This window comes from Fischerella muscicola PCC 7414 (assembly GCF_000317205.1).
GTDB classification, from domain to species: domain Bacteria; phylum Cyanobacteriota; class Cyanobacteriia; order Cyanobacteriales; family Nostocaceae; genus Fischerella; species Fischerella muscicola.
This window is the reverse complement of sequence record NZ_AJLK01000057.1, coordinates 1-50,929: the sequence shown is the minus strand read 5'-3', so window position 1 is coordinate 50,929 and position 50,929 is coordinate 1. Positions and strand designations below refer to the sequence as shown.

Sequence of the window (50,929 nt, the reverse complement as noted above, 5' to 3'; positions counted from 1 at the left end):
TAAGTATTTTTACAGATAATTTATTTACTGGTAATAGCATAGTATTTCACTATTTTTTTAAGTGTAATTATTGAAATAATAACAAGTAGATAATGTTTTTTTGTAAATTGTTCAAGATAAAAAACAGTAGTCCCAACAATATTGCTTATAAATTAAAGTCTTGTCCTGCAAGCATTTGAGTACAATTTTAAGTTTATAAGTATTGGTTATTCCTCTAATATAGTATTTACTCGGATAATTATTAATAAATTATTAAAATTAATTCAGGTAGCTAATGTAGATGTGGTATTTATGGTAAAAGTACTACTTTGGGTAGATGTAAATGCTATAGGAGTAATAGAAAGTAAACAGATGAAGGTAAGTGTATACACGGTTAAAAGTTTATATCCGAGCTTGATTAATTAAGATATTTGTGGCTTTTTACTCAGTTATTATGCGGAAGAAAAATTAAAGTTTCTCCAAACTTTTAATAAAACCCAGATTTTCAAAGCAAAAGATTGTTAATTAAATAAAGACCAAGGGAACTAACCAAGGGTTATGAAGACTAGCTTGAGAACTACTAGCGTTGTCTTGTTTTTTATCGGAGTCGCTCTGATAATTCTCAAAATGGCTGATACCGCTTGGATGCTAAATGATGGGACTGTTAATCATCAGAGTAGTGATGAGACTAGCAGTAATTTGATCAGTTTGAAGGTTGATTCTCAAAGTTCAAAGCATAAAACTACAAATGTTCAATCGAGTAGCGACTATGAACCACCAAATTATGGTGGTCCCGATAGTCCTTCTTTTGGTAGTGGGACTCGATGATGAGAGCATTTGTTTGAGTTTCTTTGCACTTTCTTTGATGTCCAAATGATACACCCCTGACATTTGAGTCTCCTTGGAGAGCATTTCTACTCTTTCTTGTTGCCCTCTTTTGGCGAATTGGTATTATTTATTTTTGATATTTATACACATAATAAGTAATAGCTTGGCGTAGAAATTTAGCCAAGCATATGACATCAATAATTATCAGCTGGGAGATGTAATTATTTATTACAATATTGCTTTCTTCCTAGAAAATTCTGTTCATCAAGAACAAAATAGATTGATTTGCTACGACTTTTCAACGTAGTTTCTTGGGATTCCTGCGGGGACAATTATTGTTGATGCTATTCTTATCAACTACAAGTTTTCTTGTCTTCTTAATCTTGGGAGTTAACTATGCATTATTTTTAGCACTCATTGTTGGCATTTTAGATGCTATTCCTGGTATTGGTGCAACGCTAGCAGTACTTACGATTACTTTATTAATACTAGCATCCCAAGGCTGGGTAGTTGCAGTTAAAGTTGTGATTGCCTGCATAATTCTTCAGCAAATTCAAGATAACTTTGTAAGTCCCAAAGTCATGGGTAATGCATTAGAAATTAGTCCAGTCATACTGTTTTTAGTTCTATTTATTGGTGAGCGAGTAGCTGGTTTACTGGGTGTGTTTCTATCGATTCCTATTGCAGGGATGATTGCTGCTTGGTTAAGAGCAGAAAACTTAGAAAAACAGCAATCTCTACCAGAAGCATCACAATAATTAATACATGAAGCTACTTAAAACCTATAATGAATCCTTTTAAATTAACCTCTTACTTTCTGTCATTAATTATCTTTGTTATTTGCAGCAGTTTCCTAACAGTATTCCAACCAAAACCTGTCATTAGTGCTGAGAATATTTATTTTCCTGTCGGATCTACTAAATTACGTTTATCAGTTAAATCATTAGAAATTTTTGCCAAAGAAGGTCGAATTACCAAAGAATTTGAGTTTTTCGCCAAACGACTCAAACCAGAAAAACTAGAACGTCTTCGTAAACTATTACTGTATAAATTTAATACTACTCCTGTAGCAGTTTCTCAACTTACGTATTCCCCAATCGGAGAAGAATACATACGCCAATACGGTGGTATGATCAAAACACGCACAGGTCAAAATGGTTTTTATGCCATCCGCTCAGCCTTGGTACTAGCAGCAGCAGATCCAGAAGGATTAACTGGGTTAAGTTTTATACGTCACTTTCCCACAGATATTCAAATCAGTGTCAAAGATTTTTTAGAACTGTTGGATGAATTGAGTTATCTTGCAGGCTAAAAACAGTCATAAAAAGTTAGCGATCGCAATTCATACATGGTTGCAAGCATTACTGTACTAACTTACTTAACTGGCTTATCTGCTATTGCAACAATCACTTAAATGTGAAAAAGTAGCACATGTTGGTATTGGTAGTGAACTAATCTGCGTTCGCGAAGCTTCGATGCTCAAGAAATTGGAATAAACGTTAACACTTAAGGCTTAAAATACTAAAAAGTGATCAAAAATGGTTTCAAGACTAGTAATCTAATCAAGTCGCTCACAGAACAATTGTATTGATTTGCATCCCCCCAATTTCGTCATGGGGATTAACTAAATAACTGTTGTTAATCCAATTGTGTGCTGAGGTGTATCAATGGCTGGTTTTATTATTTCTGTTGTGGTAATTGCACTTAGTTTGTTGATTATCTCCAAGCTACCTACTGGCGTTGAGATAGATAGTCCTTGGATTGCTTTGATTGCAGGAGCAATTATCGGTGCTTTCAATGGTTTTTGGAGTCTTTTCCCTGGTTGGTTTAGAACAACTAGCGTCGTTATCAGTCTGGGTTTAATTCCTTTGATTGGTAGCATTATTGTATTTGGTTTAGCAGCTTGGCTAGTAGAAGGATTTCGACTGCGATGGGGAATTGCTAGCGCCATTATTGGAGCGATCGCTCTTAGCATTATTAACTCCATTTTGTTCTTTATTCTGCGTCAGGTTGGTGTGGTGGCAGCCTTTTAAGTTAAAAGTCAAAAGTTAAAAGTTAAAAGAAATATCTAAAAGTACATTTTTCTTTTACTTTTATCTTTTTAGTCAAAAGCGCCCCAGGGGCAGGCAATCGCCACCCATTATGAATGAAAAAAAAACAAGTCAAATCCTCTCCCCTTCTGCCATCTGCCTCCTGCCATCTGCCTCCTGCCATCTGCCTCCTGCCATCTGCCTCCTGCCATCTGCCTCCTGCCATCTGCCTCCTGCCATCTGCCTCCTGCCATCTGCCTCCTGCCATCTGCCTTATTATTAACCACCGCTAACAGGGGGAATTAACACTACCTCATCGCCGTCTTGCAAAATAGTATCTGGTTCGACAAATATCAAGTTAACTCCAAACCGGGTTACATCCCGCCATTTGCTTAGTTCGGGATGTTCGGCAATGAGGCGATCACGCACTGCAACAACTGGTGTATTCTCCGGAAATTCCAGCACCAGTTCTGGTACTCCATAAGCCTCTTGGTAAGCAGCAAATAACTTGACAGTAATTTTAATTGTAGATTGATGCATAAAAGCCTAGCCAAAACAGTCTTTTAAACTGGTCTTAACATTATCCCTATTTTATTGGGAGTACTGAAGGGGCGGCGAATTTTGACGGTATGCTACGCGATCGCCACCCTTGCTGATTAACGTCAATTCGATGGATATAATACTAACGGAAAATATAGAGTGACGAAAAATTTCATAACTCCAGCCTCCGTAGAATTCACGTTAATTAACTCTTGCTAGATAGTTAAAATTGCACACTCCTTTTTTGATTAGTACTAAGTTCATCAAAGATATTCTCCTTCTAATTCCCATTGCCGACTTATTTCGTCCCTGATCCAAGTTATGAATGGTAAATAAGCCTGTTTAGGCACATAATAACTTCCTTCATGATTTACCTTGATCCACTCTAAGCTGGGATGCCGTAACTCATCGAGCAACATGCGGAATCCATAAGCAAAGCTGTGGTTGTGATGTTGTAAAAGTTGTTCAAAGTGAATAATGCGTTTGGCAGGTTCAATTGACATGTATAAGTCACTTAAAAACGTCGAACCTTCACCTTGCAAATTCATGATCACAGTTGTATTTGTGCTGGGAATCCGTAAGGATACTAACCGCCTATAAACTTCATCATTATCAACTGCAAAATGTATGTGACGACGATGAACTTCAGCAGCAGATATGATTTTGATGAGGAGAGTAATCAGCAAAGATGCGATCGCTTGATATTCAACTCCGGTGATTTTATTATCTGGAGGTATGAGATTGATACTGACTCCTTGACTTGGTACTTCAGCAGTAGGTTGTGATTGGAATTGGACAACTTGGTTGGGGGGTATCTTGTTCCAAGCAGTCAAAGAGAACATATCGTAGCAAGCATAAAATCCAGCATAAAAAGCGATCGTCATCGCGCTCATAAAGTTTAAGGCTGGAATTGTTTTTTCGCCAATTTTGTCAATCAGTTGACGATTCGTCGAGACAGAATTCATAATGTAGATTTCCTCTAAAAATCCTCACTTAAGTGAGTATTTGTTATTCTAAGCTATAAGATGAGGCTTTTATGTGTCCATAAGAAATTTTAAGCACTACTGTTAAAATTACTGAGGCTTTTATATGATGTAGAAGTATGACTATGATTCCTCCAGATGTTTTAAAAGACCTAGTGGCTGAGGAAAATTTATCTCAAGCCGAACAGGAGGTATTGTCCTTAGCATTGGATGGAAAATCTCCAACAGAGATACAAAGCCTCTTGGGGATAGAGTCGCAAAATGCAGTTCAGAAAAGGCTAGGTAAGATTTATGCCAAATTTAGACTGACTGGTGCAGGGCCAGGCAAACTAGCCAAGCTACAAAAAATCCTTACCGACAGATATCAACTCAAGCTGGGTAAGAAAAAAGTCCTGATCTTTTGGTCTGGCAAGACTGGGAAGTACGTGGCCCAAAGACTAATTGATATTTTCAGGCATCCCCAGATAGATGCATCAATCTTAGATGTAGATATTAACTCTAGTTCACTATGGCTAGCTGAGATTACACAATCTTTAGAGGGCATAAATTACGGAATTATCTGTTTAACACCAGGATTCTCACAGAATTCATGGGTGAATTTTGCCGTTGGTTTCCTCTCTGGCAAGATTAATAACTTCAAGCTTCTACGTTTTAGCAGAGAAAAGCTAACTGAACCACTACTGCACTTTCCCATCATAAATGGCACAACTCAGGATAGCTTAGCTGAACTGTTTCATGAAATGACTGGTACAGACATCCAAGAGGCTAAAGATTGGATACAATTCAAACTTGCCAATGCGAATTGGTGGCAAGAAATAATTCAACAAAAACAAGAACAACCAGTCCCAGATGAGTCTTCAGACTTCCAACTCATTTTAAACGCAGGTCTGCAAATACTTAAAGACAACAAATGTTTTCAAACCAACAAACTTTTTCAAAAACTCATAATCAATGTTCTGACTGATGTAGGTCATCAGCTTGAAGAAGTAGGCTCAAATGGCAGGGTTTACTCAATTCCCTTAGAACTTTATCCACGTTATCTTGTGAGATTACAAAAAGATAGAGATATTCAACCCCGTGTCCAAGCTATATCTATTGTTGGTTATGTTGAACATTTTTGGGCTAATGATCGGGGTGATGAGGTTGGCAAGACAGCCAACCCAGAAAGTGAAAGAATATTCATTTTTTCAGATATACAAGAATACAAGAAATCTACAAAATTTCTTCTGGAACATGCCTCTAAATACAAAGTTTATGTGATGATGCGAGATGCCTATGAACCTCTAGCACAAGAATTTTGTTCTAATGAAAAGCTTACTAAATGGCAAGATGATGATTATAGTTTACCCACTAAGCAATACGCAATTCTTGAAGCTGCGGATCAGAGTCAACTCCTGGTTTGGTATAACGAAGATAACTTAAGCGATAAAAGACACAAAAGATTCGCTAATTTTTCTGCGATTACAGAACAAGTCAGTTTATATAAAGAAGCATTTGATAGAATTAAATCTTCTCAATATGTTGTTCCTTTTACATTAGAAAATACAGCAAATCTAGAACAAGTTACAGAGTTTTTCCGGGAAGTAGAATATAAACTTTCTCAAACTAATAGTATTACACCTGAAGAATTACTTGAAGATTTACAAAAAGTCAGAAATGAATTGATTAGTTTAACTGAAGAAAATAAAGTTATAGACAAAGCCCTGAGTTTTGTACGTAAGAGATTGCATTCTCAAACAGCTTCTATTTTTATATTTAGTAAAGATGGAAAACTACATCGTAAAGGTATACAAGGCGTAGATGTCAAAGGTAAACCTATAGATAATCAATGGTTTGCTCAGGAAAGCTATGCTGTAGGCGAGAGCTTTACAGGAAAAACAGCACTTCCACAAGAAGATGGTTTTGGTAAACCCCAGTGTAGTAATAAGTTAAATGAAGAGGCTTTAGATAGCAGAAGTCAGGCCGAATATTCCAAAAAATTAGGGAAAATTAACTGTGGTCTGGCAGTTCCTTTAAATGGTCAAAATAAAACTTATGGAGTCCTAGAGGTTATCAATAAAATTAATTCCAATACAGGAATACCTCTAAATTATTGTGGTTTTACTCAAAATGAAATTTATTGGCTCTCAGCTATAGCTTCAGCAGTTGCGACTGCTCTTTCTAATATTCGCAGGAATAGACAAAACCAGTTAGAGTCAGATATTAGTAGTTTTTTAGTTAACTATCAACAAAACGAAGAAAAAGCTTATGATGAAGTCGTCACTAGGCTGATATCTGAACACACTGCTTTTGAGGTATGTATATTACGGATAAAAAATCAGGCAGAGGTTTTAGAAATCAAAGCTAAAAAGTATGTTTCCCGCGTTGTGAATTGGGAACAGAGAAAAAATGAGGGGATTAAGTTAAGAGAAGGGATAGTAGGAAAAGTATTAGAGTCGGGAGAACCTATCATTATTAAGAATATAAGTAAAGAAATAGATCAATTTAAAAATCAACAGTGGGTTGTGGCTAACCAATTTAAATCTTTTGGTTGTTTCCCACTGATTTATCAAACAGAGGTTGTCGGCACACTTTCTTTATATGCGGCCTATGAATATGATTTTCATCGAAGTTGTCAAGAATTTTTGAATAGAATATGTTCTTTAATAGCTGCTTTTATAGGTAGGAAAAAAGAAGAACGAGAAGTGCGCGAATTCTTCAGTCAAAGTTGTAATTATGCTCCAAATCAACCCAACGATTTGATTAAAGAACTTGATTCTATATATACACCCAGCCCTAAAACAGAAAAAAATTCTGGTAATGAGGTTGCCTCTGTACCAATACTTGACTGATAAGCTAGTACTCCACCACAGTTGCGATCAAGGGTAGAAACGATGTCATTTGTCCCTAGCATCCAACGTGGTAAATCGCCAATCAATAGAGGAAAATAACAAGGTCTTAACAAGAATTTTACCTATATTAGTGACAATTATCACTAGTCAATATAGGAACTAAACAGGATAAACCATCATGGAAAACACTGAGCAAATCAGGACTTTATCAGTTGATATTGGTGGTAGTGGTGTAAAAGTCATTGTTTTAGATATTACAGGCAATCCTTTAACTCAAAGATCGCGTTTAGAAACACCCCAACCTGCCAAACCATTATCTGTTATTAGTGCGATCGCAACTTTAGCTTCTACTCAAGGTGAATTTGATCGGGTTTCGGTGGGTTTTCCTGGTGTGGTACGCAATGGTGTCACCCAAACTGCTGTAAATTTAGACCCAGATTGGATTGGGTTTGATTTGGCAGGTGTGTTATCAGAACGCTTGGGTAAACCTGTGCGAGTTGTTAACGACGCCGATATGCAAGGTTTGGGAGCAATCCAAGGTAAAGGTGTAGAGATGGTGATTACTTTGGGGACTGGGTTTGGTTCAGCTTTATTTGTAGATGGAAAATTAGTGCCAAATTTGGAAATGGGACATCATCCCTTCCGCAAAGGCGAAACCTACGAACAACAGCTAGGAAGAGCAGCATTAGAAAAAGTCGGCAATGACAAATGGAACAGGCGTTTACTCAAGGCGATCGCAACTCTGCAACATCTATTTAATTATGATTATCTGTATATCGGTGGCGGTGAAGCAACAAGGGTAAAAATTCAGTTGCCAACAAATGTAAAAATTATTCCCAACATTACTGGTTTATTAGGTGGAATTGCTTTGTGGCGCGATTAATTTCTGATGACTCTGTTGTTGGTGTGTAGTCAACAAACGTTGTATTACAGGAAAAACAGAGAAAGTGGATCTTTTAGATTAAGAAAAGGTTAATTTTAGGTTATGATTAACATCGGATTTTACTTACATAATTAACAGAGCTATTGCATAACTCAGATAATGTTCAAGTAGGAGCCAGAGTATTAATTCTCGAACCAGCCTACGTGGCTGGCAAAACCGGAGTTGTTTTTTGTCCTGAACAACTTTCTGATGATAAACCAAGTGAGCGCTGGCTGATCAAAGTAGATGATGAAAATATTTTGGTGTCGTTGACTCGCAATGAATTTCGGGTAATTGATTAACCGAGAATAACGCGATCGCGTCCCTTTCTTTTGGCTTGGTAGAGTGCTTTTTCTGCTGTATTAACTAAAATCTCAGGTTCGCTTTCCTCTTCGGGAATAATGCTAGCTACACCTAAGCTCACAGTTAAAACATTAGCTGGTAAGCCACCAATACCAGGATATTCGCAGGTAATTGCTAAAGCTTTGACTTGTTCGCGAATCTTTTCCGCAATGTATACAGCTGTAACTGCATCCACATCCAGCAGAATTGCAAACTCTTCTCCCCCATAACGAGCCATCAATAATGAGTTATTTTCGTGTCTCATATTCAGATTGCGAGAATTCTCCGCACCTAAAGCTGTACTGACATAGGAGAGATGATTATTTACCAAAAAATGCTTAATACTCTCACGAATAGTGTGAGCAATTTGCTGCAAACAAATATCTCCGGCGTTATTTCCGTAGGTTTTATTGTAAATTTTGAAATAATCTATATCACATAAAATCATTGATAAGGGAGTAAGTTCACGCCTCGAGCGTTGCCATTCAAGTTGCAAATAAGTATAAAAATAACGGCGATTAGCTAACTGGGTTAATTCATCTAAACTAGAAAGAATGCGTAATTGTTGGTTTTCTTTTTCCAATTCTGCCACACGCCAACTACTTTCACTATTACTTCTATTAAGTTTTTCTCGAAAATATAGGCGAAGTAATTCAGATGCTACACTAACGCGATCGCCCTCTAATTTCACAAGCCCAATACTATTTAATTGATATGCCAGCATTGGTTCTATTTTTACAGGCTCTGTAGCTGTAACGACTTCACAAAATGCATTTGCCAGTTGTGTCTCCTGTTGCAGCATGAGCATGTACTGATTCAAATAGTCTCTATAAATTCCTGTGTCTGTGGGTGCTTGTTGTAATATCTGTCCTAAATCGTTTTCTAAGCCCCCCTTACCGACAAGATGATACAATGCCAACCGGACTAAGTAAGGATGTCCGCCTACCATCGCCATTAATTTGTCAGCATCAGAGTTATCTGTCCAGTCTAGTCCGTGACACTGGGCTAAATTCTGCACTTGCTCTTTTGTAAACGGTGGCAACCGCAATGGTAAACCAATATTAAACGGAGATTGAGTTACCTTCAAAGGTAAACAAACTTCTGTAGAGTAAACCATTACCATGCGAAGTTTTTGCCAAATCTCCACTCGTTTTGCCTGTTCATACCAGGAACACAATAATGGTAAAAATTCTGCGGCAATTTCTGGATACTCAAACACCCAATCTACTTCATTCAATACCAAAACCAGGGGAGTTTTGATTGACTGTAGCAAGTATGTCTGAACATACAAAGAACAGCTAATTTTACTGCCCATATCCTCATCCCAAAACTCATTGAGTTTCGGTTCTAGCTGTAACTCTCTACTGAGATTGGCACAAAACCAGCGCAAAAATTTATCAAGATTGACAAATACTGCTTTATCTGCTTGTTGAAAGTCCAGACTTACAGTCTCATAGCCAAGATTGGTTGCATGAGCCAAAATCCTTAAAACTAGTGAGCTTTTACCCATTTTTTTAGGGGCTTTGATGCAGATCACACTTCCTGGCTCAGCAATTTCTGTGTAGGCTAATTCCTCAATTGGGGGGCGAGGAATGTAAAATCTAGAATCGAGAGATACTGGCCCTGCGGGAAATTCTAAGGATATTGCTGTAGCAGCACGATTATATTCTCTAATAAACTGGTGCTGCATTCTACTGAGTTGACGAGGCTCCAGAGTTTGGCGAAAGTTTGATTTGTTAATCGGTTCTTTCCAAAAATCACTCATTAATTGCCATAAATGAGAGGCAACTTTCCTAACTCGCTCTTCTCCGTAGTGTGCTTCTAACGCTATGTTAGTGTAAGTTTTTCCTTCCCAAGAAGAACGTAATACTAATTCTTGGAGCGGAGTCAATGCATTGGGTAAGGTTGCTTTTAGTAGAAGTATTACTTCATCTATAGTCATCAGTCATCGGCTCTTATTGTATATAATTTTGCCTCAAATTATTTCTTTATATTTATCGGGGTGCTAAAACATTTTACAATTTACTAGAAATAATAGGATATTTTTATCATCGTACCAGCAGCTATGCAAATTGAAAAATCTCTTACCAGCAAAGATGGTAATAATGTTTGGAAAATCACTCATGAAAATAAGACCTACAGCCTGATTAAGAAAATTTTTATACTTCTGCTTTTTTTACTCTGCTTTTTCCCAGCTACCTAGTCATAAACTATATATACAAACATGCATAAAAATTAAACTGACAAAAATAGGGATAAATAAGTTAGAGGAAAGGTTAAAAGTCTCTTAAGTCTTGAACCATTACCCACTTCTCACCTTAATTACTTTCTCAAAAGTCTATTTTTCTTGCTTTTTTGTTCCTTGTTGAATACTCACTGAATATTTATGACTTTGAGTGTTACTCCTAAGCATCGAAAGTTACCAATCCAAGCGATGGGAGCTAAGTTTTTCCACTGGGTTAACATCATTAGCCTATTTATCATGCTCACTAGCGGACTGCAAATTTACAATGCTAACCCTGTTTTCGGTGGACGTTCAGGTTTGCATATTCCACCGATATTTACCTTGGGTGGTTGGTTAGCAGGAGGAAGACATTGGCATTTTGCAGCGATGTGGTTATTTTCACTTAACCTTTTGTGGTATGGCTTTTATATTTTCATCACCCGTCGCTGGCGACACCGATTTGTAGGCGCTAATGACATCAAAGCATTACAAAAAACTCAAAATCCCAAACGCCTTATTTATGCTTGGCATCGTATAGTTTATACAAGTATAATTCCCATTCTGCTTTTGGCATTATTTACAGGTATAGGCATGTACAAACCTGCTCAATTTCCTTGGATTGTTGATATGTTTGGTAGTTGGCAAGGATTGAGAATTATGCACTTTTCTTCAGTACCAATTGTGATTATTTTTGTGATTGTTCACTGGTGGTTGGGAAAAAAAGCAGGTGGTTCGGAGTTGACAGATTCAATGTTTTGGTGACGCAGTGGAGAGATGGGGAGGTGACGCAGTGGGGAACTCACCGCCCCCCACTTCCCTAAGGAAGTGGGGATTAGGGGCAATGAATGGGGAGTGTGAGGAGTGTGAGGAGTGTGGGGAGTCAGAAGTCGCAAGTCGCAAGTCGCAAGTTGTAACCACTAACCAATGTACAGACGTGCCATGGCACGTCTGGTACAACAACCAACAACCAACAACCAACAACCAACAACCAACAAATTAAAATTATGCCTTTAATTCATAAATTATCACGCCGTCAGTTGTTACAAATTTCTGGACTATCTGGTATTAGTTTTCTTCTTAGTGGCTGTGGTGTACCAATATTAGAAGATGTTGTTGGTGAAGTTTCTGAACCGTTAAACCAGAGACTAGAAACCTTATTATTTAAATCACATCAGCCTGTACCAGAATTCTCTAAGAGTGAAATTCAACCAGAAGCTTTGATCATCAATAGCTTTAGAGGTACTCCCGTTATTGATCCAATTAAGTATAGTTTGATTGTTGATGGTGAGGTAAATAATCCCCTTAGCCTCAGCATAGCCGATATTCAGACTTTGCCTATGACTGAGATGATTATTCGTCATGTATGCGTAGAGGGTTGGGCGGCGATCGTGCAATGGGGTGGTGTACGTCTGCAAGAAATTGTAGCTATTGCCCAACCCCAAAAGAATGTTAAATATGTCTACTTTCAATCAGCAGATGGCTATTATTCCAGTTGGGATATTGCTTCCGTATTGCATCCCCAAACATTATTAGCATATCAAAAAAATGGTGAACCTCTACCAAAAGAGAATGGTGCGCCCTTGCGTTTGGCTTCACCAATTAAACTTGGTTACAAGCAAAGTAAATGGATAACTAGAATTACTTTAGTTAGTAGTTTATTTCCCTTAAAAGGCTATTGGGAAGACCAGGGTTACGAATGGTTTGCTGGACTTTAAAAACTTAAAATTAATAGACCTAAATCCCCAATTTACGAGTATAAAATCTAGCGGATTATAATGTGAAAAAACTCTGCTACCTGGTGCGCTAACTCCGCGCCCCTCTGCGTTTAAAATACTTATTTTACTTTTCTAGTTTTAGATTATCTAACTCAAGTGGTAGAATGCTAAAGCAAATTTTCAAACTTTTGATACTCAACAGCCAAACAAAAATAAAACAGAGTTGCTAATAAGAGTTATTACCGCTCGAAAAATCTACCTGTGTCCATCCCCTCTATCTCCCCGCAACGGGGGAAAGAGCATAATATTTGTACCAGACACAATGTTCCTGGCATCTCTACTCAATTCACACCAAGCGTAACTTTGTTCATTTTAAATGATGCTTTCTCTAAATAAACTACTACAATGGTTAATTTTGACCCTACTCTTTCCATTAGTTTTTCTCAATGGTTGGTTAGCTTTTAAATTGTTTCAATATTTTCAACCCATAGTTACTATTTTAGTTTTGGCTACTTTGTTAGCATTTATTTTGGACTACCCTGTTGCACTTCTTGAGAAACGAGGAATACAACGTAAATATGCAGTGTTATTAGTTTTGATTTCAACGTTAGTAATTGTGGTCAGCTTGGGTATTACTTTGTTACCCATTGCTCTACAACAATTAAATGAAATGACTAAATCAGTTCCACAATGGATTGATACTACTGAACAAAAACTTCAATTTCTCAACGATTGGGCAGCCAGTCACAAATTAAATATTAATTTCAGTGAAATATTTACTCAGTCAATTAATAGTTTGCCTAATGAATTAGAAGAAGTAAGCGATAAGCTATTTAGTATTATTGTAGATACTATTGATAGCGTTTCCGAAGCTTTAATCACTGTTGTACTAACAGTATATATGTTAATAGATGGTGAAAGGATTTGGAAAGGAATATTTAAAAAGATACCTTTTGGATTATCTCAGCAGATACAGCAATCTCTTCAAAAGAATTTTCAGAACTTTCTGATTGGTCAGGTGATTTTAGCTTTAATGCTGGGAGTAACAGAAACTATCTTATTTTTAATCCTGAAACTGCGATTTGGTTTAGTATTTGGTTTGGGTGTGGGAATTTTGAGCTTAGTTCCTTTTGGTGATATTGTTAGTTATTTTATTATTGCTTTTATACTCGCAACCCACGACATTTGGTTAGCTGTCAAAGTTTTAGTTCTATCCCTGATTTTAGATCAGTTAGTTGACCAAGCGATCGCACCCCGTATTTTAGGTAGTTTTACTGGTTTAAGACCTATCTGGGTGATCATCTCTTTACTGATAGGGACTTATGTTGGTGGATTATTAGGGTTAGTGCTTGCTGTTCCTTTAGCTGGTTTTATCAAAGATGCGATCGATGGTTTTGCTGAGTTCCCTAAAAGTATTTCTGTTGAGGATGAGAAGTTACCAGAGGTGTTAATAAATGAGTCAACTTTGCAGTAATTGGTAATGGGTAATTGGTAATTGGGGTATTACTATGCCCCATATCCAATGCCCAACTGCGTTAGATAATATCGTAAGCAATTAGCCTAGCTTGAAAATAAGGCAGATGGCTGATGGCTGATGGCAGATGGCAGATGGCAGATGGCAGATGGCTGATGGCAGATGGCAGATGGCTGATGGCTGATGGCAGATGGCTGATGGCTGATGGCTGAAGGGGTAAAAATTTTCATGGCGAGGTTGTGTACCAAGTTCATGAACGGCTGACTTGATATTATTCGTAGTGATACCGACAAGTAAGAAAATCAATCTGAGTATTTCCCACTCGATAGACAAGCCGATGTTCTAAATCGATTCGTCGTGACCAAATGTCTGCATCCAAATACTTCAATGGTTCTGGTTTTCCAATACCCTCAAAAGGATCTTGCATGACAGCCGTTACCAAATCCAATATTTTGGACGCTTTCTGAAAATCTTGCTTGAACCACCAAGCTAAATCTTCTTTGAATTTAGAACTAAAACCAGGACTACGATTAACTACAACTGGGTTAATTTCCTCAGCTTCAGCTTTCTTTTTCTTCTTCTTGTTCAATCCCCAACTCCTGCTGAAGTTCTGCGATAGTTTGAGGTTGAATCTTTCCTGTTTTCGACTCCTCTATTGCATCCAGTAAACGATGAGCATTAGCAGGAGAACGCAAAAGATAAACAGTCTCAACTAAACTTACCAAGTCTGACTCAGCAATCAAGGCGACATTTTCACCACCACGACGGTTGATAATATACACCTGATGATTTTCTACTACTAGGTCTAACAACTTAAAAAAGTCATTTCTGGCATCGGTTGGGGATGTGATTTTGTAGGACAACATCAGTTTATGTACATGTTTATGTACATATATCATAAAACAATCTTAATTATCTTGCAAAATATAAGCCTTCGGCTAGAGGCGATCGCATCACTTCACTTAAGGATGAGGCGTAATTGCAAGAATAGTCATAACTCCTTGTTCGCGCCCGTAATACCAAAACACTCGGAAAGCCCCAGGTGTTTTATTCTCTACATAAGCTTCAAAAATTTCTTCACCATTAGGGCCTGACAGTGATTCATATTTATGAGTATTTAAACTAGGATGTCTTAGGTTTGTTTCCATCAAACCCAGCGTTTTCAAAACTTTTTGGTACTTCTTAGAGTCTGTTTCTTGCAACTTAGCTAAAGCTTCTTTTGCCTCATTCGTAAATACTAAGCGGAAATTCACCTAGCACCTATTCTTCAATCTCTAAATCTGCATACTGAGCAAATGAACCCAAATCATGAAGTTCGCCAGAGGTTGCTTGTTTGATACCAAGTTCTAGGGAATTACGAGCAACAGAGTTTTGCCATATCCAAAGTTCTCTTTCTGGAATGTTAACAACTGGATCTAGCAGAATTTGCCCTACATCATTCATTAAAACTCGGTAACTCTTTGTTTTGGCAACAGCGCCCAGAGTTAATCTTCCTCGATCATCGGTACTGGCAGTCTCTTTAATTAAATGGAAATTTTGATTTTCAATCATAGTACAAATGTATACCTCAGCAAATTATAGTCTTTTGTGGGTGAGTGGGCAATACCCACATACAAAAGAATAATATAAAAAACCCCCGATATCATGACCAGGGGTTTTAAAAATCACCATTTCACCCAATGTTGCCAGAGGCTTAGCTACGTCGCTCCTTTAGGCTACATAGGAGTGACCGTCTTTTTCAACAATGTTAGCGCAACAACGTGAATGTATAAATATTAGCCCACATTCGCTAACATTAACTCTCTGGTTTCTGATTTTTTGACTCTCACTTGACCGTCATCGTCAACATCAACAACGGCTGTATCGCCTTCAGCAATTTGACCAGACAACAATGCTTCTGCGAGAGAATCTTCTAAGAGGCGCATAATGGCGCGACGTAAAGGTCTAGCACCGTAGCTGGGGTTGTAGCCTTCTTGAAGTACACGCTCTTTAAAGCGATCGCTCACCTCGAGTGTGATACCTTTTTCAGTTAAGCGACTAGCAACTTCTTTGAGCATAATCTCAGCGATTTGCTTGACTTCCTCTTTCTTGAGTTGGGTGAAGACGATAATTTCATCAAGACGGTTGAGGAATTCTGGACGGAAGTAGTTCTTCATTTCCTCGTTTACCAAGTTACGAATGCGGTTGTAACTTGCTTCGGCTTCGTCTTCGCTGAACTGGAAGCCTAAACCGCCACCACCTTTTTCGATGACTCGTGAACCGATGTTAGAAGTCAAGATAATCAGAGTATTCTTGAAGTCGACTTTCCGACCTTTGGCATCGGTGAGATGACCGTCATCCAAGATTTGCAGCAGCATGTTGAAGACATCGGGGTGTGCTTTCTCGATTTCGTCGAATAGCAACACTGTGTATGGTCTGCGCCGGACTGCTTCGGTCAATTGTCCGCCTTCGTCGTAGCCTACGTAACCAGGAGGCGAACCAATCAGCTTGGAAACGGTGTGGCGTTCCATAAACTCTGACATATCCAGCCGAATCATCGCTTCTTCGGAACCGAAGAAGTAAGCTGCCAAGGACTTGGCTAATTCAGTCTTACCAACCCCGGTAGGGCCAGAGAAGACAAAGCTAGCGATCGGTCGATTAGGATTCTTCAAGCCGACACGCGCACGGCGAATCGCACGAGATACAGCCGTGACTGCTTGCTCTTGACCGATGAGGCGCTGATGCAAGGTATCTTCTAAGTGCAGCAACATCTCAGACTCAGATTCAGTCAACTTGTTGACTGGTACACCAGTCCACGCAGCGACGATTTGAGCAATATCTTCTTCGTTCACAACGAGGGTATTGACAAATTTGTCGCTTTGTGTTGTGTCTGCTAGTTGAGCTTCCAGTTCCAACTCGCGATCGCGCAATTCACCAGCTTTGTCAAAGTCTTGCGCTCTGACGGCTTCATCTTTAGTTTTAGTTACAGTAGCCAATTCCCGCTTAATTTCGCGATTGGCAGCAACCATCGAACTCCGTAGACGCACACGGCTACCAGCTTCATCAATCAAGTCGATTGCTTTATCTGGCAAGAAGCGATCGCTAATATAGCGGTCAGATAAATTAGCGGCTGCAACCAATGCTTGGTCAGTAATTTGCACTCGGTGGTGTTGCTCGTAAACTGAGCGCAAACCTTGGAGAATCACAATTGTATCTTCTACCGAGGGTTCACCAACCATAATCGGTTGGAAACGACGCTCTAGTGCAGCATCACGTTCGATATGCTGACGATACTCATCAAGGGTAGTTGCACCAATGCACTGGAGTTCACCCTTTGCTAATGCCGGCTTAAGGATATTGGCAGCATCCATACCACCTTCTACACCACCAGCACCAACAAGGGTGTGAATCTCATCGATTACCAGGATGATATTACGCTCTGAGCGGATTTCATCCATGATTTTCTTAAGGCGTTCTTCAAAATCGCCACGAAAACGAGTACCAGCTACCAATAACCCCATATCAAGACTGATGACTTGCTTGTCTTGCAAAATATCGGGGACGTCTTGGTTGTGAATGCGTTGTGCTAAACCTTCAGCGATCGCAGTTTTACCAACTCCGGGTTCACCAATCAATACAGGGTTGTTTTTCGTACGACGACCAAGAATTTGGATAGCACGTTCAATTTCTTTCTCACGACCAACTACAGGGTCGAGTTTACCTTCTTGTGCTAGTTTGGTGAGATTTCTACCAAACTCTTCTAAAGTCAACGTTTGGGTTCTTCTAGCACTGCTACTACCACTTCCACCTACAGTCGTCGGTGTAACTTCACCCAACAGGCGAATAACTGTAGTGCGGATATTTTTGAGGTCAACCCCCAAATTTTGTAGGACTTTAGCTGCGACTCCTTCCCCAGCCTCAGTCAATCCTAAGAGTAAGTGTTCAGTACCAATATAGTTGTGTCCTAAACTACGAGCTTCTTTGAACGCTTGCTCGAATAAGGTTTTTACCTTCGGGGTAAAAGGAATTTCTGGTGGTAGGTAGCCAGAACCCCGACCAATAATTCTTTCGACTTCGCGACGTGCATCTTTGAGAGTAACGCCCAATTCGGTCAGCACTTTGGCAGCAACCCCATTTCCTTCTCCCAGCAAACCCAGGAGAATTTGTTCAGTTCCAACGAAGTTGTGACCAAGTCTTCTGGCCTCCTCCTGAGCGAGCATAACTACTTTAATAGCTTCGGAAGTGAAATGTTCAAACATAACGGGTTTTGCTCCCTTGCTGCTTGGGCTTTGGGTAAAATCACTTTCACCCTCACCTGAACTTTTGTCTACTTTTCTTAAAGACAATGTATCTTTATTTAAAGTTTAACGGCAGTGGGGAGAGCCGTAAGATTTTAGGTAGGGTAGCCGTCTTTTGGGGGTGGGGCAGTGGGGAGGTGGGGGGCTAGGGGTCCCCACTTTGTGGGGTCGGGGGGCAATGGAGAGATGGGGGGTGTGAGGGGTGTGTAGACGCGCTTTGCGCGGCTTAAGGTAAGGGTGGGGTGTGAGGAGTGGGGAATAACCACTAACTACTAACCACTAACAATCAACAACCAACAACCAACCCTTCGGGTTCGTCAGTCGCTCATGGGGGAGGACCCCCCTTGGGGCGCGCTGACTCACCACCAACAACCAACAATCAACAACCAACCACCAACAACTATTTATGAACAAAGATCAACAACATCCTTTATATAATCGCGATCGCTCGATTGTGGATAGTTTACTCGCTGGTGAGGCGACAGAGTATAACTTGGCTGAATTAGCTAGGCTGCGAATTCGTTATCACGGCTTTCCTGGTGCTAGAGACATTCAAAGCGACTTAGATAAAGTACTACAAAAGTGGGGTTTAACAGAAGCAGAGTTATTTGAGAAAACTCGTGCTATTCATGCCGTTGGTGGCATTTACAAAAGTCGCTCTAAGAAAGATGAACAAGATTGGAATTAATTTGGATTTAATTCTATATCCTCGTAAATTTCTGATATCAGTATTGTTAAATCTACAGATGAAAATTCAATCGAATCTAGAGGAGATTTAAAAACCTCTAAAAACCAATTATTTTGATTATCTTTACGATAAATATCAACTTGAATATGGGATTGAGATACTAATATATACTCTTGTAAACTGTCTATTTGCTGATAATTAAATAGTTTCTCATTGCGGTCTATGCGTTCCGTTATGGACGAAATAACTTCCACTATCAAACAAGGATGAGTTTTAAAAGGTTTACCTATGTCTTGGTAATTAGAAGTTACAAATATTTCTGGGTAATAAAAAATATCTAATGGTTCCAGTTTTACTTTCATATTTGATGAAAAAGTCCGAAAATTTGTACCATATAAATGTGTACGTAATCTAGTAAATATATTTTCGGTAATCATTTTTTCTACTTGGGTTTCTCCTAAGATTGGGTAGACTTGTCCTGCAATATATTCATGACGAGTAAAGCTCTCGAGTTCAAGTTTAAAATATTCATCAACGCTAAGATTTAAAAATTGAGCTTGAGTATACATTGTTGTGACATCCTTAACAGTTATAAAACAATTACCCTTCGGGTTCGCTACTTTGCCATCTGGCACCAAGCCAAGACGGCAAGTAGTCTCACCAATTACCAATTACCAATTACCCATTACTCATTACCTATCTCCACCGCTATAGCTTTAAATCCTCTATATTCCAACCCAGAATTTTTGTAATTTTGGTAACTAAGGTAAGAGGATCAAATGGTTTAGCGATCGCTCCCACTGCACCTAATTCTAAAAACTTATGTGGCTCGGTCAAGCTCGATTTTATAGTTAAAAACCGCTTTTGAACGCGAATTTCTAAAGCTGCACTGAGTCGTCTAAGTTTTTCCTCTGCTCGTTTGCGATCGCTAATGTCTTGCCCAATGCCAATTTTACTTCCATCAGATAGCCGCACATCTGCCCAGGAAGTATCTATCACTCGTCCATCAGCAATTCGAGTTTTAAAGTCCTGCCATTTTCCCGTAGCTGCTTGGATTTGCTCCAACACTGTCTGAAGATCCTCCAAGTTTGGGTAACACTCAGCTAGTATGTTGCTCCCTTTTTCTTTGAATTCCGCTTCTGACCAACCAAGAACCCTTTCCAGTTCTCGGTTAACCAATTGAATTTGGTTGTTGCGATCAAATAAAGCCACCATTACGGGAATGCGATCGAATATGGTTTGCAGAATTTCTTTCTGTTGTCTGAGTTCTGCTTCTGTGCGCTTGCGATCATCAATGTCGGTGATCGAGCTAACCATTCGCGTTGGGTTTCCTGCTTCATCCCAAACTGCTTGTCCCCGGGATAGAATCCATTTGTAGCTGCCATCCTTGCACTGCATTCGGTATTCGGCAACGTAGTGCTGGGTTTGGTGATGCAAATGAGCTTGGAAAGCACTCATCATTGCCTCGAGATCATCGGGGTGTATACGCTTAACCCATTCACCAAAATCATTCAATTCATGATCAAGATACCCCAACATCTCCCTACACCTGGGAGAAAGGAAGTGTTGATTGGTTTTCAGGTCATGATCCCAAATGCCATCATTAATTACCTTTGAGAGCTAACTGCCAGCGTTCTTCGCTGTTTCTCAGGGCCTCTTCTGCTTGCTTCAGGTCAGTAATATCCACTTCAACTTCATCCCAGATTATGCGATCATCTTCCAGGCGACGGGGTGCTGAACGCAAATGCGACCACCGGATTTCACCCGAAGTAGTGCGTCTACGAATCTGAACGTCAAAAATTGACAGGTTACAAATTGATTCATTGAGGGCTTTCACTTACCAAGTCAAACAGAATACTAGTGTTCTGTTTGACGTCTTCTGGCTTGACTCCAAATAGGCGTTCGCAGCCTGCACTGACATAGTAGAAACGGAAGCTGCCATCAAGTTCCCGTGCTATTTGATAAATGATACCATTAGGTAGGTTGTCGCCTATAGAACGCTACAGCAGACTTTACCCCCAGGCGCAATTATCCCACAACGAAGGAATGAAAATTTGACTCCTCCTACACCCCCACACCCTTACAACCCTATACCCATTTTTCAAGACATACTTCAATTAAACAGACTTTGGAAATTTCGGTTCTAAAAATCACTTGAAACCTTTGCAGGAAAATTTGCCTGTCTGTGACGCATTTGCGCCAACTGCAATCGATTCAGCACGCGGGAGACTAGTTCTGTTTTGTCAATTGGCTTACTTACATAATCATCTGCACCCATAGCAAACATCCCAGATACAGTTTCTATGTCTGTGTGAGAGCGATCGCCTGCTCAAACAATTCCATCTGTTCCCTGAGATTGTTTTTAAATTCTTCTCTCATCTTTGCAACCACAGCTAGAACCTCTGTTTCTGCTTCTGTGTGGGATTGAGAAGGTGGGGTGATGGGGAACGGATTAAATTTTTGTATTTTTAATTTTGAATTTTCAATTGTTGATTTCCTTATGTCTTCGTTTCCCACCCTCTCCCTTTCATCTTTCAGACGATAGCCCAATCCATAAACTGTCTCAATCAAATCTTTGGTCATCCCAGCAGCTTTTAACTTTCTTCGTAAACCCTTAATTTGGGTTGTAACAGCTTCTTCTCCTGGAAATTCGCCCACAGGCCAGACAAGGTCTAATATGGCAGTGCGAGTTAAAATCCGCTGAGGATTTCTTAGCAGAAGTTCCAATAAACCATACTCTTTCGGGGTGAGGTGCAGGCGTTTCTCGTTGTAGGTAACTTCCCTATTTTTCAGATCCAACTTTAAGTTTTCCCAGGTAAGTTGCTCAGCTAATATAGCCCTCCCCCGTCGTAGTAAAGCCCGAACTCTGGCAATTAACTCTAAAAAATTAAAGGGTTTGATCACATAATCATCTGCGCCAGCATCTAAACCCATGACTCGATTTATGCTGTCGTCTAGAGCAGTTAGCATGAGAATTGGCACTTCATAGCCTTCGCTGCGGAGTTGGCGACAAATGCTAATACCATCCAATCCAGGAAGAAGCACATCCAATAAAATCAGGTTATAATTATACGCTTTTGCTAACTTCAGCCCAGTTTCACCATCGTTTGTGACATCTACGACATAATGATGCTCAACAAGTAATTTAGAAAGTGTTGAAGCAGTAGATCGATTATCTTCTATTAGTAAAATTTTCATGTGATATATCTATGATTTATAAAAATTTTTATATACAATTTTTGGAAAACAAAAGACTATTTTGCAGCTGAAACATCAAAACTTCTTATAATTAATATCAATTCAAAAAATGTTTAAAGCTGAGATATTACACTCTTGCACTAGAAGTCGCACACCAGGAGCTACAACCTGGGACTTTGGGATCAGGGCTGTTTCATTCCACATAATCACTTATAAAATGTCTCAGAACTTATCTTTGATTGGTTTTCTTCTTGGCTCGATGACATGTGCAGAAACACCGTAATATTGAGCTGCTTGAGACATATTTAGTTTCAATAAACTTTCATCACCCAAGTGCATCTTTGTTTGTGGTTTGACTGGAACTACTCCCAAAACGCGAATAATAGAAGTTGCGATCGCTTTTGCAAGTAAGGGAGGAACTGAGTTTCCTACTTGTCGAAAGCCGTGCCATTTGGTGACATGGAACCGAAACCAGTCTGGATAGGAGTGTAACCGCGCCGCTTCCCGAACAGTAATACAGCGTGGACTCTCAGGATGAATTGGCCGAGGAGAAGTAAAAGCTCCCCGATTACTGGCTGTTCCAGCTCTAAGAGTATTGCAAATACCATGTTTATCAAGTTTATGAAAGCGGCTAATTGGTTCAGTTTCACCTGGTTCAGTTTGTTGAAATCTTAGTATAGATTCTGTGCTGTGTTTAGTACGAATGCTGGAAGTTAAAATTCTGGAATCAAATAAGCGTTCATAGGAATAGTCATCTGCACTCCTATCTAAACCACGCAGCTTTTTGCTATAGTTGCTAGGTTTGTCATACTCCGCTATCACCCAATCTCTACTCAACAATTCTGGATAAAAATTCACTTCCGGTAAATCGCCAATAGCTTCCCAAACTGTAGGCGTGTTTGGTAAATCAGGATTGAGTACAATGCCCACTGATTTTTTAGATTTTGCTGGTTGTGTTTGCGGTTGAGGATATTCTGGTAAATCCAATCCCTGACGGCATCCCAAAAGAAATAATCTGGCTCGATGTTGGGGTACTCCGTAATTGGCAGCATTGAGAACCTGATAGTTGGTTTCGACTTCATAACCTGATTCTCTAAACTTTTCAATAATTTCTAAGAGAAATTGGCGATGTTTACCAACGGTGAGTCCAGGTACATTTTCAAACACAAAATATTTTGGTTGTAGTTCTAAAACTAACCGTAAGTAATGAAACACAAGTGCATTGCGCGGATCTTCAAAAGCACGTTTGCCAATCATTGAAAAACCTTGGCAAGGAGAACCACCAAACACAACATCTATTTCTTGACTACCAATAGCTGAAATTTTTCTAATTTCTTCGCCTGTAGCGTATTCGACACTTTGACACAATGTAGACCAAAACGGAAAATTATATTTGTGTGTAGCGCAATGAATCGGATCTAACTCAACAGCAGCAAGCACATCAAACCCAGCTTGTTCAAAGCCAAGGGACATCCCACCAGCACCTGCGAATAAATCTACACCTATAGGTCTTTGTTTGCTATCCATCCAATTTACAAGAAGGCAGAAGGCAGAGGGCAGAAGGCAGAGGGCAGAAGGCAGAAGGCAGAGGGCAGAAGGCAGAGGGCAGAAGGCAGAAGGCAGGGGGCAGAAGGGGTTCCCCACAAATTCGCTCTCCGAATCGCGAATTTGTGGGGGCCCCGCACAAGGCCGAAGGAAAAAATTAGTCTTGATGATTTGCTTGATTACTCTTGGTATGGTCTAGTTTACCCACAACTTGTTTGAAAATGATCCTAGTGGTTGATTGTTGGTTGTTGGTTGTTGGTTGTTGTACCAGACGTGCCATGGCATGTCTCTACATTGGTTGGTAGTTAGTGGTTAGTAGTTAATTTATTATTAACTCCCCATCTCCCCATTGCCCCCCAACCCCACAAAGTGGGGACCCCCACCTCCCCACCTCCCCACCTCCCCACCTTCCACCTGAAGCCTATTTTTCCTGTGTCTCAGCAGAAAACGGCGTATACTTTCCTCCCAGTGCTTCCACAATAGTCCGTGTATTTGCCACCATCATTTTGATATAAGAATCACCCTCACTTCCAGTAGCACCTATGGAATCAGAATAGAGTTGACGTGGTGCTAACTTCACTCCTGCTTCTTGTGCTACTGTCTGAATTAAATTTGGGTTGATTGTCGTTTCCGCAAAAATCGCTGGAACACCAATTTTTTTGATTGACTCTACTAGTTGCTTGACAGTTTGGGCACTAGGCTGTTCTTCGGTGCTAATACCTATCAGCGTACCTGCGATCGCAATTTGGTAAGCACGTCCGTAATATTGAAATGCATCATGGGTGGTTATTAATTTGCGTTGATTTGGGGGGATCGTTTGAATTTGCTGACTAATCCAGCTATCTAATTGTTGTAATTCTGTAGTTAGTTGCTGTGCATTCTGGGTAAATTCCGCTTTGTCTTCGGGTGATAACTCGATTAAAGCATCGCGAATTGCATTCACCATTGCGATCGCATTTTTCACATCACCCCAAACATGCGGATCTGGTACTACTTCACCCTTACCTTTGTCTAGCTGTAATGGTTTGACTACTTCCCCCACCGCTAACTTCCGCGCCTTTGTTCCAGCAGCATTCATTAACTTAATTAGTCCAGGTTCTAAGTTATAGCCGTTATACAAAATCAAGTCTGCTTCTTCTAAAAATCTACTATCTTGTGGTCTAGGTTCGTAGACATGGGGATCTGTACCCGGTTGGAGAATTCCTGTTAATTGAATTTCATCTCCTCCAACCTCCTCAGCCAAATCAGCAATAATTGTGCTGGTTGCCACAACTTGCGGCTTGTCATCCGCCCTTGAGTTTGAATTTAATGGCGTACAGCCGAATAAAACAAGCGGTAAAAGTATCGCTAGACAAGCATTTTGGCAGATTTGCTGCCAGAGGGAAGAAGTGGATAATGAAGACAAGCAAGATACTTCTCTTCCTTGTCTCCCTTCTACTTCCAGTCCTCTGCCTGCGGTATTAGCTTTACTTATATTCAACATTATTCCTACTTATAGATGTTTTCATTTTCTTTTCATTTTTATAGTAAGCTGAAGCAAGAACTATAAAAACACAATTATGGAAATGCTATTTTTACACCCAACCCCAGCCCAAGAGAAACCAGTAGAAATGCTTAGTGCAGAGAGCAAAACTCTTGAAAATAATCCTAGTAATGCTATTACCATTGCTCATTTAAGCGTGTATTATCGAGCAGTGGAAGCCCTGAGGGATATAAATTGCCTCATCAAACCAGGAAAACTTACAGGTATTTTTGGCCCCAACGGTGCTGGTAAAAGTACGCTAATGAAAGCCATGTTGGGATTAGTTCCCAGTAGCGGCAAAATACTGTATAAAGGTAAACCCTTAATGCAGCAACTAGATAAAGTTGCCTACGTACCCCAACGCAGTCAAATTGATTGGACTTATCCCGCTACTGTTTGGGATGTAGTGATGATGGGAAGAGTGAAAAAAACAGGTTGGTTACGCGGATTTAGTACAGTGAGTCGCCAAGTAGCAAAAACTGCACTAGAACGAGTAGGCATGAGTGAATACCGTAATCGCCCCATCGGACAGCTTTCTGGTGGACAGCAACAACGAGTGTTCTTAGCACGTGCTTTAACACAGCAAGCAGAAATTTTTTGCTTTGACGAACCTTTTGTAGGTATCGATCAGAAAACTCAGTCAGTAATTTTTGAAGTCTTCAGTGAACTCACCACCGCTGGCAAAATAGTTCTTGTTGTTAATCATGATTTGGGTGAGTCAATCTCTCATTTTGATGAATTGATTTTATTAAATCGTGACTTAATCGCTACAGGTTCTCGACAACAGGTGTTAACACAAGAAAACTTGTCTCGTGCCTACGATGGTAATGTAATCTTTTGGAAAGAAGCTGCATAATTTAGTCATTGGTCATTGGTCATTGGTCATTGGTATGACAAATGACAAATGACAAATGACAAAGAACAAAGGACAACTATGTTAGAAGCGTTGATTGAGCCTTTACAATATGGCTTTATGCAGCGATCGCTGATTATCGCCATTTTGGTTGGGATGTTATGTGCGGTTGTGGGTAGCTACTTGATGGTGCAACGCCTGGCTTTGCTGGGTGATGCAATCAGTCACTCGGTTTTACCTGGATTAGCGATCGCATTTTTGTTGGGTGCTAACATCTTTATCGGGGCTTTCATTGCTGGTGTTTTGAGTACAACATGCATCGCCTGGATCAGGATGCGATCGCCTATCAAAGAAGATGCAGCAATGGGAATAGTATTCTCAGCATTTTTTGCCCTTGGTGTGACTTTAATTACTGTTATTCAAAAAGAAAATAAAATTGACCTCAACCATTTTCTTTTTGGTAATATTCTGGGCGTGACTATACAGGATGTACGGGATACAGCTATTATTGCAGCCATAGTATTTATAGTTGTTTTTTTGCTCTACAAAGAACTGCTATTTTACACCTTTGATCCTTTAGGCGCCCAAGCAGCAGGTTTACCAGTGAATCGCCTCAATTTTGGACTCATGCTGTTGATTGCTTTAACAATAGTCGCTAGTATGAAAGCCGTTGGTGTCATCTTAGTATTATCACTATTAATTACACCAGGAGCTACTGCCTATTTATTAGTGCAACGCCTACACGAAGTCATGATATTAGGGGCAGTAATTGGGGTAATTTCTAGTATCAGTGGCATGTATTTAAGTTACTTTTATAATTTGCCTTCTGGGCCTGCGATCGTTTTAGTGGTATCAGGATTATTCGTCTTAGCTTTATTATTTAGTCCTCAACATGGTGTTTTTAATCATAGACAGAATTTAAAAAATCAAGAGTGAGAATTAATATACACCGATACACACCGATGATTTATCTGTGTTCGTTATTTAGAAATTTTTTGTTGTGGCTAGTATTTATTTCGATGAATTCATATAAAAATGCGAAATTTGAATTCATGAATACGCTAAGCTGACAACAGCAACATTAATCTCAAAAAACAATGGCAAACATTCCCTCAATTCTCGCCCTAGACTTTGATGGTGTAATTTGCGATGGGTTAATTGAATATTTTGAGGTAGCATGGCGTACTTATTGCCAAGTGTGGTTCCCTACTCACGAAACGCCACCAGATGGTTTGGCTTCTCAATTTTACCGACTCAGACCCGTAATTGAAACAGGTTGGGAAATGCCTATTTTAGTTAAAGCCTTGTTAGAGGGAATTGCAGAAGCAGAAATTCTCCAAGATTGGCACAGTATTAACCAGAAAATTTTGCTAGCAGATCATCTGAATGCCAAAGAAATTAGCATCAAATTAGACAAATTACGCGATGAATGGATTGCTACAGATTTAGAGGGTTGGTTGAGTTTGCATCGATTTTATTCAGGTGTAATTGACAAACTTAAAGCTACTAGTGCCAGTACAACAAAACTATATATTATCTCCACAAAAGAAGGACGTTTTGTCCAGCAGTTATTGCACCAAGAAGGGATAGAACTAGGATCAAAAGAGATTTTTGGTAAAGAAGTGAAGCGTCCTAAATACGAAATTTTACGAGAATTAATTCAATTATACAAAGTACCAGAAGAAACAGTTTGGTTTGTGGAAGACAGATTAAAAACATTGCAACTAGTAGACCAACAAGTAGACCTCAAAGATGTAAAACTTTTCCTCGCAGATTGGGGTTATAACACTCCCTTAGAAAAAACTACAACCCAAAATGATCCACGTATTCAGCTATTATCACTTTCCAAATTTGGGCAAGATTTTTCCCAATGGTTAGTAGAATAAATTTTGTGCAAGGATTTTGCTAGCGATTCAATTTGATTGGCGGATTACTCAGCTACTAACTTGCCCTAATTTCTTAATTTGTGCAAAAGGTTTTATTGTAAAACGGACAACCTTGCGAGTAAAAAGAAAAGAAAAGACAAGTCTTTCAGACTGACGAAAACCACAAATATTTTGTAGAAAGATATAAATTGCTTTTCTACTTTTCTTCTTAAAGTCTGGGTAGGTGATTAAAACTTCTTCGACTAACTTAAAGTATAGTTTAAAGTAGTTATGCTTCAAAGCCACTCTAGACATATTAAAATAGCATTGAGCTATAGCATAACGATATTTATCGTCAAGTTTGTTCAACTTCAATAGCTTATTTTCTGCTTTTTTTAAAACCATAAAGTGATGTTGAATCCAGCGGCTTGTTGAGGAACTGGAAACTGTGACATTACCGTAGCGTCTGTAAACTGAATAGCAACCTGGTTGATATAAGACTTTAGCACCATTGATAACAACTGATAAGAAAAAATCTCTATCTTGTGCGACTGCTAATTCTTCATCCCAACCACCACTTTTTTCTACAGCCGTTCTTCTATAGAGTAAAGAAGCAACAGCAGTCCACCAATCTAATAGTAAAGATTCAAGAATATCTGCTTGTAGTCCCGCAATCTCAATTTTATCTAAATAACTTGTTCCGTCGGGTAAATGACGCTTGTATCTCCAATCGCCATAAACAACATCTGCGCCTGTTTTTTCTAAAAAGCGCACTTGCCTTTCGATTTTTTCAGGTAAGATGTAGTCATCTGCATCCAAGTACTGAATATACTCTCCCTTGGATAAAGCAAAGCCTAAATTTCTGGCGTGATTTCCTCCTTTATGAGAGCAACTTTTCCAGATGATTTTGTTACCATAACTTTTGAGAATTTCTAAAGAATTATCAGTTGAACCATCATCAATGACAATAATTTCGATATTAGGATAAGTTTGTTGCAAGCAGCTATCTATTGCCTGTGCCAACCATCTAGCGGCATTAAAGCAAGGTATAATTACCGAAACAAGCTTTGACATTGTATTATCCTCTAAATTTGGAAAAAGAAATAGGTAATGTTATTACGATGGAAATGGCAGTTATTTCTTTTTTCACATCTGTCTTAAAAATTGAGCATAAAACAATATGGCTTCCGGTGGAACAACAATCTTAACTTCTAACTCTACAAATCTTTGACTTAGACTACATCCCACATTTTTACACCTTTCACTCATTTTCAAGACATTGTCTACGAGCAAGGCTATCTTCATTTGAAGATTTTAGAGTTTACTAGCTATTTACTAGCTGTTTCAGTTTTGCCATTAGAATGAAGTCTAGTTTTTTTATTTTATTTATCAGCCTAATGATTTTTGTAATAAATGAACATTATTCCAGTTATTTTTTATTATTTTTTAGACAGATAATTTTAACGAGATTCTGCGGAAGTCCCTACCCGAGCGCGTAGCGGGGTAGGGATGGATAGCAGGTAAATTGAGAGGTTCACCCCTTGCGGGTGTCCGAACAATTTACAAATATTCTGATTGGAGATTTTATCGTAAAATATGTATTGTGAGAGAATACAACTACAAGGAGGTGATGTTGAGTGTTGCACAAGGCTATTCAGGTTCGTTTGTATCCAAGTAAAGAGCAACAAGCATTATTAGCACAAACATTTGGGTGTGCTAGATGGTGGTGGAACTTTGCGCTAAATCAGTCAATTGAGGCTTACAAGGAAACTGGAAAAGGTCTTGGTCGTTCAGCACTCAACGCACTTCTACCAAAGCTCAAAAAAGCAGAAGATACAAAATGGTTGGCTGATTGTTATAGCCAAGTTTTACAAGCTACTACACTCAACTTAATTACTGCGTATAAGAACTTTTTTGAGAAACGTGCTGGATTTCCTCGCTTCAAATCTAAGCATGGCAAACAGTCAATTCAGTATCCCCAAAACGTCAAAATTGTAAATGGCAATGTCAAACTTCCCGGCAACATTGGGATAGTCAAAGCCAAAATCCACAGACCAATTGAGGGAAAAATCAAGACTGTGACTGTGAGTAAAACTCCATCAGGAAAGTATTTTGCATCTATCCTGACTGAAATGGACGGGGATGCCCCCACGACTACGGAAGGAAAGATTTACGGCGTTGATTTGGGTTTGAACCATTTTGCAGTTGTAACTGACGGTGAAAAAGTTTCTAAATACGACAACCCTAAACATATTGCCAAGCATGAAAGAAACCTGAAGCGGAAGCAGAAAAAATTAGCACGTAAGCAAAAAGGAAGTAATTCAAGAAATAAATATCGTAAAGTTGTTGCCAAAGTGTACGAGCGAGTTAGTAACTCACGGCAAGATTTTCTGCATAAACTTAGTCACAAGTTGGTCAGCTAAGCCTTGCTGTCATAGTAGAGAATCTTAATGTCAAGGGCATGGTTCGTAATCACAATTTGCGCGAATCTTTATCTGATTGTGGATGGGGAATGTTCACTAACTTTTTAGCTTATAAGCTAGAACGTAAGGGTGGAAAGTTAGTAGAAGTTGATAGATGATTCCCCAGTTCCAAGCTCTGTTCTAATTGTTTCTATCAAATAGGTGAGATACCACTAGATGTTAGGGAGTGGACTTGTCCTCACTGCGGCACTGATCATGATAGGGATAGAAACGCAGCAATAAATATTAGAGCAGAGGGAATCAGATGGCTAAAGGCGGAAGGTTCAGCCGTTTCTGCTGTAGGAGGGGAGGTAAGACCAAAACTAGGGCGAAAGTCACTCGTTGCGGCACTCGCCTATGAGTACAGAAGCCCAAACCAAGCGCGTAAGCGGGTTTGGGTAGTTCACCCTGATAATACCCTTTCAATATATGTCTGATAAATTTAGCGGCAAGGAGGACAAGGGGGAGAATTTGTATCAAGAATTTTGTGAAATGGTATAACAAGAAAAAAAGAGCCTTTGGCTCTTTTTTTCTTGATTCATGCAAGAAGTCTAATAGTTAATAGTTATTTATCGATATATTGGTTTGTAATTTCAAACAACTACCAACAAACAACAAATCATTAACAAGCCAAAAATTCCTGTTGTAACCGCTTTTGAAAGGCTTCCATACCAAAATTAGCGATCGCCATTTCTCGCAACCACTCACCATTACAACGTTGATCTTCGCCTTTGAGGATTTCAATACAAGCCGCAGCCACAGCATCAGGATCGCGGTGTGGGACTCGCCATCCGAGTTTACCATCCTGCAATGGTTCGGCTGAACCATCAGCATCACCAGATAGCACGGGTACACCACAGGCCATTGCTTCTAAATAGACAATACCAAACCCTTCTTGAGAAGGCATAATGTAGGCATCAGCTAGGCGGTAGTGTTCCACGAGTTCTTCTGTGGGTACAAAACCAGCAAACACAACGCGATCGCTCACTCCCAAATCTTGTGCTAACTTGGCCAGACGGGGTTGATCATCACCACGACCTATTACTAAATATTTCACTTGTGGGAAAACTTGAGCAATATGTGGTAAGGCTTGAATTGTAATATCTACACCTTTGTAAATATCACCAGACCACAACCGCGCTACAGTCATTAATACTTTCGCTCCTTGTAAACTATAGCGTTCTATTAGATTAGCTGGTTTGTCTCCAGGCGTGAGGCGATCGCCATCCACAGCACAGGGTAAAATTTTGACGCGATCAGGATTAAGATGATTGGCACTACAGGCAACTTCACGAGTGTAGCGGCTGATTGTCCAAACTTGTGCTGCTTTTTGCAGGCTAGATTGCATCGACTTTGGTAATGGTTGCCAAACTTCTTTACCATAAGTGATTACAGTATAAGGAATTCCCAGAAATTGACACAGCATTCCTACCAAAGGCGCTAGCTTGATATGACCACAAAAAACATGCTGGGGTCGGCGGCGGATAAGGTGAGTGAGTAATGCGATCGTTATTTTTGCTCGTCCTAATTGGGGAGACGAAGATTTAAAATAATGAAACTGGCAACGTTCAGATGCAAAAGGATTTGTGCAACCAGAGGCATCACGTAATATAAATATATCTGCATGTATTGGTTTTGTTAATGCCAAATAGGCTTGAAAAATATCCTTGACATAAGATTGAATCCCACCTTCACAGGAAAAAATTTCCAAAAATACGAAGACGTGATTAATAGGGTAATGTATTGATTGACTTAAATCTAAATTTTCTTGAATTTGAGAAGTTAGCATTTTTGTTAATGTTGTTATTACTAATAAATAACAGGATTAATTTATATTATGTCCGCCCATATCGGTAATGGGTAATTGGGGTATTACCTATATAGTTGCGATAGTCAAAGACCGCTCACAAAAATTTTCTTCATAACTACTTTTTGATAAGTTTATATACAAATGATTTACATAAGTGATATTACTTAACTTCTAACAATTCTTAAAAGTGTAAAGACGTGCCATGGCACGTCTTTACAACATATGGATCGTAGCCAGTACTTAAGTACTGACTACAAACTAAGAACATTTGTAGTTATTTTTTGGAGAAATGGTATTAGACCCAAATTCAGAAAATAGCAAAAATAAAAGCCCCCTCCAAAGGAATTGGGGGCTAAAGGCAGAGGATAATCTGCCCTATGGCTCTTTGATATTAGCTATGCCAATTTCGCAAAGGCTCACCCGCAAGATGGGAATTTAAATTAAGCAGCATTGTGATAGCAATCACAGTTCTCAGTAGTTCTAAATGACGTTTTCATTAGGCTGGGAAGATGGTTTTCTTTTGAAGAACTTCCAGATGCTTTGAACAGCAAATATTAGAAAACCAATGACGATAGTTCCTGCTACCACTGGTAAAGCGATCGCTAATACAGATAGTGCAATTGCAATCACCAACTCAATGGTTGACACAACTGGATTAGTTAATCCGCCTGAGACGCCTGTAGAGGTGATCCGTAAGATATTCATTAATACCTTGGTTAACCCTGCACTGCCACCACCTGCGATTAAAGCTAACGTCCATTGCACCAAGGGATTCATTTCCGGGGCAACCGATGCTGCTACAATTGTCCCAGCAATAAATGCAGCAGGCGTGGCAACAGTATCTAGCAGATGATCTAGCCAAGGAATGTAGTATCCAATAATTTCCAGCAAACAAGCAGCTGTGAATACAATAAAGGCTTGAGGTGTTTCCAACCAATCAAAGTCTGGTGGCAAATCAAAATGTCCAAATACCGAAGCCGCACTCAATACTAATAGTGGTACAAATACTCTAAAGCCAGCTGCCGCGCTCAAACTAATCCCCAATAGAAATTCAATCAGTGTATCTAGATTGAATAAAGAATTTATGTCAATAGTAGGATTCAAATTATCCTCCTGCTGCTCAAGCTAAATTTAATTACTTTTGCGTTCCTAGTGATGATGTTTACTCAACGGCGACTCAGAGTTAACAGTAACAAATAGCGCTCAAACCTTCATCAGTCTTTAGGTTTTGACTCGCACATGAATTTAGGAATAATCTCGCCATACAGTAACGGGTTTTTAGAAGTTCTACCAGAGGGTGAAGGCAGCGATTATTGGCAGATTGCAGCTATACATATCAATGGCGAAGCTTTCTGTCCTAGTCCTCGGCTTTATCGTTCACAACAGGTGGCTAATTCACGAGCTGCACAAATCTATGATTGGATAGCTAGCCACGAGCCAGAAATTAGTGGAGGGGATTGCTACTGCTCTAAGTTGAATTTAATGCTATGGCATCAACCGAAAGAATCTTAACTTAACAGTTAAATTAATACACCAATGCGGTGAAGTTTATTATTCCTTGCTACCAATGCACCGCCTTTGAGTACTTTTCCAGATTTACTTTTGAGCAGACAGCAACTTTGTGATGAAATAGAAGTCTGTCGTACTTCTAAAGAGCAAGCGGGGAAGATTAATGTCACCGTTAATGTCTCTACTAATGCATCGCCTGTAGACTCAATCAAAGTAGCGAGATGCTCATATATCTGGGAATCTGACATGACGTTAGTTTTATAATTGATCACAATTGATGCAGCATCACGATTAACGCGGACATTTGTTACGTAGGCATCAGTTGCGAACAATTTCTCAAGCCATTGTGCATATTTCAAATCTTGGGCAATCCGAGGCACGTTAAACCTGACTCGTCCTGGAATTGCATGAACTATACTGTAGACAATTTTTTGAGATCCTACTGAATTTGTCTTCCCCTTGCTAAGATTTTCCTGCTTTGTGCTTTCTCTTGGCTCAGTTACCTTCAAAGTTGGATCAACTGTAATTAGGTAGAATAATATTGCTGCCCAGCCTTTGATGCCTAGCATTCTTGTCACTAATAGACTTGCAAGGATGGCAATGAAATTAATTCCCTGCTCTTTCCAATAGCTAACTGATTTCCACCCAGCTAACTCTGATATAGTTGTTTTTTTTGACTGAGAGTGATCTTCGCTTTGCTTACACTCAGAGATTAAATTAGGAGGCGTTTTCAACTTAGCGTCTGTATCTTCCCCAATACTGACAGTGCTTGCCATTTACGAGAAAGCTAAATAAAGGTTAATTATAAGTTAACTATAGTTTGGGTTAAGTATTGCAAGATCACCCTTGAGAGTGAAAACTAGTACACCCCAGCGTACCATCTGAAACCTTCCACAGCTAATTTGGATGTGACCATTATTAGCATATGCGATCGCAAGATTTAGATGTGGAATTGTGTTTACCTCACCAATCAATATACTACTATTTCAATAAAATACGTTAAATCGATAGATAATTAGTGTTTAGCTATTATCAAGAATCTTTTCATGGGTGGGGATAGAAATCAAGTGCTGTTTGTTGAGCAAAATACGTCAGACTATTAAATCAGTGAACAGTGAACCATGATAACTGATAGCTGATAACTGTAATTGAAGGAGATTACAAAATCAATGTTGATGCGTAAATGGTATAAATGGAGTTTATTGCTATTGGCAACTCTTCCCTTAATTTTGTCAATGAGTGCTTGTAGTAGTAGATCAGCAGGAAGTAATAGCCGCTTAGATACAATCAAAAATCGTGGCAAACTGATTTGTGGAGTCAGTGGACAATTGCCAGGATTTAGCTATGTCAAAGCCAATGGTGAATATGCAGGATTAGATGTAGATATTTGTCGAGCGATCGCAGCTGCTATCTTTGATGATCCGAAAAAAGTCGAATTTCGTAATTTAAACGCCAAAGAACGCTTTACCGCCGTGCAAACAGGCGAAGTAGATATCCTCAGCCGTAACACCAGCTGGACTATCAGCCGTGATACCTCTGTCGGTTTAGAATTTGCACCAGTGGTGTTTTATGACGGTCAAGGCATTATGGTACGTAAAAATAGCAACATTAAAAAGCTAGAGGATCTTAAAGACAAATCCATCTGTACCCAAACCGGAACCACGAATGAACAGAACCTCAGCGACCAAATGCGGCAAAAAGGAATTACGTACAAACCATTAGTATTTGAGGATGTAAATACTACCTACGCAACTTATGAGCAAGGTCGCTGTGAAGCTATCACCTCCGACCGTTCCCAGCTAGTTTCTCGGCGTAGCACCTTCGCAAAACCTGATGATCATGTAGTTTTGGATTTAGTACTTTCCAAAGAGCCTTTAACACCCGCCGTCGCCAATGGCGATTCTAAATGGTTCGATGTCGTTAAATGGACTGTGTATGGTTTGATTAATGCAGAAGAATTAGGTGTAAATTCACAAAATGTTAATCAATTAACCAATAGTAGCAATCCAGAAGTCAAACGACTTTTAGGAACAGAAGGAGATTTAGGAAAAGGAGCAGGTCTTTCCAATGATTTTGTTGCCAGAATTATTAAACATGTGGGAAATTATGGTGAAATTTACGAGCGTAATTTAGGTAAAAATTCAGAGTTAAAACTAGATAGAGGACTAAATAAACTTTGGAATCAAGGTGGAATTCTTTACGCTCCGCCATTTCGGTAATTTATGAACAGGGAACAGGGAAAGGGGAGTAGGGAGAATAATATACTAACCAATCCCCGTTGCCCCTAATCCCCACCAGGGGACTGGTGAGTTCCCCAATCCCCAATCCAACATCCAAAATCCAAAATCCAAAATCAAATGACTCCTATTTGGTACAACCGTAAATTTTGGGGTATTGTCATCCAACTGGGTGCTGTTTTTATCGCAGTTGCGATCGCACTACAGTTATGGATAAACCTGACAGATAATTTACTGCGACTAGGTATTCAATTGGGATTTGATTTTCTCAATTCCCAAGCATCCTTTGATATTAGTGAAACTCCTGTTGCTTATCAGGCTTCTGACCCCTATCGTCGTGCTTTATTAGTAGGTCTGCTCAACTCTCTCCGGGTGATAGTTTTCGGGATTATCTTCGCTACAATTGTGGGTATTACTGTAGGAATAGCACGGCTATCCGATAATTGGTTAGTAAGGCAACTAGCTTTAATTTATGTGGAAATTCTACGTAACACACCCTTACTACTACAGTTATTTTTCTGGTATTTTGCGATATTTTTAAGTTTACCAAAAACAGAAAACACAATTTCCTTTTTAGGATTAATTAAAATTACTAATCGGGGAATTATTTTGCCTTTTGGTATGCAATTTTCTCCCGAATTATCAACATTAGCTCTTGGGTTAACTTTGTATACTGGAGCTTTTATTGCCGAAATTATTAGAGCTGGGATTTTATCAGTTCCAAAAGGACAATGGGAAGCTGCAAAAGCATTGGGTTTTAAATCAGGATTAGTATTGCGTTTAGTGATTTTTCCCCAGGCTTTACGGCTAATTATTCCACCATTAACAAGTCAATATCTGAATTTAGCCAAAAACTCAAGTTTAGCTATAGCGATTGGTTATCCTGATATTTACTTTGTGGCTTCTACTACTTTTAATCAAACTGGTAGGGCTGTAGAGGTGATGCTGCTAATTATGATTACCTATTTAACCATAAGTTTAGTTATTTCATTCATGATGAATTTGTTGAACCAGACTGTGCAGCTGGAGGAAAGATAAGCAGATGCCAAATCAAAATATTCGTAAATGGATGAAAAAGAATCTTTTTAATAACTGGTACAACAGTCTTTTGACTGTAGTTTGTATTTGGCTGCTAATTTCGACAATTACAAATATTTTTAACTGGATATTTAACCAAGCCCAATGGTCAGTAATTCAAGCTAATTTATCTTTATTTTTAGTCGGACGTTATCCTGGGGAACTTTACTGGCGACTATGGTTAGTGCTGGCTATTATTGTGAGTCTTTCTGTGGTATCATGGGCAATTTTTACACAGCGTCTTTCCAGTCGTTTTAATACTTTTTTACCCCTAGCATGGGCGCTATCTTTTCCAGTCGTTTTGTGGTTAATTGGGGGTGATTTAGGATTACAACCTGTAGATACTAATTTATGGAATGGCTTACTACTGACTCTCGTCACTGCTGTCATCAGTATAGTGCTTTCCTTTCCTTTGGGTGTTCTCTTAGCATTGGGGCGTCAGAGTAAATTATTTGTTATCAAAAATTTTTCTATTCTTTATATCGAAATTGTGCGCGGATTACCACTGATTGGCATTTTATTTTTAGCTCAGGTAATGCTACCGTTATTTTTACCAATAGAATTTCGCTTAGATAGAGTGATCAGAGGTATTGCGGGTTTAACTCTTTTTAGTGCTGCCTATTTAGCAGAAAATGTGCGTGGAGGACTACAATCAATTCCTCATGGTCAATATGAAGCAGCAAAAGCCTTGGCATTAAATACTCCCTTGATGATGTTACTTATTATTTTGCCGCAAGCTTTACGAGCAGTGATTCCGGCTTTAGTCGGACAATTTATCGGTTTGTTTAAAGATACTTCCTTATTATCAATTGTGGGATTATTAGAATTAACCGGTATTTCCCGTTCAATTTTGGCGCAACCACAGTTTCTGAACCGTTATGCTGAAGTTTATTTATTTGTTGGCTTGCTTTATTGGGTATTTTGTTATGCAATGTCCTTAGCTTCTAGACGATTAGAAAAGCAGTTGGGAATTGGGAAAAGGTGAAAAGAAGGCAGCTATGCTGGAGGCAGAAGTCAGAAGGCAAAAACGCTTTACAAAGAAAGTTTAAATTTTCAGCATCTTACTATTTAATTGTGTCCACCTACTTATAGAAAAAATGAATATAAAAGAGCCGATTATTGTAGCCCAAGATGTACATAAGTGGTACAGCAAATTTCACGTTTTGCAGGGTGTCAGCCTGACAGTAAACCGGGGGGAAGTAGTGGTGATTATGGGCCCTTCCGGTTCCGGCAAATCGACTTTTATTCGCACTTTTAATGCCTTAGAAGAATATCAAAAAGGACGCATAGAAATAGATGGAATTGCTTTAACAGATGATTTACGTAACATCGAAGCAATTCGGCGGGAAGTAGGGATGGTGTTTCAGCAGTTCAACTTATTTCCGCATTTGACAGTGCTACAGAATATTACTTTAGCGCCAATTTGGGTACGTAAGCGATCGCGCATCAAAGCTGAAGAAGCAGCGATGCAGTTATTAGAACGAGTGGGAATCTTGGAACAAGCACACAAATACCCAGGACAACTTTCGGGAGGACAGCAGCAACGGGTAGCGATCGCCCGTGCTTTGGCAATGCAACCCAAAGTTATGCTGTTCGATGAACCAACCTCTGCCCTCGATCCAGAGATGGTACGTGAAGTATTGGATGTCATCAAGACTCTTGCTGCGGATGGAATGACGATGGTAGTTGTCACTCACGAAGTTGGGTTTGCCAGAGAGGTAGCTGACCGAGTTATTCTCATGGATGGAGGTGTAATTGTAGAAGTAGCCACACCCTCAGAGTTTTTTAAAAATCCCCAGCAGGAACGTACCCGCAAGTTTTTATCCCAGATTCTTTAACAGAGAATGGGGATTAATCCCAATTCAATTAATGATTGCAACACATCCTTGGATAAAGACGCGATGAATCGCGTCTCTACAAGATGGCCTATCTGTCGCATTCTTTTGGTGAATTGGTATTACACCCCCACACCCATTTTCAAGACAGCAGCTACTACTTCCTCTGGTGGAATATCGAGACATTCCAAATTGTAGGGACAGGTAAAGGCGTAGCATGGACTACACTGAGTTGGACGACGAAGCAAACGAGAATAACCATTGCGCGGTTGCCATTGTGACTCAAGTTCAGTCCCGGCAAACATTACTACAGTAGGTGTGCGGGTAGCATCAGCTATATGCATTGTTGAAGTGTTATTAGTTAGTACTAGTTTGGCGTTGGCGATTAGTGCTGCGAGTTGGGGGAGAGTTGTTTTGCCGATGAGATCAATGGCATAGTTGCCTAAAATTAATAATAAAGATGCGCTCTTGTGGCGGTCTTTTTCTACACCTGTCACAACTACAGGCATTTGTATAGCTTCTGCTAGCTGACGAGTAGTGATCGCAAATCTCTAGGAATCATAATTGCGTGATTGACAGCTTGTCCAAGGGTTAAGTAAGAAATACGGGGGAAATTGGCAATTGTCATCTTGATTACTTCCCAATAATAAACTTAAGGCTTCTTTTTGGGCAGTTTCGGGAATTTGAATACAAAGACTGCGATCGCTTACTTCAAAACCACCAGCCTCTATCAATCGTAAATTTCTCTCAACTTGATGAATTTCATCTGGTGCGGCTGGAACTTCCAGTGTCAATACACCATTACCTAATTCCTTAGACTCTCCCCATCGTGAAGGTATGCCAGCTAAATAACATACAAAAGCTGCTGGATGAGGACTCTGACTAAAACTGGTAAAAATAATTGCCGCATCAAACTCACCAGCTTGTAAAATCTTTACTAATTCCCATTCTCGTTCTGGGTTGAAATCTAACTTCCCCAAATCTTGCCATAGTACTCGCCACGGTAAAACTTCATCCACCCAAGGCAACAATGCCGCCGCCTGCGCCCCACCTGGACTTGCCATCAACGTCAAACGACAGTTAGGCAAATTTTCCTTAATCGCCCGTAACGCTGGACTAGTCATAATTACATCGCCAATATTATCAAGGCGCATTACTAGGATATTGTGCATTTTTAGTAGTTAGTTTTAGTAGTTAGTGGTGAGTCCAGCCCCCCAAAAAGGCGGTTCCCGTCACGTAGACACGTAGACGCGAAGCGGCTTCCGCAGGTAGTGGCTTAAGGTAAGGGTAGGGGGACTGGCGAACCCGTAGACACGTAGTGGCTTAAGGTAAGGGTAGGGTTGGTTGTTGATTGTTGGTTGTTGTACCAGACGTGCCATGGCACGTCTGTACAGTAGTTAGTGGTTAGTTGTTTACCACCCCTCACACCCCATCTCCCCACTAGGGCCAAGAACTTTCACCCATTGGCAATACCATCATTTCGGGGATCACTGTTCCTTCTGGTGTGGATAGTAAAAATCTAATAGTGGCAGCGACGTTTTTCGGGTCTTGTAACTTGCTAACATCAATGTCTGGAAATCTATCTAGCAAAAATGGTGTTTGCATTCCACCGGCAACTAGGGCTGTAACTTTGATATTATAGGGACGTGCTTCTACATGCAGAGCGTGACTAAAGCCCAAAAGTCCCCATTTGCTGGCATGGTAAGCAGCAGCATTTGGCCAAGCACGCTTGGCAGCTGTAGAAGCTATGTTAATAATGTGACCACTACCCTGTTCTTTCATCACAGGTAAGACGAACTTGGATAAGATAAAAGGTGCGCGGAGGTTCACTGGAATAATTCTGTCCCAATCTGGGATTGCAAGTTCTTCAATGGAAAGGGTTACATCTGTTCCGGCATTATTGATGAGGGCATCCAAACGCCCATACTGAGAAGTAATCTTGTAGATAGCAGTTTCTGCTTGCGCCTCATCGGTAACATCTATTACTAATGGCATGGCTTGTAAACCATTAGTTTGAATTTCGCCAGCCACTTTTTGCGCTAATTCTTCTCGAATATCTGCAACCACAACGCTAGCACCAGCTGAGGCTAATGTGTGACAAACGGCTTCACCTAATCCGCGTCCACCTCCAGTCACAAATACTACTTTGTTTTTAAGTTCTTCCATAGTTGTTTTTCCTTTGTTGTAATTAGTTACGTATCACACCTGTCAAAAAATAATCATGAGTGGGAAACTAATATATTTCTTCTGCCTCCTGCCTTCTGCCCTCTGCCTCCTGCCTTCTGCCCTCTGCCTCCTGCCTTCTGCCCTCTGCCTCCTGCCTTCTGCCTGCTTCTAATTCCTCTTCAACCAATTCACAAAAAATATGCAGTATGAGGTGTTGTACTTCTTGGATGCGTTGGGTATCTGTTGCCGGGACAACTACTGCTAAATCTGCTAGCGATCGCAATTCCCCACCATCACCACCTAGTAAGGCGATAGAGTGAATGTTGGCTTGACGTGCTGTTTTGAAAGCTTCAATCAAATTGCGCGATCGCCCACTGGTACTAATGCCCAGTAATAAATCTCCTGGTTGGGCAAAAGTTTCTACTTGGCGAGAAAAGACGTAATCGTATCCGACATCATTTGCCCACGCACTCAAAAAAGATGAGTCTGCTGTCAGTGCAATTACGGGTAGTCCCGCTCTGTAAGAGCAGCGAAATTTACCAACAAATTCTGCGGCAAAGTGTTGAGCATCCGCAGCACTACCGCCATTGCCGCAAACAAGTACCTTGCCACCCAAAGCAAAACAGGTGCTAATTGCTTTTACCGCCTCAATAATTGTGGGTGTCAAAGTTTGGCGGGATTTCTCCATTGCTGCGATCGCAGCCACAAAGTTTTTGTCAATGAGGGTGGGGAGAGAGGGGGGTGGGGAGATTGTTGAAAGGTGATACCTGTGAGGGGTAGAAGCGTGGTTTAGGGATAATCTCTGGGGTTGAAGGTATTGAGGTACTTTTTGCCAGAGTACATCCTCTCGTCTGTTCTCAACCCACTGCTTGTATTGTATTGTATCCAGAACTTTTTCATAGAGAGTAGCAACAGCAACGGCTACATGTTTCCAAGTAAACATTTGATGGGCGCGTTGTATTGCTTGCTGTCCCAAGTCATGGAGTACTTGAGGATTTTTGTAGAGGTAGGCAATTCGTTCGGCAATGGCATCAGGGTCATTTGCTGGTACAAGATAGCCAGTTTCACCGTCTTTGACTGTAAACTTAATGCCACCAACATTTGAACCAATCACAGGTGTTCCACAAGCCATTGCCTCTATGGGCGTAATTCCAAATGGTTCATATAATGGCGTTGTAATAAATACATCAGCAGCACTGTAATAATACTTAAGCAACTCTCGACGACGGCGTCCGGTAAAAGAAAGTTATGTGTGACTCCACACCTTCTTCGCAAGCGATCGCTTGCAAACGACTGATTTCAGGTGTGAGGCGGGGATCTGGTTCTTCTGATTCACCGCCAACAATCAATAGTTTTGTGTGGATATGATACTGCCTGAGCAAATATCCAAAAGCGCGAATTACCGTATCAACGCCTTTACGCGGTACTAAGCGCCCCAACTGGAGGATTAAGTGTTGATCAGGCTGCAAACCCAGCATCTGACGGGCTGTTGTTTTTTCCACTTGCCAAAATTCGGCCGTGTCAAAGCCACAGGGAACAATTGTAATTTTCTCTGGCTTAGCATTGTAAAGATACAACAAGTCCTGCTGATCTTGGGGACATTCAGCAATGATATGGTCAGCTTCTGCGACAATTTGGTCTTCTATGGTAAAGCGTTCATCGGGGAATTCATCAGCATCACCTTGCCAAAAGCGACGCACACGGCCAAGCGCATGAAAAGTGACAACAAAAGGTATATTTAAGCTTCGCTTAATTTGGGCCGCTACCATTGCTGACATCCAGAAATTAGCGTGAATTAAGTCGTATTTTGGCACAGAAAAAGTGTCTATCCCTTCAGCCTTCCCAAGAGGGTTTTGACAAAACTTTAAAACATAGGCTGTAAATTCCTCCATGTATGGCAGCATGTCTTCTTTCCGCACATATTTAGGAGGGCCTGCGGGGACATTGATAATGCGAACGTCATCTATCCATTGAATGATTTCTGGCAATTCCTGACTATCGCGTCTAGTAAAAATATCAACTTTATAGCCAAAACCAGCCAAATGTTTAGCTAGCTGTCCTACATACACATTTTGACCCCCGCTATCTACACCACCAAAAGTGCCAAGCGGTGAAGCGTGTTCGCTAATTAAAGCAATGAATTTTGTCATTGGTCATTTGTCATTGGTCATTAGTTATTTATCATTGGTGAACGAAATTCATACCAATAACTGATTTAAATGTTTTGTCCCACTCATCCATAAAGCGTTGGATGTGAAAGCGTTTTTGTGCTGTTTGTATTGCACCTTTACTGAGATTTTGGGCGTGGGTTTGGTTGTTTAAAAGTTGGCGCATTCTGAAAATCAACTTTTCTAAATCTGTATCTACATAGCCAGAAACTCCGTTTTCCACTACCGTCACCATTTCTGTAGTTGCCAGTCCGATGATTGGTAAACCCAGCATCATGGCTTCGCATACAGCTAGTCCTAAGCTGGTGTAGCGGATCGGATTGAAGAAAAAGCGGTAACGTGAGGCAAATGCTGGTAGTTGGTGGTGCGGTATTTCGCCAATTCCACCCAGTTCTTCTGAACCCATACCTACCAAATATAGAGGAATGTGTTGGCGGACATGGGCAAATATGTCCGCACCTAGACGACGACCACGCGATCGCAAACCATTTACTACTACCAGTCCCTTTTCTAACTCACCCGTGTAGCGAACATTTTCTGGCACGATCACACCATGTTCAATAACCCGAGTTGGAGTGCGATCGCTATTCCACATCAACTGGTTAAAATGGGTAACATGAACCAGTAAAATATTCGGGTCATCTACAAAGTGGCGAGTGTCCGTTGGATGTTCTCGCGGGGGATCATGTTCTAAGTAAATTCGGGGAAGTCGTCGCTGTGAATCTGAGAGAATCTCATACTGGTCTTCTAAATAATTGCGTTTTGACTGAAACAAAATACAGTCAAATTTGAGATTTTTAACTTCAGACGCTGGAACATCATAAACGTTATCTGACCAGGGAAAACTACCTAAACGACCACCATAACCCTCAGGTCGTCCTGATTTCACAGGCAAATAAAAATGATGCTGGCTCTGGGTTAAATAGTAAAGATAGCTGCCGTGGATGTGCCAGGTCAAGATACGTAATGGTTGCATAATGAAGTGTTAACAATAAAGCATCCTTTGAATTTTTAATTCTCAATTTTTGGCGTTGCATAAAATAAAGGTTACTTAAATGCAGATTCCAGTAAAAAGAGATGATAGCCTATAGGGTCATACAGGTCTGACGTAGAGATATCAAAAATACTGTCCGTATCTCCCTGTGTCCTGATCGGCTTTACACAATGGGAGAGAACACTACCACCAAACTCTTGTGACTGACCAATACGAATTGGGATTCCTGCCAAATAGCAAATGTAAGCAAGTGTATATGGTGATTCTCCGGGATTTGTAAAAATTACGCAGACATCAAAAGCATATTGGCGCAGTTTTGATATGAAAGCCAATTCACACTCATTATTTTTAAACTTACTTTCACCACCTTCATAAACCAATACATCATCTATCCAACGCTTATGGGAACCTAATTGTTTAGCGCTTGGGGAAACCATTAAAGTAATGACAGCATCTGAGAATAAGTAGCGCAGTTTTTGCAATGCAGGGATAGTCAGTATTAAATCTTGCTGACTACCTACTTGAATTGCCAAAACTTGCCGGGCATTTTCCCAAGTCTCAGGTAACATTGGAAGTTTCCTTCAACAGTAGGTCTTCTACCTGAGTCATTACCATTGCTGGCGTTACCGGAAAATAAAAACCACCAAATTTTGTATCAAAGGATTTGCTTGTAGAACTTACAAATGATTCTTCGACATCTGGGAAGTGTATGAAACTAGGACTGAGAGAACGGTGAATCTCACGGTTTAAAGGTGCCCATCGATGCAGTGATGCATTTGTAAAAATGACAACGCTCTTGACTCGTAAAGCCGCAGCTAAATGGGATACACCAGTATCGTTGCAAACTAGTAGACTAGCTTTACTTAAAAGGGCTGCCATTGTCCCTAGACTAGTCTTTCCAGCCAAATCAATCGGCTGGAAACGCATCATTGCCGTTAATGCCTGGGTTAAATTTGCTTCTGATGCTGTACCAGTAAGCACAACTTGGAATCCACGAGCTGCGATCGCATCAGCAACAGCGGCAAAGCTTTTTAAAGACCAGCGTTTCTCTGGCAGACTAGCACCAGGATGAATGCAGACATATTTATCAGGTAGGTGTGGCAAAGCTGCAAAATCTTCATCCCGCAACGGAAATTCTAGTTCATCCCACTGGAGTGGTATCCCTAAAAATTCCATTAAGCGCAGGTGACGCCATATTTCTGGTTCGTTGTCTGGGTAAGGTAAAAAGTAGTCTGGATCGGGGCAATAATGTTCGGGAAGATAAAAACCAGCGTGAATACGAGCGCCAAGTAAGGTAGTAAAGGAATTGCTAACAATGCCGTTACCATGCATTTGCAACACCAAATCAAAATGTTGCTCTTGAGCTTTTAGCAAAAACTCTGGTAATTTGTGGACTGAAGGTGGTACTTCCGGAATTCCTGGGTAGCCAGGAAATTCCAAGAACTCATTGAGATAATGGCTGAAACGTTCTACAAAAGAATGCGCCCAAGGTAGACCAATTAAGGTAATTTGGGCTTGGGGAAAAGCTGCTCTGAGCGCCCTAAAGGCTGGTACAGTACAAAGTAAATCACCTAATCCAGGGAGGGCGCGCACAATAGCGATCCGAGAAATAGACAGTTGCTTTAGAGATTGAAGTTGGTGTGACATGCATCTTTATCTTCAAGGGCAACTCTCTTAAAATTACTTACTTCTAAGCCTTAGTTCATTGGGCATTTGACTAAAATATTTTTTCTTTTCACTCATAGCAATTGTGCAAATGCACAACTCATCCAATTTTAGATTTTGGATTTTGGATTTTGCGAAAAGTTTGTAGACGCACAAAGTGCAGTGTAATGTATTTTTCTTAGTGTCTTAGTGGTTAAAAAATTGACTTTGGAACCACCAAGGCACAAAAACACAAAGATGCACTGATAATCTATTAGATTTGAAAGCATAACTGTGCGATCGCCTGGTTGATTAGCATCTCCTTGCAATGCCTCAATCAGATGTTGCTTCTGGATTAGCAGCAGCCTTTTCCTTTAACCACGCGAGTCCAGCTAATATTCCGCTACGCGTCGTTTGCTCATTCTGCAATAGGCGAATATGTTCTGCGTCATCCAAATAGGCACACAAATTTGGGTCGATTAACACTGCCTTCAGTGCTTGCACATCTTTGACTGTAACAGGCAATGAATATTCTGGTTCGGCAGTTCTACCAACTCCAATTAGTAACGCATGGCCGTGATCAAAGTGATTTGACATAATTGCACAGGCTGGAGAACAAGGGTATGGTATTTTCTCTAATATTGCATGTTCAACCTGGTAACGAGAATCACATCAAGTTCTATTTTCCTACTTCTTCTTGCTGCTGTTGTTTTCCGTACTCACGTAATTTCTGCAATAGTTTTTCTTGGGATGGCGAGGTAGTAAATTCAATAGCTGTTGGTTGAATTTCTTGAGTTTCACTTTTCAAAGTTGTAGATGGAATATTAAACTTCAACTGTGATTGATTGTTTGTTATTAATGTTGTGGCGTTGGGATTTTTCACTGCTGTTTTGACTGCATTGAGTGTAGATGCAACTTCAATTTGTTGCTCTATTTGTTGAGTGGAAGACAGCAATTTACCTAGACCATTTACCAACTGCCTAACATTTTCTCGAAAATTTGGATCTCCAGTCAATTCGTCTAAATCTGATGTGATTTTCTGGGCGTTTTCAAATGTTACCCTGGCAGAATCTAGGGTTTGTTGTAACACCAGCAAGTTATTGGGATTGTTGAGTGCTTGGCTGGCATCCCGCAAATTAGCTGAAGCTTGTGCAGCATTGGCGGAGAGGGTTTCTAGGTTTTGGATTAATTCTCCTTGGGTTAAGCGATTGAGAGTAGGTGATAAACTACTAACTGTAGTTCTGAGTTCAGTGGTGGTTGCTGTAATATTATTTAAAGTGCCAACCAAAGAAGAGCGATTACTGGTTAGCAAGGTATCCAAATTTTTAATCAGTTGGCTTGCTTGATTTGCTGTCAGGCTGAGATCCTTTGCTGTGGCACTAAAAGCATTCGCTGTATTACTAAATTGATTACTTGTTTTCGCAGTAGATGCACTGATTTGATCTGCTGCATTTGCGACTGAAATTGTGGCAGTTGACAAACCACTTAATTGCTTTTGCGTAGTTTTAGTCAAATTGGAAAGATCACGGCTGAGAATAACGACTTGAGCTGCTGCTTTAGAGGCGTTTGCTAATGTATTGTTGAGATTATCGTAGATTTGAGGCTGAGTATAAAGATTAGCAAAAACAGTACTGCTACGAATTAACTCATCCAAACTGATACCAATTTGACCTTTTAAGCGTGAACCATTACAAACGATGAGACTTGGATCGCAATGTCTGTCTAATGGTTTAGCAACATCTACACTATTCGGTAATGGTGATTTAGGTGTAATGTCAATAATACTTTCGCTAATCAGACCCGATTGATTCGCTTCTACCTTGACATCACGGGGAATAATTAGGTTAGGATTGGCAATTTCGATTTCTACTTCTACATTATTTGGCCCTGGTCGGATTGCAGCAATATTGCCGACTTTGACGCCGCGAAAGCGAACTATTGCTCCTTTTTGCATCCCGCCAGCATTGGCGAATTCCACAAAAGCTTTATATGAACTTGCAGCAGCCGTAAATCTTGTTAACCAGAGGATAATCATTCCAAACACACCCACTCCCAAGAGGAGTAGTAAACCCACAGAACCTTCTCGAAATGTGCGCGATCGCATTTTTTTATCCTCCGTCTTAGATTTTTAGATTTTAGATTAGGTTGTGGTTTGTTGGTGGCTGGTTGTTGATTGTTGATTGTTGGTTGTTGTTGGTTAATGATTTACCACTCCCCACACTCCCCACACCTCCCCATCTCCCCACTGCCCCTAATCCCCACTCCCTGTCGGTCGTGGGGTCCGGTGAGTTCCCCATCTCCCCATCTCCCTCATCCTGCGACTTGAATTGGCCCAGATATACTACCACTCATAAATTGCCTAATTAAAGGATTATCTGTATGGTCTAGTTCACCAACTGTACCTTGCCACTGTACTTTACCCTGATACAGAAATACTAGCCTATCAGCTGTGCGACGGATGGTACTCTCTTGGTGAGTCACAATTGCGTAGGTGCTACAGACTCCTTGTGTAAATCGCAATTGTCGAATTAAATCTTCGATCACTGTTGAGGCGATGGGGTCGAGTCCAGCAGTAGGTTCATCGTATAGTAAAACCTCTGGCCCTTCTTTGGTATTTTCGGGATTAGACATAATTGCACGCGCAAAACTTACCCGTTTTCGCATCCCTCCAGATAGTTCCGCAGGATAGCGATCAGCTATTCCTGGCAAACCCACCATCTCTAATTTTTCCTCAACTAACTCGCGAACTCGCGATCGCGACAGGTTTGAGTGCTGATAGAGAAAGAACCCGACATTTTCATCAACTGTCAGTGAATCAAATAATGCCGCCTGCTGAAACACCATACCAATGCCAACCGGATCAGCGCCATCCTCTATCAATCCTTCTCGGCGCACACCTTGCACAATAATTTCTCCAGTATCAGGAGCAATTAAACCTGCAATCACACGTAAAATTGTTGATTTACCAGTACCACTAGGCCCTATTATCCCTAATGCTTCTCCCCGATAAATCCTCAAATCTATGTTATCTAAAACCTTATTGTCACCAAAGGACTTGGAAACACCTTTTAATTCAATTAATGGTTCGTCATTGGTCATTGGTCAATGGTCATTGGTTGTTGATGGTTGGTTGTTGGTTGTTGGTTGTTGATGGTTGGTTGTTGATTGTTGATGGTTGGTTGTTGGTTGTTGGTTGTTGGTTGTTGGTTGATGGTTGGTTGTTGATTGTTGATGGTTGGTTGTTGGTTGTTGGTCATTAGTTATTAGTATTAAACAAATGACACATGACAAAGGACAAATGACAAAAGACAAATATGATGTCATCGTCATCGGTAGCGGTATTGGTGGGTTGTGTGCTGCGGCTTTATTGGCGCGTTATGGCAAACGTGTAATTGTCTGCGAAAGTCACACAATTGCTGGTGGTGCAGCTCATAATTTCAGACGTCGGGGATTTGAATTTGATTCTGGGCCTTCATTTTATTGTGGTTTGACTGATATTCAGAGTTTAAATCCCCTCAAACAAGTTCTGGACGTAATCGGTGAATCTGTTGCAGCTGTTCGCTATGATCCATTAGGACATTACCATTTTCCTGAAGGAACTTTGGCAGTTTACAGTGATGGCGATCGCTATCGTGAAGAAGTAGCTAAAATTACTCCTGTTGGTGCCAGGGAATTAGAACAGTTTGAACGGCGTCTGTTACCTTTATATGATGCCATGAAAGGTATTCCCACCCTGGCACTGAGAGCAGATTGGCAATTACTCACTGTGCTGCTGGGGCGTTATTTACCCTCTTTATTAAAGATGTTACCTAATTTACCCCTTGTCCAGGCTTCTCTAGGTAATGTCATGGATGCTACTGTCAAAGACCCTTGGGTAAGACGGTTGATTGACCTAGAATGCTTTTTATTATCGGGTTTAAAAGCACACGGGACAATTGCTCCCGAAGTAGCTTTTATGTTAGGTGAACGCTCTCGTGCTGGCGTTGAGTACCCTGTGGGTGGCAGTGGAGGAATTGTTAACGCCTTAGTGCGGGGATTAGAACGCTGGGGTGGTAAGTTGCTGCTGGGGTGTCATGTCGAGCAAATTTTGGTGGAATCAGGGAAAGTTGTAGGTGTACGGTTGCGATCGCGAATTGGGGTAAAAGGACAAGGGGGACAAGGGAGCAGTCTTGATTTATCGGAGTCTTCTATTCTGAAAGCGCCTATAGTAATTTCTAATGCCAGTATTTGGGATACCTATACTCAGCTACTGCATCCTGATGATTTACCTGCATCTTTTCGCCAAGCAGCTTTGGCTACACCAACTGTAGATAGTTTTATGCATTTACACTTAGGTATCCGTGCTGATGGTTTAGAAAATTTAACAGGACATCACGTAGTAGTTCACAACGCAGATCAAGATATCACCACACCAGGGAATACTTGTATGGTATCAATTCCCAGCGTCTGGGATACAAAACTAGCGCCCCAAGGACATCATGTAGTCCACGCTTACACCCTAGAACCCTACCTGGGATGGGAACGCAATGATGGGTATGAACAGAAGAAACGGCAGAAAGCAGAAACTTTATACCGTGCCTTAGAGAAAATAATCCCGGATATCAGACAGCATGTGGTGTTAGAACTGATTGGTACACCCCTAACTCATGCTTATTATTTACGAAGATACCAGGGAACCTACGGCCCTGCGATCGCAGCAGGTAAGGGCATGTTTCCAGGAACCCACACACCCATCCAGGGTTTGTATCGCGTTGGTGATAGCACTATGCCAGGAATTGGTGTTCCTGCGGTAGCGGCGTCTGGGATTTTGTGCGCGAATACGTTGGTGGGAGTAAAGCAAATGCAGGAATTGTTGGGCCTACGCACTTACTAAATGAACGTTCATCACAAAAATTGTTTCATCCATAGAAATCATTGAAACATTTGTGACAAACATTAGAATGTTACTTTTCCCAGTAATTCTAGTGAACCTCCCAATGCTACTGTTGCAGGGTCACTGGCAGTAACTAAAATGAGAGTGGAAAGCCCCATGCTGAACACACTCCAGCCAGGACAAAACAATCCTTCAGAAATTACTGATCAAGCAACTTGGAATCGCATCGCCCGACTTTATACAAGTGATGCCAAACTAGATCAAAACAGTATTGCTTTAATTCGGGCGAAAAAGTTTCGGTCTGCTAGTACTCAAAAAGATGATTTGGCGAGAGTAGT

General features: G+C 40.3%; 54 protein-coding genes and 3 pseudogenes. 23 read left to right on the top strand and 34 right to left on the bottom strand.

Features of this window, described 5'->3' with window-relative positions:
- The first annotated feature begins 537 nt into the window (after positions 1-537).
- The 4 genes and pseudogenes from UYI_RS0108050 (at position 538) to UYI_RS0108035 (ending at position 2,840) form a co-directional block, all read left to right on the top strand.
- A complete protein-coding gene (locus UYI_RS0108050) occupies positions 538-807 on the top strand; it encodes a hypothetical protein (protein WP_016866165.1) in 270 nt (89 codons plus the stop codon).
- 305 nt (positions 808-1,112) lie between these two features.
- A pseudogene (locus tag UYI_RS32210) lies at positions 1,113-1,565 on the top strand (AI-2E family transporter); the annotation flags it as partial.
- A 29-nt stretch (positions 1,566-1,594) separates the two neighbouring features.
- The gene (locus tag UYI_RS0108040) at positions 1,595-2,119 is read left to right on the top strand and encodes an alpha/beta hydrolase (protein ID WP_016866163.1); all 525 of its coding nucleotides are present in this window, start codon (positions 1,595-1,597) and stop codon (positions 2,117-2,119) included.
- A gap of 355 nt (positions 2,120-2,474) precedes the next feature.
- Positions 2,475-2,840, top strand: a complete 366-nt coding sequence (locus UYI_RS0108035; RefSeq protein WP_016866162.1) for a phage holin family protein — start codon at positions 2,475-2,477, stop codon at positions 2,838-2,840.
- A 107-nt stretch (positions 2,841-2,947) separates the two neighbouring features.
- Here the strand turns inward: UYI_RS0108035 and UYI_RS36640 are convergent, their stop codons facing one another.
- The 3 genes from UYI_RS36640 to UYI_RS0108020 form a co-directional block, all read right to left on the bottom strand.
- Positions 2,948-3,124 (bottom strand): hypothetical protein, encoded by a 177-nt coding sequence (locus UYI_RS36640; RefSeq protein WP_157226314.1) that lies wholly within the window; start codon positions 3,122-3,124, stop codon positions 2,948-2,950.
- Complete coding sequence (locus tag UYI_RS0108025; RefSeq protein WP_016866160.1) at positions 3,117-3,377, bottom strand: MoaD/ThiS family protein; 261 nt, start codon at positions 3,375-3,377, stop codon at positions 3,117-3,119. Before UYI_RS0108025 ends, UYI_RS36640 begins: the two co-directional genes overlap by 8 nt.
- Positions 3,378-3,640: 263 nt before the next feature.
- On the bottom strand, positions 3,641-4,342 hold the full coding sequence (locus tag UYI_RS0108020) for a hypothetical protein (RefSeq protein ID WP_016866159.1): 702 nt from the start codon (positions 4,340-4,342) through the stop codon (positions 3,641-3,643).
- Positions 4,343-4,485: 143 nt separating this feature from the next.
- Between UYI_RS0108020 and UYI_RS0108015 the strand changes: the two genes are divergently transcribed.
- From UYI_RS0108015 to UYI_RS0108005, 3 genes are all read left to right on the top strand, one after another.
- On the top strand, positions 4,486-7,191 hold the full coding sequence (locus tag UYI_RS0108015; RefSeq protein WP_016866158.1) for a GAF domain-containing protein: 2,706 nt from the start codon (positions 4,486-4,488) through the stop codon (positions 7,189-7,191).
- Positions 7,192-7,369: 178 nt separating this feature from the next.
- Entirely contained in the window at positions 7,370-8,074 is a 705-nt protein-coding gene (locus UYI_RS0108010) for an ROK family protein (protein WP_016866157.1), read from the top strand.
- A 143-nt stretch (positions 8,075-8,217) separates the two neighbouring features.
- Positions 8,218-8,415, top strand: coding sequence for a hypothetical protein (locus UYI_RS0108005; protein WP_016866156.1), 198 nt, complete (start codon positions 8,218-8,220; stop codon positions 8,413-8,415).
- Here the strand turns inward: UYI_RS0108005 and UYI_RS0108000 are convergent.
- Entirely contained in the window at positions 8,412-10,397 is a 1,986-nt protein-coding gene (locus tag UYI_RS0108000; RefSeq protein ID WP_016866155.1) for an AAA-like domain-containing protein, read from the bottom strand. The two genes, UYI_RS0108005 and UYI_RS0108000, sit on opposite strands and share 4 nt — an antisense overlap.
- Before the next feature lie 444 nt (positions 10,398-10,841).
- On the opposite strand from UYI_RS0108000, the gene UYI_RS0107995 reads away from it, so the two are divergent.
- The 4 genes from UYI_RS0107995 (at position 10,842) to UYI_RS0107985 (ending at position 13,868) form a co-directional block, all read left to right on the top strand.
- Entirely contained in the window at positions 10,842-11,441 is a 600-nt protein-coding gene (locus UYI_RS0107995) for a cytochrome b/b6 domain-containing protein (protein ID WP_016866154.1), read from the top strand.
- Between the two features lie 28 nt (positions 11,442-11,469).
- The gene (locus UYI_RS38790; protein WP_146007559.1) at positions 11,470-11,679 is read left to right on the top strand and encodes a hypothetical protein; all 210 of its coding nucleotides are present in this window, start codon (positions 11,470-11,472) and stop codon (positions 11,677-11,679) included.
- A 4-nt stretch (positions 11,680-11,683) separates the two neighbouring features.
- Positions 11,684-12,394 (top strand): molybdopterin-dependent oxidoreductase, encoded by a 711-nt coding sequence (locus tag UYI_RS0107990; protein WP_016866153.1) that lies wholly within the window; start codon positions 11,684-11,686, stop codon positions 12,392-12,394.
- A gap of 379 nt (positions 12,395-12,773) precedes the next feature.
- The gene (locus UYI_RS0107985; protein ID WP_035138301.1) at positions 12,774-13,868 is read left to right on the top strand and encodes an AI-2E family transporter; all 1,095 of its coding nucleotides are present in this window, start codon (positions 12,774-12,776) and stop codon (positions 13,866-13,868) included.
- A 271-nt stretch (positions 13,869-14,139) separates the two neighbouring features.
- Here the strand turns inward: UYI_RS0107985 and UYI_RS0107970 are convergent, their stop codons facing one another.
- The 5 genes from UYI_RS0107970 to UYI_RS0107950 all read right to left on the bottom strand — a co-directional run bounded on the left by UYI_RS0107970 (position 14,140) and on the right by UYI_RS0107950 (position 18,106).
- Positions 14,140-14,457: a Txe/YoeB family addiction module toxin gene (locus UYI_RS0107970; protein ID WP_016866150.1), complete on the bottom strand. Its 318-nt coding sequence runs from the start codon at positions 14,455-14,457 to the stop codon at positions 14,140-14,142.
- On the bottom strand, positions 14,429-14,734 hold the full coding sequence (locus tag UYI_RS0107965) for a type II toxin-antitoxin system Phd/YefM family antitoxin (RefSeq protein WP_016866149.1): 306 nt from the start codon (positions 14,732-14,734) through the stop codon (positions 14,429-14,431). The genes UYI_RS0107970 and UYI_RS0107965 overlap by 29 nt, the downstream gene beginning before the upstream one ends.
- A gap of 96 nt (positions 14,735-14,830) precedes the next feature.
- On the bottom strand, positions 14,831-15,121 hold the full coding sequence (locus UYI_RS0107960) for a hypothetical protein (RefSeq protein WP_016866148.1): 291 nt from the start codon (positions 15,119-15,121) through the stop codon (positions 14,831-14,833).
- A gap of 7 nt (positions 15,122-15,128) precedes the next feature.
- Entirely contained in the window at positions 15,129-15,419 is a 291-nt protein-coding gene (locus UYI_RS0107955) for a hypothetical protein (RefSeq protein WP_016866147.1), read from the bottom strand.
- Between the two features lie 224 nt (positions 15,420-15,643).
- Positions 15,644-18,106, bottom strand: coding sequence for an ATP-dependent Clp protease ATP-binding subunit (locus UYI_RS0107950; protein WP_016866146.1), 2,463 nt, complete (start codon positions 18,104-18,106; stop codon positions 15,644-15,646).
- Positions 18,107-18,551: 445 nt separating this feature from the next.
- Between UYI_RS0107950 and UYI_RS0107945 the strand changes: the two genes are divergently transcribed.
- Positions 18,552-18,833, top strand: a complete 282-nt coding sequence (locus tag UYI_RS0107945) for a DUF3288 family protein (RefSeq protein WP_016866145.1) — start codon at positions 18,552-18,554, stop codon at positions 18,831-18,833.
- Here the strand turns inward: UYI_RS0107945 and UYI_RS0107940 are convergent.
- The 7 genes from UYI_RS0107940 to UYI_RS0107905 all read right to left on the bottom strand — a co-directional run bounded on the left by UYI_RS0107940 (position 18,830) and on the right by UYI_RS0107905 (position 25,059).
- Positions 18,830-19,504, bottom strand: coding sequence for a Uma2 family endonuclease (locus UYI_RS0107940; protein WP_016866144.1), 675 nt, complete (start codon positions 19,502-19,504; stop codon positions 18,830-18,832). The two genes, UYI_RS0107945 and UYI_RS0107940, sit on opposite strands and share 4 nt — an antisense overlap.
- Positions 19,505-19,541: 37 nt before the next feature.
- A complete protein-coding gene (locus tag UYI_RS0107935; protein WP_235147920.1) occupies positions 19,542-20,414 on the bottom strand; it encodes a PAS domain S-box protein in 873 nt (290 codons plus the stop codon).
- 22 nt (positions 20,415-20,436) lie between these two features.
- The gene (locus UYI_RS0107930) at positions 20,437-20,670 is read right to left on the bottom strand and encodes a hypothetical protein (protein WP_016866142.1); all 234 of its coding nucleotides are present in this window, start codon (positions 20,668-20,670) and stop codon (positions 20,437-20,439) included.
- A gap of 464 nt (positions 20,671-21,134) precedes the next feature.
- Positions 21,135-22,031 carry a response regulator transcription factor gene (locus UYI_RS0107920; protein ID WP_016866140.1) on the bottom strand — a complete coding sequence of 299 codons (897 nt, stop codon included), beginning with the start codon at positions 22,029-22,031 and terminating at the stop codon, positions 21,135-21,137.
- A gap of 222 nt (positions 22,032-22,253) precedes the next feature.
- Positions 22,254-23,558 carry a DNA cytosine methyltransferase gene (locus UYI_RS0107915; protein WP_016866139.1) on the bottom strand — a complete coding sequence of 435 codons (1,305 nt, stop codon included), beginning with the start codon at positions 23,556-23,558 and terminating at the stop codon, positions 22,254-22,256.
- 175 nt (positions 23,559-23,733) lie between these two features.
- Positions 23,734-23,856: a hypothetical protein gene (locus UYI_RS39580; RefSeq protein ID WP_016866138.1), complete on the bottom strand. Its 123-nt coding sequence runs from the start codon at positions 23,854-23,856 to the stop codon at positions 23,734-23,736.
- A gap of 141 nt (positions 23,857-23,997) precedes the next feature.
- Positions 23,998-25,059 carry a metal ABC transporter substrate-binding protein gene (locus tag UYI_RS0107905; protein WP_016866137.1) on the bottom strand — a complete coding sequence of 354 codons (1,062 nt, stop codon included), beginning with the start codon at positions 25,057-25,059 and terminating at the stop codon, positions 23,998-24,000.
- Positions 25,060-25,135: 76 nt separating this feature from the next.
- Between UYI_RS0107905 and UYI_RS0107900 the strand changes: the two genes are divergently transcribed.
- From UYI_RS0107900 to UYI_RS0107890, 3 genes are all read left to right on the top strand, one after another.
- Positions 25,136-25,954, top strand: coding sequence for a metal ABC transporter ATP-binding protein (locus UYI_RS0107900; RefSeq protein ID WP_016866136.1), 819 nt, complete (start codon positions 25,136-25,138; stop codon positions 25,952-25,954).
- A gap of 78 nt (positions 25,955-26,032) precedes the next feature.
- Positions 26,033-26,887 carry a metal ABC transporter permease gene (locus UYI_RS0107895; protein ID WP_016866135.1) on the top strand — a complete coding sequence of 285 codons (855 nt, stop codon included), beginning with the start codon at positions 26,033-26,035 and terminating at the stop codon, positions 26,885-26,887.
- Between the two features lie 161 nt (positions 26,888-27,048).
- Positions 27,049-27,837: an HAD family hydrolase gene (locus UYI_RS0107890; RefSeq protein WP_016866134.1), complete on the top strand. Its 789-nt coding sequence runs from the start codon at positions 27,049-27,051 to the stop codon at positions 27,835-27,837.
- Between the two features lie 48 nt (positions 27,838-27,885).
- Here the strand turns inward: UYI_RS0107890 and UYI_RS0107885 are convergent, their stop codons facing one another.
- A complete protein-coding gene (locus tag UYI_RS0107885; protein ID WP_016866133.1) occupies positions 27,886-28,890 on the bottom strand; it encodes a glycosyltransferase family 2 protein in 1,005 nt (334 codons plus the stop codon).
- A gap of 563 nt (positions 28,891-29,453) precedes the next feature.
- On the opposite strand from UYI_RS0107885, the pseudogene UYI_RS32205 reads away from it, so the two are divergent.
- Positions 29,454-30,680: pseudogene (locus tag UYI_RS32205) on the top strand (RNA-guided endonuclease InsQ/TnpB family protein).
- Positions 30,681-30,900: 220 nt separating this feature from the next.
- On the opposite strand, the gene UYI_RS0107870 reads toward UYI_RS32205, so the two are convergent.
- A complete protein-coding gene (locus UYI_RS0107870; RefSeq protein WP_016866131.1) occupies positions 30,901-32,067 on the bottom strand; it encodes a glycosyltransferase in 1,167 nt (388 codons plus the stop codon).
- A gap of 501 nt (positions 32,068-32,568) precedes the next feature.
- Positions 32,569-33,192, bottom strand: coding sequence for a DUF4126 domain-containing protein (locus tag UYI_RS0107865; protein ID WP_016866130.1), 624 nt, complete (start codon positions 33,190-33,192; stop codon positions 32,569-32,571).
- A 135-nt stretch (positions 33,193-33,327) separates the two neighbouring features.
- Between UYI_RS0107865 and UYI_RS0107860 the strand changes: the two genes are divergently transcribed.
- Positions 33,328-33,600, top strand: a complete 273-nt coding sequence (locus UYI_RS0107860; protein ID WP_016866129.1) for a hypothetical protein — start codon at positions 33,328-33,330, stop codon at positions 33,598-33,600.
- Positions 33,601-33,608: 8 nt separating this feature from the next.
- Here UYI_RS0107860 and UYI_RS34105 read toward each other — a convergent pair whose 3' ends face one another.
- The gene (locus tag UYI_RS34105; protein WP_016866128.1) at positions 33,609-34,373 is read right to left on the bottom strand and encodes an HMA2 domain-containing protein; all 765 of its coding nucleotides are present in this window, start codon (positions 34,371-34,373) and stop codon (positions 33,609-33,611) included.
- A 393-nt stretch (positions 34,374-34,766) separates the two neighbouring features.
- Between UYI_RS34105 and UYI_RS0107850 the strand changes: the two genes are divergently transcribed.
- The 4 genes from UYI_RS0107850 to UYI_RS0107835 all read left to right on the top strand — a co-directional run bounded on the left by UYI_RS0107850 (position 34,767) and on the right by UYI_RS0107835 (position 38,749).
- A complete protein-coding gene (locus UYI_RS0107850; protein WP_016866127.1) occupies positions 34,767-35,816 on the top strand; it encodes an amino acid ABC transporter substrate-binding protein in 1,050 nt (349 codons plus the stop codon).
- 138 nt (positions 35,817-35,954) lie between these two features.
- Positions 35,955-36,872, top strand: coding sequence for an amino acid ABC transporter permease (locus UYI_RS0107845; RefSeq protein ID WP_016866126.1), 918 nt, complete (start codon positions 35,955-35,957; stop codon positions 36,870-36,872).
- A gap of 4 nt (positions 36,873-36,876) precedes the next feature.
- Positions 36,877-37,896 carry an amino acid ABC transporter permease gene (locus tag UYI_RS0107840; RefSeq protein WP_016866125.1) on the top strand — a complete coding sequence of 340 codons (1,020 nt, stop codon included), beginning with the start codon at positions 36,877-36,879 and terminating at the stop codon, positions 37,894-37,896.
- 112 nt (positions 37,897-38,008) lie between these two features.
- Entirely contained in the window at positions 38,009-38,749 is a 741-nt protein-coding gene (locus tag UYI_RS0107835; protein WP_016866124.1) for an amino acid ABC transporter ATP-binding protein, read from the top strand.
- A 119-nt stretch (positions 38,750-38,868) separates the two neighbouring features.
- Here the strand turns inward: UYI_RS0107835 and UYI_RS38785 are convergent, their stop codons facing one another.
- The 14 genes from UYI_RS38785 to UYI_RS36625 all read right to left on the bottom strand — a co-directional run bounded on the left by UYI_RS38785 (position 38,869) and on the right by UYI_RS36625 (position 48,975).
- Positions 38,869-39,255: a glycosyltransferase family 9 protein gene (locus UYI_RS38785; protein ID WP_016866123.1), complete on the bottom strand. Its 387-nt coding sequence runs from the start codon at positions 39,253-39,255 to the stop codon at positions 38,869-38,871.
- A gap of 42 nt (positions 39,256-39,297) precedes the next feature.
- Positions 39,298-39,918, bottom strand: coding sequence for a glycosyltransferase family 9 protein (locus tag UYI_RS38780; protein ID WP_016866122.1), 621 nt, complete (start codon positions 39,916-39,918; stop codon positions 39,298-39,300).
- Positions 39,919-39,978: 60 nt separating this feature from the next.
- Entirely contained in the window at positions 39,979-40,125 is a 147-nt protein-coding gene (locus UYI_RS36635) for a hypothetical protein (RefSeq protein WP_157226313.1), read from the bottom strand.
- Between the two features lie 61 nt (positions 40,126-40,186).
- Positions 40,187-40,912 (bottom strand): SDR family oxidoreductase, encoded by a 726-nt coding sequence (locus UYI_RS0107825; protein ID WP_016866121.1) that lies wholly within the window; start codon positions 40,910-40,912, stop codon positions 40,187-40,189.
- A gap of 67 nt (positions 40,913-40,979) precedes the next feature.
- Entirely contained in the window at positions 40,980-42,128 is a 1,149-nt protein-coding gene (locus UYI_RS39575; RefSeq protein WP_268742129.1) for a glycosyltransferase, read from the bottom strand.
- Complete coding sequence (locus tag UYI_RS38770; RefSeq protein WP_268742128.1) at positions 42,121-43,062, bottom strand: glycosyltransferase; 942 nt, start codon at positions 43,060-43,062, stop codon at positions 42,121-42,123. The genes UYI_RS39575 and UYI_RS38770 overlap by 8 nt, the downstream gene beginning before the upstream one ends.
- A 31-nt stretch (positions 43,063-43,093) precedes the next feature.
- On the bottom strand, positions 43,094-44,056 hold the full coding sequence (locus tag UYI_RS0107815; protein ID WP_016866119.1) for a glycosyltransferase: 963 nt from the start codon (positions 44,054-44,056) through the stop codon (positions 43,094-43,096).
- Positions 44,057-44,127: 71 nt separating this feature from the next.
- The gene (locus tag UYI_RS32185; RefSeq protein ID WP_016866118.1) at positions 44,128-44,643 is read right to left on the bottom strand and encodes a glycosyltransferase family 9 protein; all 516 of its coding nucleotides are present in this window, start codon (positions 44,641-44,643) and stop codon (positions 44,128-44,130) included.
- Positions 44,633-45,721 carry a glycosyltransferase family 9 protein gene (locus tag UYI_RS0107805; protein ID WP_016866117.1) on the bottom strand — a complete coding sequence of 363 codons (1,089 nt, stop codon included), beginning with the start codon at positions 45,719-45,721 and terminating at the stop codon, positions 44,633-44,635. Before UYI_RS0107805 ends, UYI_RS32185 begins: the two co-directional genes overlap by 11 nt.
- A 330-nt stretch (positions 45,722-46,051) precedes the next feature.
- On the bottom strand, positions 46,052-46,315 hold the full coding sequence (locus UYI_RS0107800) for a hypothetical protein (RefSeq protein WP_016866116.1): 264 nt from the start codon (positions 46,313-46,315) through the stop codon (positions 46,052-46,054).
- Positions 46,316-46,397: 82 nt separating this feature from the next.
- Positions 46,398-47,822, bottom strand: coding sequence for an MlaD family protein (locus UYI_RS0107795; RefSeq protein ID WP_016866115.1), 1,425 nt, complete (start codon positions 47,820-47,822; stop codon positions 46,398-46,400).
- A 31-nt stretch (positions 47,823-47,853) separates the two neighbouring features.
- Positions 47,854-48,015 carry a hypothetical protein gene (locus UYI_RS36630; protein ID WP_157226312.1) on the bottom strand — a complete coding sequence of 54 codons (162 nt, stop codon included), beginning with the start codon at positions 48,013-48,015 and terminating at the stop codon, positions 47,854-47,856.
- A 13-nt stretch (positions 48,016-48,028) separates the two neighbouring features.
- Complete coding sequence (locus tag UYI_RS0107790; RefSeq protein WP_016866114.1) at positions 48,029-48,817, bottom strand: ABC transporter ATP-binding protein; 789 nt, start codon at positions 48,815-48,817, stop codon at positions 48,029-48,031.
- Positions 48,814-48,975: a hypothetical protein gene (locus UYI_RS36625; protein WP_157226311.1), complete on the bottom strand. Its 162-nt coding sequence runs from the start codon at positions 48,973-48,975 to the stop codon at positions 48,814-48,816. Before UYI_RS36625 ends, UYI_RS0107790 begins: the two co-directional genes overlap by 4 nt.
- Positions 48,976-49,016: 41 nt before the next feature.
- Here UYI_RS36625 and UYI_RS0107780 point away from each other — a divergent pair, with 41 nt between their 5' ends.
- On the top strand, positions 49,017-50,591 hold the full coding sequence (locus UYI_RS0107780; RefSeq protein ID WP_016866112.1) for a phytoene desaturase family protein: 1,575 nt from the start codon (positions 49,017-49,019) through the stop codon (positions 50,589-50,591).
- A gap of 156 nt (positions 50,592-50,747) precedes the next feature.
- Positions 50,748-50,929, top strand: a pseudogene (locus UYI_RS32180) (hypothetical protein); the annotation flags it as partial.

Coding starts and splice junctions, on each gene's coding strand:
- UYI_RS0108050 (WP_016866165.1), top strand. CDS start 538: ATGAAGACTAGCTTGAGAACTACTAGCGTTGTCTTGTTTTTTATCGGA.
- UYI_RS0108040 (WP_016866163.1), top strand. CDS start 1,595: ATGAATCCTTTTAAATTAACCTCTTACTTTCTGTCATTAATTATCTTT.
- UYI_RS0108035 (WP_016866162.1), top strand. CDS start 2,475: ATGGCTGGTTTTATTATTTCTGTTGTGGTAATTGCACTTAGTTTGTTG.
- UYI_RS0108025 (WP_016866160.1), bottom strand. CDS start 3,377: ATGCATCAATCTACAATTAAAATTACTGTCAAGTTATTTGCTGCTTAC.
- UYI_RS0108020 (WP_016866159.1), bottom strand. CDS start 4,342: ATGAATTCTGTCTCGACGAATCGTCAACTGATTGACAAAATTGGCGAA.
- UYI_RS0108015 (WP_016866158.1), top strand. CDS start 4,486: ATGATTCCTCCAGATGTTTTAAAAGACCTAGTGGCTGAGGAAAATTTA.
- UYI_RS0108010 (WP_016866157.1), top strand. CDS start 7,370: ATGGAAAACACTGAGCAAATCAGGACTTTATCAGTTGATATTGGTGGT.
- UYI_RS0108000 (WP_016866155.1), bottom strand. CDS start 10,397: ATGACTATAGATGAAGTAATACTTCTACTAAAAGCAACCTTACCCAAT.
- UYI_RS0107995 (WP_016866154.1), top strand. CDS start 10,842: ATGACTTTGAGTGTTACTCCTAAGCATCGAAAGTTACCAATCCAAGCG.
- UYI_RS0107990 (WP_016866153.1), top strand. CDS start 11,684: ATGCCTTTAATTCATAAATTATCACGCCGTCAGTTGTTACAAATTTCT.
- UYI_RS0107985 (WP_035138301.1), top strand. CDS start 12,774: ATGCTTTCTCTAAATAAACTACTACAATGGTTAATTTTGACCCTACTC.
- UYI_RS0107965 (WP_016866149.1), bottom strand. CDS start 14,734: ATGTTGTCCTACAAAATCACATCCCCAACCGATGCCAGAAATGACTTT.
- UYI_RS0107955 (WP_016866147.1), bottom strand. CDS start 15,419: ATGATTGAAAATCAAAATTTCCATTTAATTAAAGAGACTGCCAGTACC.
- UYI_RS0107950 (WP_016866146.1), bottom strand. CDS start 18,106: ATGTTTGAACATTTCACTTCCGAAGCTATTAAAGTAGTTATGCTCGCT.
- UYI_RS0107945 (WP_016866145.1), top strand. CDS start 18,552: ATGAACAAAGATCAACAACATCCTTTATATAATCGCGATCGCTCGATT.
- UYI_RS0107920 (WP_016866140.1), bottom strand. CDS start 22,031: ATGAAAATTTTACTAATAGAAGATAATCGATCTACTGCTTCAACACTT.
- UYI_RS0107915 (WP_016866139.1), bottom strand. CDS start 23,558: ATGGATAGCAAACAAAGACCTATAGGTGTAGATTTATTCGCAGGTGCT.
- UYI_RS39580 (WP_016866138.1), bottom strand. CDS start 23,856: ATGGCACGTCTGGTACAACAACCAACAACCAACAACCAACAATCAACC.
- UYI_RS0107905 (WP_016866137.1), bottom strand. CDS start 25,059: ATGTTGAATATAAGTAAAGCTAATACCGCAGGCAGAGGACTGGAAGTA.
- UYI_RS0107900 (WP_016866136.1), top strand. CDS start 25,136: ATGGAAATGCTATTTTTACACCCAACCCCAGCCCAAGAGAAACCAGTA.
- UYI_RS0107895 (WP_016866135.1), top strand. CDS start 26,033: ATGTTAGAAGCGTTGATTGAGCCTTTACAATATGGCTTTATGCAGCGA.
- UYI_RS0107890 (WP_016866134.1), top strand. CDS start 27,049: ATGGCAAACATTCCCTCAATTCTCGCCCTAGACTTTGATGGTGTAATT.
- UYI_RS0107885 (WP_016866133.1), bottom strand. CDS start 28,890: ATGTCAAAGCTTGTTTCGGTAATTATACCTTGCTTTAATGCCGCTAGA.
- UYI_RS0107870 (WP_016866131.1), bottom strand. CDS start 32,067: ATGCTAACTTCTCAAATTCAAGAAAATTTAGATTTAAGTCAATCAATA.
- UYI_RS0107860 (WP_016866129.1), top strand. CDS start 33,328: ATGAATTTAGGAATAATCTCGCCATACAGTAACGGGTTTTTAGAAGTT.
- UYI_RS34105 (WP_016866128.1), bottom strand. CDS start 34,373: ATGGCAAGCACTGTCAGTATTGGGGAAGATACAGACGCTAAGTTGAAA.
- UYI_RS0107850 (WP_016866127.1), top strand. CDS start 34,767: ATGTTGATGCGTAAATGGTATAAATGGAGTTTATTGCTATTGGCAACT.
- UYI_RS0107845 (WP_016866126.1), top strand. CDS start 35,955: ATGACTCCTATTTGGTACAACCGTAAATTTTGGGGTATTGTCATCCAA.
- UYI_RS0107840 (WP_016866125.1), top strand. CDS start 36,877: ATGCCAAATCAAAATATTCGTAAATGGATGAAAAAGAATCTTTTTAAT.
- UYI_RS0107835 (WP_016866124.1), top strand. CDS start 38,009: ATGAATATAAAAGAGCCGATTATTGTAGCCCAAGATGTACATAAGTGG.
- UYI_RS38785 (WP_016866123.1), bottom strand. CDS start 39,255: ATGCCTGTAGTTGTGACAGGTGTAGAAAAAGACCGCCACAAGAGCGCA.
- UYI_RS38780 (WP_016866122.1), bottom strand. CDS start 39,918: ATGCACAATATCCTAGTAATGCGCCTTGATAATATTGGCGATGTAATT.
- UYI_RS36635 (WP_157226313.1), bottom strand. CDS start 40,125: ATGGCACGTCTGGTACAACAACCAACAATCAACAACCAACCCTACCCT.
- UYI_RS0107825 (WP_016866121.1), bottom strand. CDS start 40,912: ATGGAAGAACTTAAAAACAAAGTAGTATTTGTGACTGGAGGTGGACGC.
- UYI_RS38770 (WP_268742128.1), bottom strand. CDS start 43,062: ATGACAAAATTCATTGCTTTAATTAGCGAACACGCTTCACCGCTTGGC.
- UYI_RS0107815 (WP_016866119.1), bottom strand. CDS start 44,056: ATGCAACCATTACGTATCTTGACCTGGCACATCCACGGCAGCTATCTT.
- UYI_RS32185 (WP_016866118.1), bottom strand. CDS start 44,643: ATGTTACCTGAGACTTGGGAAAATGCCCGGCAAGTTTTGGCAATTCAA.
- UYI_RS0107805 (WP_016866117.1), bottom strand. CDS start 45,721: ATGTCACACCAACTTCAATCTCTAAAGCAACTGTCTATTTCTCGGATC.
- UYI_RS0107800 (WP_016866116.1), bottom strand. CDS start 46,315: ATGTCAAATCACTTTGATCACGGCCATGCGTTACTAATTGGAGTTGGT.
- UYI_RS0107795 (WP_016866115.1), bottom strand. CDS start 47,822: ATGCGATCGCGCACATTTCGAGAAGGTTCTGTGGGTTTACTACTCCTC.
- UYI_RS36630 (WP_157226312.1), bottom strand. CDS start 48,015: ATGGGGAACTCACCGGACCCCACGACCGACAGGGAGTGGGGATTAGGG.
- UYI_RS0107790 (WP_016866114.1), bottom strand. CDS start 48,817: ATGACCAATGACGAACCATTAATTGAATTAAAAGGTGTTTCCAAGTCC.
- UYI_RS36625 (WP_157226311.1), bottom strand. CDS start 48,975: ATGACCAACAACCAACAACCAACCATCAACAATCAACAACCAACCATC.
- UYI_RS0107780 (WP_016866112.1), top strand. CDS start 49,017: ATGACAAAAGACAAATATGATGTCATCGTCATCGGTAGCGGTATTGGT.